This window comes from Pedobacter planticolens (assembly GCF_014172375.1).
In the GTDB taxonomy this organism is placed as follows: Bacteria; Bacteroidota; Bacteroidia; order Sphingobacteriales; family Sphingobacteriaceae; genus Pedobacter; species Pedobacter planticolens.
Map to the genome: position 1 here is coordinate 1,211,101 of NZ_WNXD01000001.1, position 57,671 is coordinate 1,268,771.

The window sequence follows — 57,671 nt, forward strand, 5'->3', positions numbered from 1 at the left end:
ATTGCAATAGGCTGTCCATTAAAGAAAATCTGATCCGTATAAAAAATCTTCATTGGTGAACCGCCAGCTTGCTCATAACCAGCAACAGATGGTTTATTTAAATGAGATAATACTTCTAAAACACCAGGAGCATTTTTAGCGGCTTTGGTATCAATTGCTGTAATTTTACCTTTAGTGATCGTGCTCGTTACTAAAACTCCATAAGTTAATCCAGGTAATTGATATTCAGCAAAATACTTCGCTTTTCCAGTTACTTTATCTACACCGTCAACGCGGTCATTTTCATCTACAAAAAACTCCATTAGGCTTTAGATTTAGCTATGGTTAATGCTTCAATAATTGTATTTGGTGCTAGTTTAAGCTTGAAATCATTTTCTCCAAAACCTTTGGCATCTTTCATCGCCAATTTAGCAGCTTCTTCACAATTTGCAAGTGTTGCAGGTTTTCCTCTTAAAAATACCTCTGAAGCTGTTAAACGCCAAGGTTTATGTGCAACTCCGCCCATCGCTAATCGAGCGTTAGCAATCAAACCATCTTTAATTTCTAAAGCAGCTGCAACAGATACTAAAGCAAAAGCATAAGAAGTACGATCTCTCACTTTTAAATAATGGAAATTCTTATTTAAGTTATTTGCTGGAATTTCAACTCTTAAAATCAATTCTCCTTTTTGTAAATTATTATCTTTTTCGGGTGTTGTACCAGCTAAACGATGGAAATCTACAAAGTTGATTTTCCTTTCACCTTTTGCACCTGCAATTACAACTTGTGCATCAAGTGCAGCTAAACCTACACACATATCGCTAGGATGTACAGCAATGCAAGATTCAGATGTGCCAAATATCGCATGCATTCTGTTATAACCGCCAATTGCGCCACAACCACTTCCTGGTTGACGTTTATTGCAAGGCATTGTAGTATCGTAAAAATAACCACAACGGGTGCGTTGCATCATGTTTCCGCCAACTGTAGCTACATTTCTTAACTGTGCAGATGCGCCAGCTTGTAAAGCCAACATCAATAATGGAAATTTTTCTTTTACTAGTGCATTTTCTGCCAATGCCGAATTAGAAACCAAAGCACCGATATGTAAAATGTTATTTTTTAATTCAATCTGTTTGAGTGGTAAATGATTAATGTCGATTAACTTTTCTGGAGCAATCACTCCTCTTTTCATTAAATCTACCAAATTTGTTCCGCCAGCAATAAATGCCGCTTTTGGATCTTTACCAATTAAACTTAATGCAGTTTTTACTACTGAAGTTCTTACGAATTGGAAATTTATCATATCGCTTTTCCTCCTTCTTTAACTTCTTGTATTGCATCAACTATGTTAGGGTAAGCGCCACAACGACAGATGTTTCCGCTCATATATTCTCTAATTTCATCTTTTGAATTCGCATGACCTTCGCGGACACAAGCTACTGCGCTCATAATTTGTCCAGGTGTACAATAACCGCATTGAAAACCATCGTGTTTAATAAAAGCTGCTTGCATTGGGTGCAATTCATCGCCTTTGGCTAAACCTTCAATTGTGGTGATGCTTTTGCCTTCGTTCATTACTGCCAAGCTCAAGCAAGAATTTACACGTACACCATCAATATGAATGGTACAAGCACCGCATTGACCATAATCACAACCTTTTTTAGTTCCCGTTAAGTGCAATTGTTCTCTTAATAAATCTAAAAGCGTAACTCTTGGTTCAACTTTTAAAGTATAAGGCTTATTATTTACCTTTAAGTTTAATGGGATTTTCTCAAAAAGTTCTGCAAAACGCTCATCAACTTTGTTATCTGCAGCTTTCAAAACCGTTAGAGGTGTTAATGATAAGGCAGTAAAAAGTGAGGTTTTCTTTAAGAAATCACGACGAGTATCACCAGATTGGTTATTGTCAATTTCAGCCATAATAAAGAGGAATGGTTATTTCTCTAATATCGGAATAACAAAATTTGTTTTACTAGGTTTTGATAATTTAGAAGGAGTCTATATGATGGATATATCTACCCTTTCCAATATCCTGAATTCATTAATTTATTCGCTTTCAGATAGATATTAGTTCTTTCAGCATCGATTATAATATTGAAACGTTTTAATACATCTCCACCAATAATACTCATTTTTTGTCGACCGAGAGCTCCTGTAAAAAAGCTAACTGGAATTTCATTCAATACTGTTTTTCCGATTTTAACTATTGGAACTATTGCCTTTTTTGTTTTTAAGATATTGCCGAACGAATCCTTTAAAGTTTTTTCATCAATTACTTTTAATCTACTATCAATGGCGTTATCGACTGTAAATTGATCATCTAATAAAATCGTTCCGGCGTAGCCAGAATGAACCAAAAATTTATTGTGCATTGTTTGTTGATCTATTTGTAAATCACCCTCTACAAACATCATTTCGTCTTCAAAAGTTAGTTTCAGTTTTTCGAATTCCTTTACTTTTGCTGGTAGTTGATTATAAAGTGTAATCATTTTTTGATCAAAATCAATTTCGATTACTTTGTTGGCAAATAGTTCTAATCCAAATTTTCCATCGGTTTGTTGACCAGAATTGGTATTTTCCCAAATCGGAATGTTCTCCCATTTTAATTCACCAATTTGCAGCACATTACTTTTGCTAAATCGTGAAGAATTCTCATTCCCTCCCCAACTTTTTACATTATCGCTCCGATCAAAAACCAAGTTTTTTATCTTTTTGGTTGCTTCCTCTGTTAAGGTAAGAGAATTTGCCGCGGTATGGAACATCAAGTTTACAGTGTCTTTTTGATTGATTATGGCTTTTATTTTCAGGTTGTTATAATCTGTTAACTCAAAAGGAATTTTAGTTTGTGCAAAAAGAAAAAGAGGACAAAACAGTATGAACACAGAAATTGAACAAAAGAAAGAAGGCTTAAACATATTTTGGTTTTTAATGCAAGCTACTAAAATTTAATAGCTGGGCATAAAACAATAAACTCTATTTTAACACAGATTAGAAATTAAAAAAGCCGCAGATATTCAGATTTAAAATCTGCGAATCTGCGGCTTTTATTTTTTTTGTCATCCGAAGAATGAGGAATCTCTAAAGCGATTTAAATAGAGATTCTTCGCTACGCTCTGAATGACAAATTGGGAATTAATTAATTTATCAATTAAAACCTATATTTCTATGTGGTTAAATATTATGCATAAGCAACTGCATCTTTCGATGGCAATTTGCTATATCCCATTAAATATTCATCCACTTTTCTAGCAGTTTCTCTACCTTCAGAAATTGCCCAAACCACTAAAGACTGACCTCTGCGCATATCGCCAGCGGCAAAAACTTTAGCAATATTAGTTTGATATAAACCTTCTGTAGCTTTTACATTTCCTCTTTCATCTAGTTCTACACCTAGTTTCTCTAATAATCCCTGTTTTTGAGGATATAAAAAACCCATGGCCAATAAAACCAATTCACAAGGATATTCTTTTTCAGTTCCTGGAATTTCTTTAAAGCCTAAAGCTCTGCCATTTGTATCCATCTCCCATTGCACCTCAATTACACTCAATGATTTTAAATTACCATTTTCATCTGCATTGAACTTTTGTGTATTCACTGCCCAATTTCTGTGCGCACCTTCCTCATGAGATGAAGTTACTTTTAATAACATTGGATATTGCGGCCAAGGCATGTGCTCTGTTCTGCTTTGCGGTGGCATTGGCATAATTTCAAACTGTGTAACAGATTTAGCACCATGACGATTAGATGTTCCAATACAATCTGAGCCTGTATCACCACCACCAATTACAATTACGTTTTTGCCAGTTGCAGTCAGCTCTTTTCCATCAACTTTTCTTCCGCTAACACGTTTATTTTGTTGTTTTAAGAAATCCATTGCTGGATAAATACCTTCTAATTCTCTTCCTGGCAAGTTTAAATCTCTTGGAATTGTAGAACCACCAGCCAATACTAAAGCTTGATAATCTCTTAATAAAGTGCTTAATTCTACATTTTCACCAACATTCGAGTTGCATTTGAAAACAATACCTTCTTCTTCCATTAAGGTTATTCTACGCTCCACTACATCTTTTTGCAGTTTAAAATCTGGAATACCATAACGTAATAACCCTCCTGGCACATCATCACGTTCAAAAACTACAACTTCATGTCCGGCTTTATTTAATTGAGCTGCAGCAGCTAAGCCCGCAGGTCCAGAACCAATTACAGCTACTTTCTTGCCAGTTCTAATTAAAGGCGCATTTGCTTTGATGAAACCTTTTTCGAAAGCAATTTCTATAATGTGTTTTTCAATTTCTTCAATAGATACTGGAGATTTGTTAATCCCTAATACACAAGCGCTTTCGCAAGGTGCAGGACAAATTCTACCGGTAAACTCTGGAAAATTATTAGTGCTCAATAAAATTTCAGCTGCATTTAACCAATCGCCCTTATAAACGGCATCGTTAAATTCTGGTATCACATTACCTAAAGGGCAACCCGATTGGCAAAAAGGTACTCCACAATCCATGCAACGAGCAGCTTGTTTGTTCAATTGTTCGGCAGGTAGCGGATCTAAAAATTCATTATAATGTTGTAAACGGTCTTTTGGTTCTTGTTTTGAAGGCGAAACTCTTTCGTATTCAAAAAATCCTGTCACTTTTCCCATTCTTAATTGATTTTAACTTGTTGGCGTTGTAATAAAACTGCTTTATATTCTTTAGGGAATACTTTTACAAAGTGAGCAGATTGCGTATCCCAATCACTTAATATAAATTCTGCAACTCTACTGTTAGTTAATCGAATATGATTTTTTAATAGTGTTGTGATTCTTTCTTCATCCTCTGCTAATAATGGATCTAAATCAACCATTTCTGGATTACATTTATTTGCAAAAGTTTTACTTACATCGTAAATCCAAGCGATACCTCCACTCATACCAGCTGCGAAATTGCTACCTGTATCTCCAATTACGAGCACTTCACCACCTGTCATGTACTCGCAACCGTGATCGCCTACACCTTCTACAACCGATGTGGCACCAGAGTTACGCACAGCGAAACGTTCACCAGCTTTTCCTCTAATATATAACTCACCAGAAGTTGCGCCATATAAGGCAACGTTACCAATAATTATATTTTGCTCAGGAACATAGTTGATATTACTAAAAGGATAGACAACCAATTTAGCACCTGATAAACCTTTACCTACATAATCATTTCCTTCACCTTCTAATGTTAAAGTCAAACCTTTAGCGGCAAATGCTCCAAAACTTTGTCCGGCAGAACCAAAACATTTAAAATTGATAGTGTCAGCTGGTAAACCTGCACTTTTATGAACTTTAGAAATCTCATTAGAAAGCATGGTTCCAATTGCTCTATCAGTATTTTTAACTTCAAAATTGGCAAAAACAGGCTCATTATTTAAAATAGCAGCTTGTGCCTTTTCAATCAATTGATGATCTAAAACGCTATCTAATCCGTGATCTTGGAACTCGGTTTGATATAATGGCAAACCATTATCTGGTTCTTTGTACAATATTGGTGCTAAGTTTACATATTTCAATTTCCAATCTGCATCTGCAATTTCTCTAGTCTTCAATACTTGAGATTGACCAATCATTTCATGTATGGTTCTAAAACCAAGTTCAGCCATGATTTCACGTAACTCTTCTGCCAAGAAATGGAATAAATTAACCACATGATCTGCATCACCAGTAAATAACTTTCTTAATTCTGGATCTTGTGTAGCCACACCAACCGGACAAGTATTTAAATGACATTTACGCATCATGATACAGCCAGAAGTTACCAAGGCCGCAGTTGCCACACCCCATTCTTCGGCACCTAACAGCGCAGCAATTGCAATATCACGACCAGTTTTTAACTGACCATCAGTTTGTAGTACAACTCTACTTCTTAATCTATTTTTAACCAAAGTTTGGTGGGCTTCAGCCAATCCTAATTCCCATGGTAAACCAGTATGCTGGATAGAAGTTAACGGCGATGCACCTGTACCACCATCGTAACCAGAAACTAAAATTACATCGGCATGTGCTTTAGCAACACCTGCTGCAATTGTGCCTACACCAGCTTTAGAAACCAATTTCACGTTAATTCTAGCTGCTCTATTTGAGTTTTTCAAATCAAATATCAGCTGTGCTAAATCTTCGATTGAGTAAATATCGTGGTGTGGTGGAGGCGAAATTAAACCAACTCCAGGTGTAGCATGACGAACTCTTGCAATCCAGTCATCTACTTTGTGACCAGGCAATTGACCACCTTCACCAGGTTTTGCACCTTGTGCCATTTTAATTTGCAACTCATCTGCATTGGTTAAATAATTACTTGTTACACCAAAACGAGCTGAGGCAATTTGTTTAATAGCCGAACGCATCGAATCTCCATTCGCTAATTTTTCATAGCGCATATCATCCTCACCACCTTCGCCTGTATTACTTTTTCCGCCGATGCGGTTCATAGCAATAGCTAAAGTTGAATGTGCTTCGTGAGAGATTGAACCAAATGACATGGCTCCTGTTGCAAATCTTTTTAAGATAGATTCTGTTGATTCTACTTCTTCTAAACCTATTGCAGGGCGAGAATAGTTAAATTCTAATAATCCACGAATAGTGTAAGCTTGTTGCGTTTGCTCGTTAATTAATTTAGAATATTTTTTAAACGTAGTATAATCGTTTCTTCTGGTTGCGTTTTGTAATAAATGGATAGTTTCTGGATTGAACAAATGTTTTTCACCACGTCTTCTCCATTTATACGTTCCACCAGCAGTTAAAATTGGATCAGCTTGTGTTTTTGGACCAAAACTACGACGATGTTTAATCAATGTTTCATGCGCAATTTCATCTAATCCTAATCCGCCGATGCGAGATACAGCACCTGTAAAATGTGTATTTACGACTTGTTCATTAATACCTAAAATTTCAAATATTTGTGCGCCATGATACGATTGCAACGTTGAAATTCCCATTTTAGAGAAGATTTTTAACAATCCGTTGTTTACCGCATAAATATAATTAGAGATTAATTTCTCAGGTTTTAAACCGCTTTCTTTATCAAAACCTTTAATGGTTTCTAAAGCTAAATACGGATTAACAGCAGTTGCGCCAAAGCCAATTAATGTAGCGAAATGGTGTACTTCCCAAATATCGCCAGCCTCAACTACAAGACCAACCGCACCGCGATAACCTTTTCTAATTAAGTGGTGATGAACTGCCGAAACTGCTAATAAAGAAGGAATTGCAGCATGTTCTGAATCAATTGCTCTATCTGAAAGTACAATAACTTGGAAGCCATCTTCAACCGCATCAACAGCATAACGACACAAACGATCTAATGCTTTTGCCATTGCTCCAGGTTTTCCATCGGCTCTAAAATACATTTGTAGCGTTTTAGATTGGAATAATCCAGTATCAATGCTTCGTAATTTCTCTAATTCTAAATTGGTTAATATTGGATGTTTGATACCTACACAATGGCATTGCATCTGATTTTCTTCCAATAAGTTACCGTTATTTCCCATAAATCCAGCCAAACTCATGACCACTTTTTCACGAATTGGATCAATTGGCGGATTGGTAACTTGTGCAAACAACTGTTTGAAATAAGACGACAAATGTTGAGGTTGTTTAGATAAAATAGCCAATGGCGTATCTGTACCCATCGAACCAATTGCCTCTTTACCCTCAACTGCCATTGGTTTTAATAGCAAGTCGATATCTTCTCTGCTGTAACCAAATACTTGTTGATATTTAAAAATAGAATCTGATGCCAAATTGGTAAACATTACCCTTGGTTCTGGCAATTCTTCTAATTTAATTTGATATTGATTAATCCAATCTGCATATGGCCTACGACCACAAACTTGTTGTTTAATTTCCTGATCGCTGATAATTCTGCCTTGTTGCATATCTACAACAAACATTTTGCCTGGCGTTAATCGGCCTTTTTCAATTACTGTACTTTGATCAATCGCTAAAGCACCAGATTCTGATGCCATAATTACTCTGTCATCGCTAGTTAGCACATAACGAGAAGGGCGTAAACCATTACGATCTAAAGTCGCACCAATTAAATTACCATCGGTAAATGCAATAGCAGCTGGTCCATCCCAAGGTTCCATTAACGAAGCGTGGAATTGATAGAATGCCTTTTTAATCGGATCCATATCGTCATTTCCATCCCAAGCTTCTGGAATTAACATCATTAAAACGTGTGGTAATGAACGACCAGCATGTAATAATAATTCAACTACATTATCTAAACAGCCAGAATCTGATTGCGTTTCATCAATTACTGGAAGAATCATGTTCAATTCTTCTGGTGTAAAATATGGTGATGCAAAAGATTTAACACTCGATCTGAACCAGTTTAAATTACCTTGTAAAGTATTAATCTCACCGTTGTGAGCAATAAATCTAAACGGTTGAGCTAATCGCCATGATGGAAAAGTATTTGTTGCAAAACGTGAGTGGATTAAGCCAAAAGCCGAAACCATACGTTTATCGCTCAGTTCTGTAAAGTAAGTTCTAACCTGTAAAGAGGTTAGCTGACCTTTATATATAATAGTCCGAGAAGAAAATGAAACGATATAAAATTCATCTTTACTTCCGGCTACGGTATTGTAAATTGTTTTGGTTAAATAGGTTTTAAGTACGAAAAGTTTGCGTTCAAAATCTGCACCTTCAGCAATGTGATAAGGTCTAGCTACAAATACTTGCTCAATTTCTGGTTCAACAGAAAGTGCCATGTTGCCAATATCAGTCGTATCTACTTGTACTTTTCTAAAGCCTAAAACTTCTAATCCTAGTTTTTCAGCTGTGCGATAAATAATTTCACGACATTCTTCTCTAGCACGAATTTCTTTAGGTAAAAAAAGTTGACCAACGCCGTAATCTCCATAAGCAGGAAGACTGAAGCCCGTTCTCAAACATTCGTCGAATAAAAATTCATGAGGAACTTGAATCATAATCCCTGCCCCATCTCCCGTATTTGGTTCAGCACCACAAGCGCCACGGTGATCTAGATTTTCTAGAATAGTAATGGCATCTGAAATAATTTGGTGCGATTTTCGCCCTTTTACATGCGCAACGAAACCAATGCCACAGGCATCGTGTTCGAAACTTTTACGGTATAATCCTTGTTGTTCATTCAAGTTTTCCATTTGTGTACATTTTTTCATTTAGTATGAAGCTATCTACAGGCAAGTTTTTGAGGAATATTCTTGACTTGCCTACGACGATTTCACTTGGTTTTTAGTTAGTGTATAGGAAACACTAAGATAGTGAAAAATTACGTCAAATTACATTATCAGTAATTTTTTTTTGAATTAAATATATTTTAATGAAATAAACCTTACTTATTTATCAACTTGGCAATTGGGAACGTTATAGATTATGAATTTGGCAATTGAATATTTATTATTTATGCATAACAAAACCTTAGGAAGCAGATTTAAAATCGGTTATACCATCAAAAATTATCGATTTCTGAATTAAATTACAAAAAATTAATCACAAATCACTATCAATCAAATACATAATAATGATGACTAAAAATAAACACATTTCTTTTTGTAGAATGAGTGTTTTTTCTACCTTTGTGCCGGGCAAGTCTTTTACGATCAGCTCCCTTTGAACTCCCCCAGGGCGGGAACGAAGCAAGGGTAGAAGGTTGTAGCGGTGCGATAAAAGTTGCTTGCCCATTTTTTCCCCTTACCCCCTGAAGGGGCGATGTAAACTAATCAGGGTTTCTTCTTACCTTAATTATTTCCCTACGGGATATTAGATTATGAAATTTTTTATTGATACAGCGAATTTAGATCAAATTAAAGAAGCACAGGATTTAGGCGTTTTAGACGGAGTTACAACCAACCCAAGTTTAATGGCCAAAGAAGGAATTACTGGCGATGCAAATGTAATTGCTCATTATAAAGCTATCTGTAACATAGTTGATGACAATGTAAGTGCAGAAGTTATTGCTACTGATTTTGATGGTATGGTAAAAGAAGGTGAAGCATTAGCTGCCCTTAATCCTAAAATTGTGGTAAAAATACCGATGATAAAAGATGGTATTAAAGCGATTAAATATTTTTCTGGCAAAGGAATTAGAACGAATTGTACATTAATTTTCTCTCCAGGCCAAGCGTTATTAGCTGCAAAAGCTGGCGCAAGTTATGTATCTCCATTTTTAGGTCGTTTAGATGATATTTCTACAGATGGTTTGCAATTAATTGAAGATATCCGTTTAATATTTGATAATTATGGTTACCCAACTGAAATTTTAGCCGCTTCTATTCGCGGTCCATTACATATTGTTGCATGCGCAAAACTAGGCGCTGATGTAATTACTGCTCCTTTAGCTGCAATTACTGCATTATTAAAACACCCATTAACGGATAGCGGTTTAGCAACTTTCTTAGCAGATCATGCTAAAGCAAGCGGAAAATAGCCCTTTTTGCAATTCATTATAAATTGAAAAGCCTCGAAATATTCGGGGCATTTTTATTTTTATCTCCATTTAAGAAAATGGATCAAGCGTAATAATTAGCGAATACAATTTGTTGGTAAAGACCCCATTTATTACATTTTTACTAATTATCCTGATACCACTTTAAGGTGCATCACTTAATACTTGCTTTATGCCAAGTTCAACTTTACTTCAGCTACACCTACTAGGATAATACCACATTCGTAAGAGCTTAACTATTGGCTTATATTTAATTCGGGATTCAGTCGTAGTTGGTTCGGATTCAATTGTCACAAGTCCGAACTAACCCCGACCCAACCCCGAACTAAGTGCGTTTTAACACACATACTTTTACGATGCTTTTATAATGCAAACACGAAGTAAATTAGAACTCAATACTTGTATTAAGGAATAATAAATAATGTAGTGCGTTCAGATAGAATAGAAAAAAATAAGCTTATACTGATGTATTGCAGAAAATTTTCAAACTCAGTGTCTATGTGCCACAAACCATGGTTAAGAGTTGCATATGATACACTCTTAACCAAAAGTTAAATTTTGTTAATAATATTTTCATAATAAATTAATTCATCACTTTTTAATTAATTTGTGAAGAAAAATTCCTCATGTTTAGAATTCTCTTTATCTGTTTATGTTTTTCTTCTCCGCTTTTTGCTCAACAAACAATTTCTGGTTCAGTGAATACAGAAAAGGGCAAAGTTATTCCTTATGTAAATATTGGTATTAAAGGTAGTAAAATGGGGACTGTGAGTGACATAGATGGAAAATTCACTTTGCAGGTTGCTGATTCATTACTTAATGATGCATTTACATTTTCGAGCGTTGGCTTTGAAGTAAAGAAAATACCTATTCGAGAACTTGTTAATTCAAAAGATATTAAAGTAATTCTTGCAGAAAGTGTGACTCATTTAAGTGAAGTTCATATTTCAAATAGAAAAAGGAAAACATATAAATTAGGTATTACAGGCAGAACTCCAATGGTGAGTATTCCATCATCTAGTTATCAGAAAAATGATATTATGGAACAAGCAAGGCTGATTCATGTAAAAGAACCTGTTCAGATTATGAATGCTAATATTTTTGTGTTATCTGATATCAAAGAGGATATTAACGTTAGGATTAACTTTTATGGTTTTGAAAATGGTTTACCAGGTAATCGCGTTGTAGAAAAAAGCATTATTAGAAAGATGCAATATCAAAAAGGCTGGCAAACTTTTGATTTAACTAATGAAGAAATTTATCTTGACAAAGATTTTGTGGTTTCATTTGAATATCTACCAAGTAACAGAAAGATGATTTCTTTTGGCGCAAAAATCGGTGCTGCTGATAGCTATTTAAGAAATAATAGTCAAGGAACTTGGAGAAAAAACATGGTTGGTGGATGTAGCATCTACGTTACGGTAGAAAACTAATTGCTAGTTTAATTAATCAACTCATTAAAACCGCTTTCACTTTATCATAATCAATCTGTTCATCAGGTTCAATTAAAATACCCTTCACTCCTGCTCCATTGGCAGCTTCTACATCTCTTGGTTTGTCTCCAATCATAACTGATAAATTAGGATCGATATTATGGGTAGCAATTGCTTCTAATAACATACCGGATAAAGGTTTTCTACATTGGCATGGTTCTGAAACTGTAGGGTGATGTGGGCAATGATACGCATGTGTAATTTTTGCTCCTTTCGCTTCAAATGCTTTAAACAAAATAGCATGCATTTCTGCCAAAATCTCTTCCGTATATCTATTTAAAGCAATTCCGCCTTGATTTGTAATTATAATCAACAAATAACCTTCATCATATAATCTTTTTAAAGGTGGAATTTGATATTCCAATACTTCAAAATCTTCTACTTTGCATATATAGTCGTAAATCTCATGATTTAATACGCCGTCTCTATCTAAAAAAATCGCTTTATTTTTCATCGCTGCAATATAACTAAGGATTTTTAATCCTTGTATGCTCATCAAAAAAAATTAACTTTAATTTTTAAATTTTTATCAAATGAGTAAAGAAGAATTTAAACCTTTTGTCCCTGCAGAAAGTAATGTTGCAGAATTTACCATCAAATCTATTTTATTAGGTTGTATTGCTGGAATTATTTTTGGCGCAGCAACTGTTTATTTAGCCTTAAAAGCTGGATTAACGGTATCAGCTTCCATTCCAATTGCAGTTTTAGCAATTACATTAGGTAAAAAATTCTTTAAGACCACCATTTTAGAAAACAACATTATACAAACTACAGGTTCTGCTGGCGAATCTATTGCAGCAGGAGTTGTTTTCACCTTACCAGGATTTTTATTTCTAAGTACAGGAATTGGTGGTCAAAGTTCAAGTGAAGCTTTTTTCAATTACATGACTATTCTTATTCTTGCTATTTTAGGTGGGATTTTAGGAACGTTAATGATGATTCCTTTACGCAGGTCATTGATTGTAAAAGAGCATGAAAATTTACCTTATCCCGAAGGTACGGCATGCGCCTCTGTTTTACAGGCAGGTGAAAAAGGTGGAACTTTTGCTCGTACTGCTTTCTGGGGTTTAGGTTTTTCATTGGTGTATGCTTTACTACAAAAAGTATTTCATGTAGTGGCGGAAGCACCTACTTGGGCAACCAAACAAGCAAACAAATTTTTACCATCTGCACAGGTAAGTGGAGAAATTACGCCAGAATATATGGGTGTTGGTTATATCATTGGCCCTAAAATATCAGGGATTTTAGTTGCAGGTGGTGTTTTAGCATGGTTAGCTTTAATTCCATTATTAGCTACACTGATAGATCCATTAGTTGCGGCAAAACAATTAACAAAACTAGGTTTACTATTGGATATTACTAAACCCGGCGGTGCTGGAAATTGGGACCCCATTACGCAAACTTTTGCCGATTACCCTAGAGCAATTTACCAAGCATTTGTAAAGCAAATTGGTGCTGGTGCTGTTGCAGCGGGTGGTTTTATTACTTTATCAAAAACAATTCCGACTATTATCTCCTCTTTTAAAGAAAGTGTGAGTTCGATTAAAGAAGGTAAAGCTGGTGGCACTATTAAGCGTACAGATAGAGATTTATCTATTAAATTAGTTGGAATTGGAAGTTTAGTTTTAATTCTTTTAATGGCTGTTTTACCTCAAATTCCAGGTGATAGCATTTTAAATAAATTATTAATTGGCGTTTTAGTTGTTGTATTTGGCGCATTCTTCGTTACTGTTTCTAGTCGTATTGTAGGTTTAATCGGTTCGAGTAATAATCCAATTTCGGGGATGACAATTGCCACAATTATGGGAACTTGTTTGGTTTTTATCGCTGTTGGTTGGACAGGTAAAATTTATGAACCTATGGCTTTGGTTGTTGGAGGAATGATTTGTATTGCAGCAGCCAATGCTGGAGCCACATCTCAAGATTTAAAAACAGGTTATCTTATTGGAGCAACGCCAAAGTATCAGCAAATTGCTTTATTTATTGGTGCAATTGTTTCTTCAATAGTAATTGGACTTACAGTACGAATATTAGATACACCGACTGCAGAAATGTTAAAACAAGGTATTCATCACGCTATTGGAACCGAAACTTATGCAGCACCGCAAGCTACTTTAATGGCAACTTTAATTAAAGGTATGTTGTCGTTTAATTTAGATTGGCAGTACGTTTTAGTAGGTGTTTTCATTGCGATTACTATCGAATTATGTGGAATTAATGCTTTATCATTTGCAGTTGGAGCTTACTTACCTTTATCGACCACGCTTCCTATTTTTGCAGGTGGAGCTATTAAGGGTTTGGTTAACTGGAGAGAAAAACAAAAAATCAAATCTGTTGAAGAAGAAGAAATTGCTCCAGGTAATTTATTTGCAACAGGTTTAGTGGCTGGTGGCGCAATTGCAGGTGTAATTGTTGCCATCCTTATGGTTATCCCATCCGTTAGAGATAATTTAAGCAAAGTGAATATTGAGCCTGTATTTACCAATTGGTTTGGTGATGGCGGTTATCAGATATTAGGCGTATTGTTTTTCTTATTTATGGGATTTGTATTGTACACGATTGGCATTAAAAAGCAAGAAAAGATAGATTAATATCTTTTGTCATTTCGAGTAGAGATTCTTCGCTTCGCTCTGAATGACAAAAGTTAGAATAGTCTTACTTCAATTCAAAATTTCCTATTAGCTCTGCTTTAGCAGATGATGAGCCAATAATGAGTTGAACTTTGCCAGGCAATGTTTGCATTGAATCACTTTGTAGATTGTAATGTTGAATATCTGTCGACTTTAATTCGAAAGTTAAATTTTGTTGTTCACCCTTTTTGAGATGAATGCGTTTGAAACCTTTTAACTCTTTAATTGGCATATTAACACCCTCTTGTTTGATGTAAAGCTGTACAACTTCATCGCCATCATAATTACCTGTATTTTTTAGTGATAAATTAATTTTTAATGGATTAGTTGCATCTAATTTATTGGCTGATAATTTTAAATCACTGTAAGTGAAATTAGTATAACTTAATCCGTAACCAAAAGGATAAAGTACAGGTTTGGTAACATAACGGTATGTTTTACCTTCCATACTGTAATTATCAAAAGCAGGAATATCATTAATTGATTTATAAAATGTTATCGGTAATCTTCCAGCAGGATTATAATTTCCAATCAATACATCCGCCAATGCGGCACCACCTTTTTCGCCTCCATACCAAGTTTCTACAATCGCATCTACGTTTTCTTGCTCCCAATTAATAGCCAATGCACTTCCATTTAATAATACTAAAACAATAGGTTTGCCTAGTTTTTTAAGCTCTTTTAATAATTGAGTTTGTATAGTTGGTAAATTCAAATCGGTTTTATCTCCACCTAAAAAACCTGGTACTTTTATTTTAAGTTCCTCTCCTTCTAATCTAGGAGAAATTCCGCCAACAAAAACAATAACATCAGCCTTTGCTGCAGTAGCTAAAGCTTCATCGAAATCACTTTTATAGTTATAATTAGGAGTATCGATTACATTACAACCTTTGGCATATACTACATTAGTTTGAGCAAATGCTTTTTTAATACCTTCTAATGGTGTAACAATATGTGCAGGATCACCATTGTAATTGCCTAATAATACTTCAGCATCATTTGCATTAGGGCCAATTACAGCTAGATTCTTTAAACCTTTTTTAAGTGGTAAGGTATTTTTATTATTCTTTAACAACACAATAGATTCTCTTGCCATTTGTAAAGCTTGAGTTTGATGGGCTTCATTATTTACTACGCTGTACGGAATTTTCGAATAAGGATTTAATTCTTCAGCATCAAAAATACCTAGCTTAAATTTTGCTCTTAACAAACGGGCAACTGCAGTATCTAATTCACTTTCTTTTAATAAACCTTGTTTAATAGCTGGAATTACAGCAGCACCATACCCCCAACATTGATTATCTGAACCTGCTTTAATAGCTTGTGCTACTGCTTCAACACTGTCTTTTGCCGTTTTATGAAACATGAAAAAATCGTAAAGTGCACCACAGTCTGTTGCAACAAAACCTTTAAATCCCCACTGATTGCGCAAAATATCATTTAACAAAAAAGCATCACTACAACATGGTTTCCCGTATAAACGATTATAGGCACACATGAAAGAATAGACATGTCCTTCTTGTGTTAGCATTTTAAAAGCAGGTAAATAGGTTTCCCAAAGATCTCTTTTATTGGGTTTTGCATCAAACTCATGTCGAGTTGGTTCAGGACCGCTATGTACCGCAAAATGTTTCGCAGTAGTAATCGTTTTAAAGTATTTAGGATCATCGCCCTGCATACTTTTCACAAATGCCACGCCTAATTTACCTGTCAGATAAGGATCTTCGCCAAAAGTTTCATGACCTCTTCCCCACCGAGGATCTCTAAAAATATTAACGTTTGGGGAATAAAAAGTTAAGCCTGTATAAATCGCTCTGTTTCCTTCACGTATAAATTGATGGTGTTTTGCTCTAGCTTCATCACTAACGGCAGTACCCATATTGTAAATTCCTTGCTCATTAAAAGTTGCTGCTAAACCAATAGGTTGGGGAAAAGAAGTCGCCAAACCAGCTCTAGCTACACCATGCAAAGCTTCATTCCACCAATTATAAGCTGGCATTTTCAGTCGGTCGATTGCAGGTGCATTACTATTCATTTGCAATGCTTTTTCTTCTAAAGTCATTCGCTTTAATAAATCCTGTACACGCGAATCTAAGGGTAAATTTGGATTAAGATAAGGAGCTTCTTGTGCTTTTAAAGCGCTAAAAAGTAAAAGGAGATAAGTAACTAGCGCTATTCTTTTCATTCTGATATTATTTAGCTGCAACACACCTGAAACCTGTATGTTCAAGGCCAGTATCTGCAGATGTTTTCATTCTTGAACTAACACGATAACCTTTACAATACGTTGCGTTGCACATAAAAGACCCACCTCTAACTACTCTTTTTGGCACTAATGGCTCCATAGGATCATTACTTTTAGTTGGACCTGTTGGATTATGGCTCACCGTATTTTTTAAAGTTTCATAATAATCGTAATCATACCAATCGCTACACCATTCCCAAACATTTCCGGCCATATCAAATAAGCCGTATCCATTTGGTTTAAATTGTTTTATGGCAGCTAATCTGTAAAAACCATCCCAATTTGTATTTTTATTTGGGAAATTTCCTTGCCAAGTATTCGCTTTCGGTTTGCCCTTTTCGATATCTTCATTTCCCCAAGGGTAGCTCACGTCTTTTAAGCCACCAAGAGCTGCATACTCCCATTCGGCCTCGGTTGGTAAACGTTTACCAGCCCATTTGCAATACGCCATCGCATCATTCCATGAAACTTGAACAACAGGATAATTATCTTTTCCAATAATATTGCTTTTTGGTCCTTGCGGATGTTGCCAATCTGCTCCTTTTTCCCAACTCCACCATTGCGAAGCATCGTTTAAATTAACAGCATAATTAGGTGGACTAAAAACTAAAGAAGAAGCAACTAATACGCTATCAGGAGGTTTAGGTGTGCCAGGCGGAACCTGTTTTTTGATTTCTTCCCAGTCTGGTTTGCGTTCGGCAGTTGTAATATATCCTGTTGCTTTAACAAAAGCGCTGAATTGTGCATTGGTAACTTCTGTAACATCTATCCAAAAACCATCTAATTCAACTTTATGCCTAGGAAATTCATCTGCTCTACCTTCCTTATCTGCTGATCCCATTACAAAAGAACCACCTTTAACCCATACCATTCCTTTATGATCTGCTTTGCCCTGTTTAATGTCTAAACTTGAATTGGTTTCTCCAAAACGAGATGGTAAATTGCTTTCACAAGATGCCATTGCACTTTTTGCAGTAGTTTTTTCATCTTTTGGTGTGGTGCGATTACAAGAAAAAACACTTATAACAAATAGAAAAAAAATAGAATATAAACCTTTCGTCATTAGTTTTTAGTTAAAAAAGAAGAAAGATATTCTCAAACAAAAATTAGGATATCGCTCTGTCTAAATGTACATAACCGCCGTCTACGTGAATTAATTGACCAGTAGTGTGGCTCGATTTGTCTGACAGTAAAAATACAACAGTTTGTGCAATTTCCTCAGGTGTTGTCATTCTTTTTTCGAATGGAATTTTATCAGTGATAGCTTTTAATTTTTCTTCAGGATTATCGAAAGTACTAATCCAAGTTTTATAAAGAGGCGTGAATGATTCAGCTACGATTACAGCATTTACGCGAATACCATACGGCAATAATTCTACCGCCCATTCTCTTGTTAAAGCATTACGAGCACCATTTGCTGCAGCATAAGCTGATGTTCCACCTTGACCAGTTTCTGCTGTTTTACTTCCAATATTTATAATTACACCTTTACTTTGCTTTAAAGCGGGTAAGGCATAATGTGCCAACATATAATAATGAACTACATTTTTATGCAATGAAGAGATAAAACCTTCATAACTTCCATTTTCTAAGCCCACACCATCATTAACACCTGCATTATTAATTAATCCATCTATTTTTCCGTATCTACTGATTACGGTTTCTACCACTTGCTTGCTGGCTTCTGGATTGGTTAATTCGGCTGTGATGAAATCAACTTGTTGCCCTAAAGCTTTAATTTCATTAACTAATTTTAGATTATCATTTTCGTTTCTACCTATTATAATAGGTAAAGCACCTTCAGCAGCTAAAACTTTAACAATAGCAGCTCCAATTCCTTTAGCGGCACCGGTAACAATAATTACTTTATGAGTTAGATTTAAGTTCATTTTAATTGATATTATAGAATTTCACAGCATTATCGTTAAAAATTGATTGCTTTTGTGCTGCTGTAAAATCTTTTGTATATTTTTTTAATAGGTTAATCCAGTTTGTATAGTTTGAAGCTAATAATAACACAGGCCAATCGCTTCCAAATAGAATTCGATCTGGTCCAAAGCTTTCAAAAATTACATCTAGACAATTAAATATTGTTTTTTCATCCCAATTCGCCCAATCGCATTCTGTTAAAAGCCCAGACAATTTACAATATACATGTTCTTGCTGTGCAATGATGCGGATGTTTTTAGCCCAATCTTCAATCTCTTTATTTTTAAGATCTGGTTTAGCGCAATGATCGATTATAAAGGGTTGATCTTCTGCTTTGTTTAAAAATTCAATTACTTCTGGTAACTGATGATGTTTTACCAAAATATCGTAGGTATAATTGTGTTGTTTTAAGCTTCTAATTCCTTCAATAAAATCTTGTTGTAAAAGAAAACCTGTTGGTTCTGCCTGCACAATATGCCGCCAACCTTTAATTATGGGTTGTTTTGCGTATTTTTCTAATTGTTCATCCAAGTTTGGGCTTTTCAAATCTATCCAACCTACAATTCCCTTAATAAAAGTATTTTGTTGCGCTAAGTCAAGTAAAAATTCAGTTTCTGTTATAGATTGATCTGCCTGAACTGCAATGCAACCCTGTACTTGGTTAGCTTTTAATTCTTTAATAAGGTTATTCGGTAAATAATCCTGACGTAGAATTGCCATTTCATCATCTATCCAAGAATCTCTTATTGGATCAAATTGCCAGAAATGTACATGGGAATCAATCATTATAAACTAAAAATCTTATCCATTAAAATCCATTTTTCACCTGGTTTTGCGAAGGGCAATGCTTGTTGATATTTCCACATTAAGGTTTCCCATTCTTGCACTTTTGGATTTGCTAAATCGGTTGCATTCTTTTGTTCAAAGCTAAATGTATCATTTACTTCCATAATCATAAACAACCGATTACCAGCACGATAAATATCCAATACTTCAATACCAGAATCAGTAATACTCTTTATAATTTCTGGCCAAACTGCAGCATGATATTCCTCGTATTTAGCAATTAATGCTTCATCATTAACTAAATCTAAGGCAAAACAATGTCTTTTCATACGGTGTATGCTTTGGCAGTTTGTTTACTAGTTCCTAAACCATCAATACCTAATTCAACAACATCACCAGGTTTAAGGTACCAAGGTTCTGGTTTTTGACCTAAACCTACACCAGCAGGAGTTCCAGTCGTAATTACATCTCCAGGTAATAAAGTCATAAACTGACTAATATAATGCACAATAAAAGGAACGTTAAAAATTAAGTTAGCAGTTGTGCCATCTTGTAATTTCTTACCATTTACGGTTAACCATAGGTTTAATTGATGCACATCAGCTATTTCGTCTTTTGTAGCAATGTATGGACCTAAAGGCGCAAAAGTATCGCAACCTTTACCTTTTGCCCATTGTCCATTGCGTTCTAATTGAAACTCTCTTTCACTATAATCGTTGTGTAAACAGTAGCCAGCTATATAATCATAAGCATCTGCTTCTTCAACGTAGCTTGCTTTTTTACCAATTATAATGGCCAATTCTACTTCCCAATCTGTTTTTTTACTTCCTTTTGGGATAACTAAATCATCGTTTGGTCCAACAATAGCAGTTGTAGATTTAAAAAACAAAATAGGTTCTGTTGGTATTGGTGCGTTGGTTTCTTTGGCATGATCTGAATAATTTAAGCCCACACAAAGTAATTTAGAAGGTCTAGCCAATGGCGAACCTAAACGCACATTCGAGTCTATTTTTTTAAGGTTTGCACCTGATATTTCTTTTTCCAGTTTTTCAATTCCGCCTTCACTAAAGAAATCCTCATTATAATCTGTTACCAAATCTGATACATCGAAGTATTCATTATTGATAATTACACCTGGTTTTTCTTTCCCTATTTCTCCAAATCTGATTAATTTCATGTTCTTTTATTAAATTTTATAGCCTACAAAAGGCACTTCTTATTATTCTAAAGTTAATTTTAATTATTCAATGTTGTAAAACCACCATCAATTGCATAGTCTAAGCCAGTGATAAAGGCAGCTTCATCACTGCATAAATATAAAGCCAAATAACCAATTTCTTCTGGCTTTGCCATACGACCAATAGGTTGCGATTTAGATAATTTCTCGAACATTTCTTCTTTATTATCTGCGTAGTTTTTCTCGAGAAAACCATCCACAAAAGGAGTATGCACTCTTGCTGGAGAGATAGAATTACATCTTATATTTTCTGTAAGATAATCTTTAGCTACACTCATGGTCATTGCTTTTACTGCGCCCTTAGCTGTGCTGTACGCAAACCTATCTGCTAAACCAACCAATGCGGCTATCGATGCCATATTTAAAATTACCCCTCCTCCACTTTTGCGAAGTTGCGGAATAGCAGCACGAATGCAATTATAAACGCCCTTTACATTTACATTCATCACTTTATCAAAATCTTCTTCTGGCGTGGTATCAGCTTTGCCGATATGGGCAATTCCTGCATTATTAACCAAAACATGAATAGCGCCTATTTTCTCGAAAATAGCAGCGGTTTCTGCTTGCATAGCCACATTACAACTATGAGCAAAAGCAGTATTTCCTGCAGCTTTAATTTCTGCTACTGTTTTTTCTGCATTTTCTGCGCTCAATTCTAAAATATGTACTTCTGCCCCATTTTGAGCTAATGCAAGTGCAATCGCTTTTCCAATTCCGCTACCGCCACCTGTAATTATCGCTTTTTTATCTTGAAATGAAAACATGTATTAAATTTATTGTTTTTTACTAATTTAAAGACTAACTCCTCTTTTCCAAGGAATAAAATCATCTTGATTTAACTGCACTGCTTTAGGTATTTCTTCGCCACTGGCAACTTTGATACAATAGTTAAGAATATCTGCACCCATTTCGGCAATCGTTTTATCGCCTGAAATTACAGCACCAGCATCTATATCAATAATATCTTTCATTCGTTGTGCTAAACCTGTATTTGTAGCCACTTTAATGGTTGGACAAACCGGATTTCCCGTAGGCGTACCCAAACCTGTTGTAAACAAAATTAGGGTCGCTCCTGCTGCTGCTTTACCTGTGGTCGCTTCTACATCATTACCTGGCGTACACACTAAATTTAATCCAGCTTTAGTAGCAGGTTCTGTATAATCTAAAACATCAGTTACTGGTGACGAACCCGCTTTACGAGCCGCACCTGCAGATTTAATTGCATCGGTAATTAAACCATCTTTAATATTTCCTGGCGATGGATTCATGTGGAAACCTGAACCAACTTGATGTGCCAATGCGTTATATTCTGTCATTAAACGAATAAATTTGCGAGCAGACTCTTCAGTTTCGCAGCGATCTATCATTTCTTGTTCTACCCCACACAATTCTGGAAACTCTGCTAACAGCACTTTTCCACCAAGAGCAACTAATAAATCTGCACAATAACCAACAGCTGGATTTGCAGAAATACCACTAAAACCATCGCTGCCACCACATTTTACGCCTAAGCATAATTTACTTAAGGGTGCTGGTTTTCTTTCGATTTTATTAATCTCAATTAACCCTTTAAAGGTTTCTTGTATGGCATCTTTAATTAATTGCTCTTCACTTTGTGCGCCTTGCTGTTCGAAAACTAACAAAGGTTTATCAAATGATGGATTGCGTTTTTTCAGCTCTGCGGTAAAATCACTTACTTGTAAATGCTGACAACCTAAACTTAAAACGGTAATGCCCGCAACATTAGGATGATCTGCATAGGCTGCTAACAATTTGCTCAATGTTTCAGCATCTTGTCTTGTACCGCCACAACCTCCACTATGATTTAGAAATTTAATCCCATCTACATTGCTAAACAAACGATTGCGTTTGTTTTCCCGACTAGGAAGTAATATTTCTTCATCAATATTTGCCCCATTTTGGTAGGCTACAATTAATTGCTGTGTGTAAGATTTATATTTATCACCTACAGCATAACCTAATTCTCCATATAAGGCTTCTTTAATCATATCTAGGTTTCTGTTTTCACAAAAAACTGTCGGAATAAATAACCAATAATTAGCTGTACCTACTTCGCCATTACTACGGTGATAGCCTAAAAAACTTCGGTCTGCAAACTGATTAACATCTGGTGCATGCCAATCGTAATTCGCATTTCTATAGGCAAAAGGTTCGGCAGCATGATGCGTATTTGTAGTGTTCATTCTACTTCCTTTTGCAACGATAGTTTGTGTTTTACCAACCAACACACCATACATCATCACTTCTTCTCCTGGCTCCATTGTTTGCATAAAAAATTTATGCTTAGCAGGAATATCTTCTTGAAGGGTAAAATCTTCTTGTTCGAAATGAATTACATCGCCTTTGGCTAAATTACTTAAGGCAACTAATACATTATCATTTTTATGAATTTTTAATACTCGGTGTTTCATTTTACGGATTAACTGAAAGTTTTGGCTGTCCATTTTTCTCTGTATTTCTATTATTTATACCGAAAATGAGTATAACGATAAAACAGATTAGAGGCACTAAATAGCCATATTGAATATTTTGGGTAGCATCTGAAATTAATCCTAAAATTGGAGGTAAAGCTGCACCACCAACAATTGCCATTACAATTAAGGATGAGCCTATTTTGGTGTTATGCCCTAAACCTTCAATTCCTATTGAAAAAATGGTTGGGAACATAATGCTCATGAAAAACGCAATGCCTATTAATGTATAAACCACTACCATTCCTGTAGCGAAAATGGCTATTACTGTTAAAATTGAGCAGATAACGGCATATATGATTAATAATTTCCGTGGATTGACATAACGCATTAAGAAAGTTCCGAAAAAACGTCCTAGCATAAATGCTAAACCAAAAAAACCTAAATAGGTTGTCGATGAAGCTTCACTTAAACCTGCTGCATGTGTACTCATTTTGATAAAAAAACTCCCTACGCAAACTTGAGCGCCTACATAAAAGAATTGAGCTAGTATTCCCCATCTTAATTTTATGGATTTAAATGCACCAGAAAAACTTGCCAAGCCAGTTTCTTCTTCTTCTTCGTGTTTAATATCTGGTAGTTTTGTAAAGAGAAATATCACCGCCACGATAAAAATGATAATACCTAATATTAAATAAGGTGCTTTAACACTCGCTGCTTCATTACTTAAATAAGCATTTAATTGCTCTGGAGACATGGCTTGTTGTTGCGCTGCCGTTAATTCCTTACCAGATAATATCATTTTACCTATATAAGTGGGCGCAATATAAGCTGCTAATCCATTAAACGACTGAGAAAAATTTATACGTTGAGTAGCCGTTTCTGGTGGGCCTAAAACAGTTACATAAGGATTTGCTGCAGTTTCTAAAAATGTTAAGCCACAGGCGATGATAAATAAAGCGCCTAAAAAGAATACATATTGTAAGGTGTTTGCTGCAGGTACAAATAGAATTGAACCAGTTCCGAAGAGCAGTAACCCTATAATAATACCCGATTTATACCCGTACTTACGCATAATAAACCCAGCAGGTAATGCCATTACAAAATAAGCTATAAACACAGAAGAGTCTACTAATGAAGATTCTAAATCATTCAGTAAAAAAGCTTTGCGTAAATGTGGAATTAAAATTGGATCGAGGTTATGTACAAAACCCCAAAAGAAGAATAGACTGGTTACTAAAATGAGTGGGAAAAGATATTTGTTGCCCTTGGTTTGGTTCATAATTTAGATTTAGTTTGGTTTGATTTTGCCGAAAGAAATTTCGTTCACTAAAATATCCTCTGCTACACAAATAAAAGCATTACAATAAGCACATCATTCAAACATATTGTCTAAATAGTAAGCGATATTGGATATCAAGTCTTAAATCATTTATAAAATTGATAATTAAATTAAATTTTAAGCTATTCTTTAGTGTACACAACATTTAGCAACTGCTTTAACTCGTAGTTTTAAGTACGCTTATTGCACAAATAGAAATATTGGGTTATTAAAAATAAGGGAAAGAAGATGAAACAGCCTATTTTAATTATTTATTACGCTATTTTTCACCTTAAAAAGCGCTATTATTTATCGTTTAAAGTATGCCTTTGTAATTAATTTGCTTATAAATCAGTAATGTACGTATTCAACTAAAAAAAACCTTGCATTAAAAACAGGAGAAGCATATATTTGCACCACTTTAAAACAAACGCTTCGGCATTTAATTCAAAGTAGATTCCGTAGCTCAGCTGGTAGAGCATTACACTTTTAATGTAGTGGTCCTGGGTTCGAATCCCAGCGGGATCACGAAAAGCCTCACAGAAATGTGGGGCTTTTTTGTTTTAAACTTTTTTTGTCATTCGATAGCTATCAGGGTCGAGTTTTGAAATATCAATTATCAACAACACCTAATCATACAAGCAGAATACTCGAACTATACAGGGATTTAACAGGGAGCATATAGGGGTTTATCCGAGTTTGGTCCCTGTAAAGTCCCTGTTAACCCCCTATTAAGTCCCTGTTTATTATATGTAAAATGAAAAAAATTAAACCATCTAACTTAATTTAGAAATTATTTTTATTGTGAAATCTTTACCCAATCTACCTGCATTTGAAAAGGGAGATGACTATTGTTAATTGCCCCAGGCCAACCTAGTCCACCAGATTGATTTAAAATTAAATAAAATGGCTTATCATATGGCCACTGGGCACTTGTTGCATTAGCTGGTTTATTGTAGGTACTTTTAAGTACATCATTTACATAAAATTCTATTTTAGTCTCAGTCCAAATAATACTATATGTATTGTAATCACTAGTATTATAACTTGAAGCTGTAGTTACAGAACTTACCCCGCTAGCATTGGTAACGGCACCATTATGAACAGTTTGATGGATTACGTTTTCATTATTCACATGCTCCATAATGTCAATTTCACCACTGTTTGGCCAGCCGCCATAAGTGGAAGTTACTGGCATCATCCATATTGCGGGCCACGAGCCGGTACCTTGGGTAAATTTTGCCCTTACTTCAACTTTCCCATACAGAAATGAAAACTTTCCCATGGTTTCAATACCACCAGAATGGTAAGGAACCGCATCGCCAGCAATTACTTTATTATCCATTTTCAAAACTAAATTACTCCCATCCAATGATGCGTAATCAGATGAAGAAGTCAGATAGCTTGCCCATGCTGGGGTACTTCTAGAACAATAAGACCATTTAGTATTGTCAAAACCTCCAGTAGTATTAAAGTTATCCTCAAATATAAGCGTTCCAGCTTTTGGGTTTACAGTTATTGTTACCACAATTCGTCCTGTAGCCCCTTGGTTATCGGTTACCCGAAGCTCAAACAGGTAAGTACCTTGCACTAAATTGTTGATGCTTGTTTGTGCCTGTGCTGGCGTAGCAATCGTATACGTTGAAGGGCCAGAGATATATGTCCATAAGTAAGATGCAATTGTTCCGTCAGCATCTGTACCGCTACCAGTTAATATTACGGTATTTACGGGTAAGGTTATGGTTTGATCAGCTCCAGCATTAGCAAATGGCACTTTATTAGCAGGTGCTGCTGGGGTATCCCCTTTTTTAGAGCAAGACAATAAGCTAAAGGACAATATCGATAAAAATAAAACTGCTTTTAGTGAATTTTTTAAACTTATGATGTTTTTCATAAAAATATTTTTGTAGGGAAATACTTAAAAAAATCTGTTATGGTTAATTGATCTAATTGAAATAATCTTTAAAAAAAGAGCCGGCTTTAAGGCCAGCTCTTTAAACCACTACTATAATTAAAACTTACTATTATTAGGTTATAAACGGTTTGTAGTTTAGTTCCAACCTGGATTTTGTACTAGAACTTTACTTTTTTGCATTTCGCTAAAAGGAATTGGAAATAGGTATTGTTTTCGTTCAAAAACCCTTGTGGAAGATGGAATTATTGTTCGGGTATAAAATGTGTTGACATCACCATCCATATTCATCCCATAAAAGTCTCCACCTTGCTTGCTTCCTGGTGTTTCAGCAATCAGCCATCGTCTTACATCAAAAAAGCGTTGCCCTTCTGTAGCTAATTCAATACGACTTTCACGCTGAATAGCCGAGCGCTGTAAATCTTTATTTCCTGCAATGCTAGGGTTTAATACCTGCAAATTAGGAATACCAGCACGAGTTCTTACCAAGTTTACATATTTTAAAACATCAGGATTTGCTGGATCTACTTCATTCAACGCTTCGGCGTACAGTAGATAAAATTCTGCCAGCCTAAATATAATAGAGGGACGAGTTACACCCTGAACGCCTCCAGATGCATTAGAGACTGTTCTATTGTTTCTTTTATACAACAAGTATCCGTTTGGTGAAGTTTGAGCAGGTATACCTTTTTCATTAGGCGTACCCTTGTGGAAATAAGTTATTTTATTTGAAACATGCCACTTTCTGCCAGCAAAGAAAACTGTGTTATAAAAACGAGGTTCTCGGTTTATCCACATATTATAAACCTGTACACCATTATAATCGCTAAAACCAGTCTCACTATATAAAGGAGATTTAGTTAAAAATCCAGTATTATTGATTGGCAAACCATCCTTCATGTAAAAGTCATCCACCAGTTCCTGCAATACTCCAGTACTACCTAATCCCTGAGGTTCGCTTTTTGGCGTGATACGGGGATCTGCCCTATCACCGTACATACCACCCCAACCCGATTGGCCAAAGGCATCAATCCTAGCCCAAATAATTTCGTTATTATATGTTTGAAATAGCTTATAAACCGATTGATTAGGATCGTTAGATGGGTCAACATACAACTGGTAATTTCCTGCATTGGCATAATCAACAATCGCTTTTGTAGCTACAAGTGCTTTTTGCCATTTAGTTACATCAGCAACTGGAAATAATTTTTTACCTGTTTTATCTGTTAATGCAACGGCTTCTGTAAAACCTCCATTTAATAATGGGCTGGCTGCATACATCCAAAGTTTTGCTTTTACTGCTAAGGCAACACCTTTAGTTGGGTTGGCTTTAAAATTATCATCTGTAATAGGAGATTGCGGCAATAAAGGAATAACTTTATCCAACTCGTCATTAATGAACTTCACCACTTCATCCACAGAATTTCTTGGCAGATCTAGGTCTTCTGTAGTGCTATAACTTCTACTCACGATAGGAATGGGACCATATTCTTCAAACAATAAATAATGGTAATAGGCACGCATAAAAAGCACATTGGTTTTTAGTCTATCGAATTCAACTTGATCCAACTGGGCTGCATTAGTACCAGCATTTATTATCGGCTTTGCTTTTTCTAAGAAGATATTGGCCTGCCTAATCAATTGATATAGCATTGTCCATCTTTGGAATTTCATATTGCTGGAGTTACGGGGAGACGTTACATTATCCCCAGTAAAGGCCAAGCCATACCTAACATCTATTTCATCAGACATACAAGTCCAAGGGTTATTCAACCCATTTACTCCTCCTCCGTCATAGCTGGCTACAATAAATTTCGTATAATCAGGAACGCCCGACATCACATCAGCATACCATCTTTTAGCATAGTCTGGGTTATCAAAAACCTGATCTACAGAAGTAAGACCCCCTGCTAATTCATCAGAAACATTCAAATATTTTTTACATGAGCTAAGACATACCAAAAGGCATAAGACCAGCATTATTTTATTTGTATTAAATTTCATCTTTAAAATTTTTTATATCATTTAATGGATAATTAAAAGGAAGTTTCTATACCAAAGGTAAAGGTGCGGGCGCTGGGATATGAATTACCTGCGGTACCATTTCCTGTTTCAGGGTCCCAAAACTTTATGCTGTCCCAAAGAGCTAAATTATTGCCCATCATGTAAATCCTAGCAGTTTTCAAATTCACTTTATTTAGGATTTTTGCAGGTATATTATAACCAAATTCTGCATTTTTCAGACGTAAAAAGTCTCCGTTTCTTAACCACCAAGTACTGGCAACGGTATTGTTCGCATTGTTACCCGTTGCATGCAATCGCGGAATTAATGGATTGACCTGTGACTGTGGATCATTTTCTGTCCATCTGTTTAAGGCAAAGCTTCTATAGTTCGATTGATCATAATTGAACGCAAAGGGAAAAAAACCTTCTGGTGAATTGCCTCCAAGAATGACAGAGGTTTTAGCTACCCCCTGGAAGAAAACGCTGGCATAAAATCCTTTGTACTGAACGTTTAAACCAAATCCGTATACAATCTCTGGATTGTATGGATTACCAACGCCTCTTTTTCTATCAAACTGATCAATTTTACCATCTCCGTTGAGATCGACATATTTGATATCGCCAGGACCTATTAACCCACCTAAAGAAGGCACTGGTAATCCTGCTTTTAGCTTGTACGATTTCGTGCCATTTACATTTTGGGTTACATTAAAATCTGCATCAGTATATAGTCGGTCGGCTATGTAAAGAGTGTTTTCATTAACCCTGGTTCCAGTAATTGCCTGGTAGGCATACGTAGGTTTTAACTCATCATATTCAGTAATCTTATTGGTGGAATAGGTGAATGTGCTGCGGAAGCCCAGCGTTAAATCTCTGCCAAAGGATTGGTTGCCATCCAGGCTACCATCAAATCCCCATGACTTTACACGCCCATAATTTTGCCATGGCGCTGAGCGGAAACCTACAGCACCAGGAACTGTATTTCTTTGCAATAAAATACCACTTCTTTCATTTTTAAAATAATCGCCTACAAACTGAATTTTATCTTTCAAAAATCCAAGGTTCACACCATAGTTTTGTTTGTTTTCAATTTCCCATGATAAATAAGGTGCTTCAAATTGTCCTTCTATAATGCCCCCTGCATAACCATTTGATGGCCCCCCAGTGGTAATACCCTGGTTAAAAGTGGGTGCGGCAAAGTTAAAAGTGGGTCTATACAAAAATCTGGCACCACCTGTATTATCATTACCAGTGCGACCTACAGAAGCTCTCAATTTAACGGTGGAAAGAATATTTTTTAAATTTTCAGGATAAAAAGATTCATTGGATACCATATAAGCTACACCTACAGCTGGGAAAAAACCAAATCTGTAACCATCCGCAAAGGCTTCACTACCAGTGTATCCAAAACTACCTTCTATAAAATACTTGTTATCGAATGAATAGGTAGCTCTACCCACTAATCCCTGCTTTCTAAAGGCCAAGGGGGTATCATGATTTTGCTGTTCTTTTTGCATATACAAAATCATAGCGCCCAATGCGTGTTTATGAAAGGTTCTATTGTAATTTAATGAGTTTTCAATATATACTTTCTTTTGTGCGCTATTAGTTGGTATCGGATTACTCAGATCAGGGCTACCTGCAAAAGTTGTGGTAAAAATAAGCTTACCGTTAGCATCTCTTCCAGTTGCAAAATAGCGACTTGGATTGTAAGTTCTATTGGAACTGAAAAATCCGTCGTAGTCATAACTTACTGTTGCTTTGTATGAAAGACCACTAGTGATAAAATCTAATTTTTGATCGAGCCTAACCGCCGATTGAATACTACTTCTCCACTCTTTGGTATAGCCAGAGTTTGCAAGCAGATTATATGGATTTCTTTTATTAGCATCCGACTCAATGCTGTAGGTAGCTAATGTGCCATTACTATATACCGCTGGAAAAAGGTAACTTGGTGTAATTACCATTTGCCTGAAAATATTAGCTGTTCCTACACCAGGGTAATTTGTTAATAAGTATTGTCCAGCCACATCAACACTAACCGTAGTTGTTTTTGAAACTTCGAGATCAATATTGCTACGTAGGTTATATCTTTCTACACCAATATTATTATTGTACTTATTAGCTTGGTCTTCCTTAAAAGCACCGTTTTCGGTATAATAAGCTCCAGAAACAAAATATTTAGCCTTTTCTGAGCCACCTCTTACGTTTAAAGTAAGCCTATCATTGTGGGTATTGTCTCGCAGCATTGTTTTAATCCAGTCTGTGTTGGGATATAGATCAGGATCTGCATTGCTTCTGTATTTATCAATTAGTGCATCACTAAACATGTTTACCTGCCCATCATTATGTAAAGCTTCGTTGTATAATGTCAAATAATCAGCGGATGAAACAAATTGTGGCAATCGCATTGGTGTACCAATACTATGTTCTCCTCTAAAAGAGATGACTGGTTTTTTGTTGGAACCTCTTTTTGAAGTAATAATTACCACACCATTCGCTCCCTCTGCACCATAAACCGCTGTAGCAGAAGCATCTTTCAGTACAGAAAAAGTTTCAATCTCATCTGGTTCAATATCGGCTATATTTCTGGGTACACCATCCACCAATACTAAAGGAGAAGTTCCTCCTTTAAAAGTGCTTATACCTCGAATCCAAAACTCGGCATTATCATATCCGGGTTCTCCGGAACGCTGAACTGCTATTAAGCCCGAAACTTGTCCAGCAAGACTAGTAGTTAAATTCCGTGTTGGAAATTTTAGGGCTTCTCCTTTTACACTAGATATTGCACCTACAACACTTTCTTTTTTCTGCTTGCCATAACCTACAATAACAACATCATTCAAATCGGATACTTGTGGAGCCAATTTAATTGACATTGGAGATTTTGCATCGGCTTTAATTTCCTTGTTAATATAACCTACATAAGAAATGACCAAGGTTTCGCCATCCTCAACTCCTTTTAAGGTAAACTCGCCCTCAGTGTTAGTTGAAGTTTTATGACTTCCATCTTTTGTCACTATGTTTGCACCTGGAATAGGTTTGTCGTTTTCATCTAGCACCTTACCAGTAATATCAACTTTAGTAGTTTTTTGAGTTTTCAAATTAATTACATCAGCTGCTTTTCTTTTTTGAACAACAATTGTTTTAGCTTCAATTGCATAAGTTAAAGGTTGGTTCTTAAAAACTTGGTTAAGGGTTTCTTCTAAACTTGCTTGATTTACATCAATAACAACAGGTTTAGCATTTGTCATTTCTTTTGAAATAAAAAATACCGTGTAACCGCTTTGTTTACCAATGCTTTTTAAAACCTTCTCTAAAGAAGTGCCTTTCTCCGACAAAGTAATTTTGTTTTGTGCAAATCCAGATGCACTTACTTGCATGATAGCTGCGATTAGAAGCACAATTGTAAGTTTCATAATTTGGAGCGTTTTCTTCAACGCATAGGATTCCCTATACGAATTAATAATGTAAAATTTCATACATTTGATTGTTTGGTTAATGAAATACTCTAGTACTAGCGTACATAAGAATACTTCGGGTTAAGTTGATTTGCTATTCTTCTTGATATGATCCAGACTTCATGAATCGGAGACGCTTCAACGTCTCTGATTTTTTTGGATCTAACTTAATTTTTGTTAGAGTGTAACGATAAGCCTCCTTCCTTCTATTTTAAATTTAAATGATCCTGCTTTTTCTAATATTCTAAGTGTTTGTTCTAAAGTATATGTTCTAGGAAGTGAGCCTTCAAAATAAACATCCTTATTACTGTTGACTTTATACTCTACTTCAATATTATACCAACGAGAAATTTTTCGCATAGACGATCCCATTTCTTCGTGATTAAATAAAAACAAACCGTTTTTCCAGGCTATCATTTCATCAACATCTACAGTTTTAACCGCTATTTCTTGCCCTTTTAAAATAGATTGTTGACCAGGTTTTAATATTGTAAAATGAGCTGATTGATTTCCATGTACTTTTACAGAACCCTCTAACAATGTTGTTCTTACATCATTTTCATCATTATAAGCATTTACATTAAAATGGGTTCCTAGAACTTGTATCTCTTGCTTATCAGTTAGTACTTTAAATGGTTTAGTTTTATCTTTTGCTACTTCAAAATAACCTTCACCAGTTAATTCAACTTTGCGTTCGTTACCAATAAAATGCGTTGGGTATTTTAAAGAAGAGGCTGCATTTATCCAAACTTTGGTTCCATCGGGTAAATCAACTCGGTATTGTCCACCTTTTGGGGTTTCTATCGTATTATAAGCTACACTAGATTCTTGCGCTGCAGTTTCTTTTTCTAAAACTGTATAAACTAACTGACCATCTGCAGTTTTAACAATAGATAAACCTGCTTGCTTTGCAATCTCACCATTTGCAGCATTTGTAAGGGTTATTTTCTTTCCATTTGCAAGTGTTAAAACAGCATTATTACCGCCAGGTTGTATTTCTTTAGCAATTTGAGCTTTATGTAGTAAAATTTGGTTTTGTTTTTGATAATAATAAATGCCTGAACCAGTCACAACCAATATAACAGCAGCGGCAACTACACGATACCAAACATTCAGCTTTTTTACAATTGGAAGTCGTTCTTTTTCAATTTGTTGCTTAATATTTTTTAATAATTCACTTTCTATTGTGGCTTTTAAACTTAAAGTAGATTTATTCCAAAAAGATTGTTTCCCTTCTAAATGATTATAATATGTATTGTATAAGCGCACTTCCTCATCGGTTGCGATACCAATGCTTATTTTTTCTGCTAATTTTAAAAACTCTTCTCTTTCCATTTTCAGGCTATATAACTAAAGGCACTTTAAAAGGGCTTACCCCCCAAAAGAAATTTAAAAAAATTGATAATAGTTTTAGGAAATGAATTTTAAATAAAGAATATCATTAAAATTGATGCTTTACTCAACTTTTTCCGCAGTTTATTTAAAGCTAAAGTAATCTGATTTTCGATGGTTTTTTCTGAGATACCTAATTTAATAGCAATCTCTTTATGACTTAAATTCTCAAAACGGCTTAATTGAAATACTTCTTTGCATCGAGGAGATAAATCATTAGTAAACTCATTAATGAATTTGATAAGTTCATTAACTTCTATAGAGGTGTCGTTAAAAACAGCGCCAATATTTGCAGCCTTAACCCGTGTGTAAAATGATTCTTTCACTTTCCCATTACGGATATAGTTTGCAACTTTATATTTTACAGCAACATATAAATAACCTTGAATGGTTTTAGTATTTATTTGTTCTCTATGGTTCCAAAACCAAACAAAAATTTCTTGTAATATGTCCTTAGCAGCATCCTGATCACCCAAAACTCGACAAGCTGAATCATATAGATATGCCCAGTTTCTTTTATAAATTTCATTAAATGCAGCTTCATCCCCTGATTTTAATAAATCAAGCAATTTATCGTCAGAAAATGTATTATAAGATTGCATTAATTTTACTTAAAAAGAGTAAGCCCTACGGCCTACAACATTATATTAATATACCTTATTGGTTTATATTTAGGTTATAAAAATATGTATTAAGTATGACATATACAAATTTAATGCTTTAGACTACAAGCAATTAGTTATACAAACAATTTTTTAAGATAAGTATAACTGATAAATTCTGAAGCCTTACTTATTTTTATCGACTACGTTCGAATCCCAGCGGGATCACGAAAAGCCTTACAGAAATGTAAGGCTTTTTTGTTTAAGGTATTTTGTAATCCTCCTTTTAGTATTGGCTGCTGATGACATTCACCAACTATTTTTTCTATTGAATTTTAAGCAACGCTTAGAAATAACAGAAATTTAACTGTTTCTCCTTTATGGTATAAAAATTCCAGCTGAGCGAAATTTCGTGTGTTGAACCAGCATAACCTGCCAAATTGCTCATACTAAAATCGTACGAATAGCCCAATCTTAAACGTTCACTAATAAATATTTCGGTCATGCCGATAATGGCGTTGTTGTTACTAATATTGCCTTGCAAAGCGGGCTTATCATAAAGTTTGATACCTGTTCTGTAACCTGCACCCAGCCAAACCTTCTGCTTAAACAGAAAAAAAGCATTTACATCTAATACTGTTGGCCCTTTTAGATCATCTTTAATTAAAAAGAAAGGCTTAAAATCTATCACATATTCTTCTATTGGAATTAATAAACCACCCGTTAAATAATAATGAGGTCTTGGCGTTGGAAAGTTATAATCTAAAGATCTTTTGTCCAATATATATTTACTTATCAAATTGTTGACTGATGCACCAACGTACATTTTGGGCGTAGAGAAAAACACGCCCGCATGCATGTCTGGAAGTATTTGTTTTACCGTACCACTTGGAATATTAGTATCGTCCAAATCTCTAGGGTTTAACATATCGCCGTTTAAGCCCGATTGCATCACACCAACGCCTAGACCAAAGGCCAACTTCGAAGTCCCCTCTTCGTTAATTGGAAAGCGATAAGCATAGTTGGCAAATGCCGATATGTTTTTCTGTGCACCTAACTGTTCTGCGCTCATTACCAACGATAATCCAACACGTTCGTTGGGCATTATGGCATCTGCGGCCAAAGAAAAACTTTTTGGTGCGCCTTCAATACCAGTCCATTGGTTTCTGTAGGTCGCATTTATATTTACACGTTCTCGATATCCGGCATAAGCCGGGTTGATATAAATGCCATTAAAAATATATTGGCTATACTGTGCATCCTGTTGGGCAAAACATGGAGCCGCCACACACAACAATAAAATAAACTTAGTTAATTTCCACATGTCAATCTTTTATCAATGTAATCCAACCTGTAGTGCTTCTTTCACTTCCATTTTTTTCTTTGATCTTCAATACGTAGTAATAAGTACCCTCATTAAGACCATTTCCATTCCAGTCGTTTTTGTAAGAGCCATTGCTCCTATATACTTCATTGCCCCACCTGTTAAAAATATATAGGATATTATTTGGATGAAGTTCCAGCCCGTCTATCCTAAAAACATCATTTTTGCCATCACCATTTGGCGTAATTACATTAGGCACTATCACCTCGCCAATAATTTCCTTGATATCTGTAGATGCGTTATTAGCCAAATTTGGATCTGGCTCAATTGCCGTTACATTGGCGGTATTCACTACCTTACCTGCTTTAATTGCAGTAGTTTTTAGCGACAAGATCAATTTTTGCTTATTTGCCAAGGCAGGAATTTTCCAAGTAATGACATTGTCTACCACCGTAACATTTCCAATCGGTTCACAGGTAAGGGCAATGTATTTTAAGTTGCTTGGTAATTTATCAATCACCACTACTCCTGTTGCATCGGTATTTCCATTGTTCTGTACCGAAATTTGATATTCAAAGGCTTCGCCTGGCCCCACATATCGCTTTTCAGAAATTTTGCGAACCTCTAGGTCTGCATATTCAATTATTAATAAAAAACCATCCGACAGATCAGACTTACATCCTTCAGTACTTATGGAAACCACTTGGTACAACCCCGCCACACTTGCGGTGTATACTGCTCCGGTAGCATTGGCTATAGGCTTCCCATCTCGATACCATTGGAACGAGTAAAGCCCAGCTTGATCTCTTACTGCAAATTTGACCGAAGAACCTAAACGGATCCTAACAACAGTAGGATTTGTTTGTGCAAATGTCCAATTGGCCAGCAGAAAGAAGAACGCCAGTAATATGTACCGTTTTACGTTCAACCTAGTGGTTTATATAAATCAATGTTATTGGACAATAATTGTAGGTTTAGCAGGTTTTGGTGTTACGGTTACCGTTTGTGTTGCAGTAGCTGAAACTATACATCCATTATTATCACCCGATTTTAGCACACCACTTGTATTTGCCGCTGCTATTACGTATTTTACCGTTGCGCTAAACACATAACTACCTGCACCAGTTGTAGTAAGCGTAAATAGGTTTACGGCTGTTGATGAGGCATTATCTGAACCTATACTAGTAAGTGGGCTCACAGGACTTCCATTTTTTGTGGCCGTCCAAACGTACGCGTACTCTATACCATCTGGCAATGCTTGTCCAGGTGTAGTGGTAGCAGTGATTACAGAATTTAAAGTGGCATTGTCCCCACAATAGGAAGCGTTATTTGCAGTTAAAGCAAGTGTTTTATCTGGCAGTTGGTAAACTTGAAAAGGATCTGACATATCTCCCCAACATCCAGCAACAGACTCTATTCTACTGGTATAATTATGCACACCCGGGGTAAGATTATTTGGTGTAACGTAATTGGTTGAATTGGCTGTTGTTCCGTCATAAGTTCTAACAGATCCAGTTATCTCTGTACCTTCCAAATACCAATGGACCTTATCTCCACTTACAAGGCCAATCTCTTCTGGGGTATGCAGAGTCGCTGTTCCGCCACTGCATAAATAAACTGGGTAGTAAGTTTGTGCCTTACTTTTTGAAACTACACTCAAAATGAGGATAAATACTGCTAATGATGCTTTGATAATTGTTGTTTTCATTGTTTTTGGTGAATTTTATTAATTGTTTTTTAATTGAATACTTGCTTTTACGGGTTTGGTAGACCTAATGATCACGTTGGTTTGTGTTCTTTTGGTATTTAATGTTTTGATATAGAATAGTTGTATACCTGAAGAAGATAGGCTGCCACTTATGGTTCGATTTCCTGTAGCATCTTGTAAAATTAGCGCTGTCGGAGGTGTTAAATTTTCAAACTGTATACCATCTGGAGATAATGGATAGCTAATGGGAGTAATATTACTTCCTTGGCAGATATCCTGTCCATTAACCGTATTATATTTAATGTTGTTGCACAAGCCAACGCCAGATGTAGCTCCATTTAAACACTCCTCATCTGCATTTACAGGACCTAAAGCATTATTGCCAGTAGCATCTGGATCGGTTAAATCAGCGGGTCTTAATATGCTCGCTTTAGTGTTGCTAAATACTTGAGTATAACTTCCTGTAAAGGTTGCAGTAATGACGATGTCGATTGTACCTTGGTTGGGCAAATCAAGCGAAGCTGTATAACTCTGTGCACCAGTAATGCCATTACTGACATTTACACCTATGCTTTGGTTTGTTGGTGTTACCGAGCTAATGGTTAATCCAGCAGGCAGTGAAATAGCTAAACGTGATCCATTTGCCGCCGAAGGGCCATCATTTTGTACCTTAACTGTATATGTAATCGTACGGTCTGAAAAGTACTTGGATAGATCTGGACTTATCGATTCAATTTTTAAATCTGCCTTTAGAATTTCGATGTTGACTAACTGTGTTGTTTTACCGCTTTCGATGTAAGTCCAAGTGTCCATCGAACGATTATCGCCAAATTGATTATTTGTAGAATAAGCGCCAAACTTGTGCCCATTGCTATTGCTATGTTCCCCTATTAAATTGGTTACAGGATTAGAACTGTTTCTAGCAGGATTACCTGCACCGCTAATACTAACATCATCCCAGTAAACAATGTCGCTATATTCTGATGGATTAGTGTTCGAAGGATTTACGGTATAACTGGGATTATTCTCTATCAGTTCGATAATAATCCCCTTTGGATTAATCTCCATATCTATATAGGGAAAATGCACTTCTGCCGACCTTAAGAAAGTCTGTACCAATGGCGAAATTGGACCTGGTGGCACTAAATTTCCATTGGCATCTTTAACATCCCAAAATATTTCGTTATTGCCAGGAACTGCTGAACCGTTAATAACACGATCGGCACCGTTGGACATAGGGATTGTAATTTGATAACTACCTGATGAAGAAGCTGTAAAAGTAATTTTCGCTCCTTTATAGCTAATTTTACCTTTCGTACCTTCAACACCAGTAAATTTCAAATTTGTGATGATAGGCAAGACAGCGTTTTTCTTTAGCCAAGTAGTTTGGTCTGCCGCATTGATAAACGCAGCGGATGTTGTCGGAAGGTCTGTATTTGGCGTGTTATAGAAAATCTTATGTGTTTTATTTAAAGCATCATCAGGCGTTCTTGGATCATGAAGACCTGCAAGATCTAAGGTTGAAGTCCCGTTTAAACTTTTGTAAGTGGCTACTCCGTTTACAGCAAAGCCATTGTTATTAGAAAAAAAAGTAAAGGCATGACCATTGTTTCCATTGGTTTTTATACGGTATGCTCTTCCATCTTCGGTAAGGACATAATTGGTTACATAAAAACCCTTCGCGGGATTTGTGAAGCTATCATTAATCCCAAGGTTTAAAACGTTGGCGTAAACACGACCACTTAGCCATGCCGTGTTTGCGGTATTTCTTACCGAAACATCCCAAGCTGCTATATAATTTGCAGTATTGCCTGTTGCTTGAGTCCAGTTCGCATCTGCTGAAATATCTGGAGGAGTGATGTCACCGCTGTTATTATTTCCTACCGGCGCCTGAAATTCTACTCTCCAAATACCTTCATTTGCCGCTGTAACACCAATACTTACGGGCGTATAACCCACACCTGGCCCCAACAATTCAGCTGCCCTGTTTGGGATAAGACCTACACCACCGCCCCCATTATAGGTATTAATTGCTCCACTAGGCGACGTAACAATAATTCGCCCATTATTTACGCCAATTGCACTTGACGCTACCGCAATTGTTTCACCTGCTTTTGCATAAACGAAATGAGTGCCTTTGGTTTTAAAAGGAAAGCGGTCTGTATAATTATTATTATCTACGTTCGCATATAAAAAAGCCCTATTACCTGTTGCTCCAGATGGATACAAATCTTTACTACCTTCTGCAAAAGTATTTTTGGTAAAAAAAGAAAGTATAATAAAGGCTAGGCAACACAGCGAAAGCCGCGAAGTTAATAATGATCTCTTCAATAAATTTAGAACCCTAACGCAAAACATATTTCAAAAAGAGTATGCATTGCAAGAGCGTGATTGTACTAAACCAAACATAAAATAGGTAGATATGCGTGTATTATTTTCTTGCTACTAAAATAGGAACAATATTTGTATAGGGAAATACGTTCTACAATTTGTGGAAAAATATTTTAATGACAGTAATAATTGTAGAGAATATTGCCCAATATTCTACTATAACATTTTTAAGATCTGTCTTTCAGCTAGTTATTAGCTACTGAAAATTGAACACATCCCAAACACTTATCAAGCGCATAAATCTTTTCATCATACAAGCAGAATACTCGAACTATACAGGGATTTAACAGGGAGCATAAAGGGGTTTATCCGAGTTTGGTCCCTGTCAACCCCCTGTTAAGTCCCTGTTTATTATAAACATTTTATAACCTATTTAAGAGTTGTTCGCATTTTTTTACAGCTGCCCTCAAGTATTAGATATTTTTAGATAAGATATTTTTAAAAGGCAAACACGAAGCCCTGAAATGCTTATATTTTTTGCTCGCCTACTCCGTAGCTGTTAGCTGTGATTTTAACTAAAAGAAAAATATTTTGAAAAATATTTGCGAAACCGAAAAGTTGCATATATATTTGCAACCGATTAGTTTCTTAATTTAATTTTTAAACAAATGAGGCGAGACATATTTCAAGCTATTGCAGACCCGACAAGACGTGGTATTGTCGCTTTAATTGCATTACAGGCAATGACACCTAATGCCATTGCCGAAAACTTTAACACGACACGACAAGCAGTATCAAAGCATTTACGCATTCTGACTGAATGTGAACTTGTAAAACAAGAATATCAGGGTAGAGAAATTTACTACTCTCTTGAAATTGAAAAAATGAAAGAAATAGACAAATGGTTAGACCAATACCGGAAGATTTGGGAAAACCGATTTAATCAACTAGACCAAGTATTATCAACACTAAAAAAACAGACCACGAAGTAGCGTTGATACCAATAAAAAACAATTAACTTTTAAATCAATAAAAATGAAAAACAATTTGCTATTTGATTTTACCGTAGATAAAGCATCAAAAACGGTATTCGTAAACAGAGAATTTGCAGCCGACCTTTCGTTAGTTTGGGATGCTTTTACCAAACAAGAAATTTTGGACCAATGGTGGGCACCGAAACCTTGGAGTTCAAAAACAAAAGTGATGAATTTTGAACCAGGTGGACGAAGATTTTATGCAATGGTAAGCCCAGAAGGAGACGAACATTGGTCGCTTCAGCAATATACTTCTGTTAGTCCAAAAACTAATTTCAAATATTTAAATGCTTTTGCTGATGCAGCTGGAAACCCTGAATTGCCAGGTTCTGATTGGGATTTGAGTTTCAGCGAGCAAGATGGGACAACAAAAGTCAGTATTGTTATTAAAAATGATTCACTAGAGCGCATGGAAAAAATGATTGAAATGGGTTTCCAAGGAGGATTTACCATGACATTGAATTACCTAGACGAATTGTTGGCTACATTAGCTAAAAAATGATTTACGTTTTCAAAACTTCAGTGAGAACAAAACTTCAAGTAAGGAACCTTAAACCTTATTTTAACAAAATAGTTCCTACTAAAAAGTGGAATTTCGACCTTGAGGATTGTGACAAGATTTTGCGTATTGACTGTGAAGAAAATATAGTTTTGAAAATAGTAGACTTGCTAAATATTCATAAATTTAACTGCGAAGAATTGGAGTAATCATGAACATACAAGATCAAATCACAGCGTATATTGCTAGTCAACCTGAACCAAAACGCAGCGAAATGCAAGAATTGCACCGCACCATTTTGGAAGCAATGTCAGGATGTAAATTATGGTTCTTGGACGGTAAAAACAGTGAAAATAAAACTGTTTCTAATCCTAATATTGGATATGGACTTCGGACTATACACTATGCTGATAGAACTACCAGAGAGTTTTATCAAATTGGCTTGAGTGCAAATACAACTGGGATCTCTGTCTATATTCTTGGTATTGAGGATAAAACCTATTTAGCCAAAACATATGCAGAAAAACTAGGCAAAGCAAGTGTGACAGGGTATTGCATTAAATTCAAAACGATAAAAGATATAAATATTGATATACTTCAAGAAGCAATACGACGTGAGGTTGAAGTGACAAAATAATTAAAAAGCCTTACAAGAAATGTAAGGCTTTTTTGTTTTAAACTCATTTGTCATTCCGAGTTTCGAGGAATCTCTAATCTAAAATACTTTTAATTTTCTCCGCCCACATTCCCTTGAACAGGTTTATTGGTGGCAGTTATCTTAGTCGGTAGCGGAGCATTGGTTTTTTTCATCCAGTCTAAAAGGTCAGTTAACAATTCATCTCTTTTTGTCGTGTTCGAGCCAGCTAGATTATTATGTTCTCCTTCATCGGTTTTGATATTATACAATTCAACTGCGTTATTGTCTTTGATTTTTGCCTTACCCCCATCCAACAACCACTCTTCTAGATATAAGTGAAGCTTAAAATCTCCTTTTCTGATTACAGCGACTGGCCTAGAGCGAAATACTTTATCGCGTCCTCTTATGACAGGATTATCTAGATAACCAGGAAAATACCAGTATATTGATTTCCTTATCGTTTCACTTTTCTGTCCGAGCAAAAGTGGCATCAAGTCTTCACCATCACCATTAAATTTCTTATCCCCTGCAAGTGCTATAAAAGTTGGATATAAATCAAGGTTGATAATTGGATTTGAATTTACTGTGCCCGATTTTATCTTATTTGGCCAATACGCCACGAAAGGTTCTCTAATCCCACCTTCATAATATGATCCTTTATTACCTCTTAAAGGTTCTTGAGAAGATTGTTGTGTAGCACCATTATCACTGGTAAAAATAACGAGTGTATTCTTTTCAAGTCCAGAACTCTTTAAATAATCCAATAGTATTCCTATACTGGCATCTAAATCATAAGTACAAGCAGCATAAACAGCCATATTTCCAGTTAGACCCTTTTTTCTGAATTTATCAATGCTTTCTGGCCTTGCTTCTAACTTAGAATGGATGGCGTTGTGAGCTAGATAGGCAAAAAATGGTTTTTGCTTATTGGCCTCCATAAACTTAATTGTTTCATTAGTCAGAGAAAACACGCCTTTTGGGTCATTTGCTTCATTACTTTTCTTATCAGACTGTTCCTTATTCCCTTCAAAATACAAATCAAATCCTTGCGCTTCTGGTCTAGTCTCTTTAGAGCCGTCTGCCAAGTGCCATTTACCGAAAATAGCCGTTGCATAACCATTACCTTTAAGCCCTTCGGCAATTGTATTAAAAGATGGGTTTAGGGAGATAGTATTGCGCACAGGAACCAATTTCATCAGATCAACAGGTCCACGGGTGGTACTCCCTACTGCATAAACCCCATGTCTTGGGCCATACTTTCCGCTTATTAAACAAGCCCGACTAGGTGCTCAATTACCAGCTCCTGCATAGGCATTGTTAAAAACCATCCCCTTTTTTGACAACGCATCAATATTGGGCGTTTCCATTATCTTGCTTCCTGTAAAGCCACAATCCATATAACCAAGGTCATCGGCAAAAATGAGCAATATGTTTGGTTTTGTCTCAAGATGCTTATCCTGAGAACTAGCGGTAATGCATCGCGAAGCCGCAAATAGGCACAGTAAAAAAACTTTAAAGGATGATCTCATTAAACAAATTTAAAAGATACTAACTATCCTAGTAAACAATTTATTAACCTCTTATTAGCATATATTGACAAATACTGAGATAAGCTGACTTGTGAAGAAACTAAACCACATAGAAACATAGATAACATAGTTAAGACGTATTGTTTTTTTGCATGTCAGTCTGAGCTTGTCGAAGACCTTTTACCCATATCCTTTACTTCGGCTAGGCTCAGTGCAATCTAGCTCAGGATGACAAAACACACTAAACCTATGTGTCTATGTTGTTCCATTTTTAGGTAGCTTCTAACAAATTTAATATAAAAAAAGCCTGACGAGATAACGTTCTCATCAGGCTTTTATTTAGCGAGTTATTTCTTATTGTTTAAGCGTAGTTGTACCTAAATTGGTGTTTTGTCCAAGTGATACCGCAACATTAGTAATTGTACTATCTTTATAGCCAGCAATTGGAGCAAATTTTACCGAATAACTTCCAGCAGCAAGACCGCCAACAGTAAATTTACCAGTTAATGCATCAGCAATTGTACCTACTGTATCTGTACCTTTAATTACTAAAACTTCTGGGTGACTAGCCAATGGCAATACTGTTCCTGATATTAATCCTGAAGTTGCGGCTGTAATACCTCTTACAACAGGTTTTAGTATATATTTACCATTACCTGTTGAAACAATAGATTTAGCAGCATCAAAATCAAGTAACAAGGTGTAAGCAACACCTGGTTCAAGTTGTGGATTAGCTGTTAATTTAACTTTCCATCCTGATGATTGTCCACTAGGCGTAGTTAAAGGTTGTTCAACACCTCCTACTACAATCGTATTTCCTGAGTCGTTTAAAACAAGTCTAATTTCTGTAATCTCTCCGCTTGGCATTTCACCATCAGCAACTAAAAGATCTGGATTACTTGTTCCCATTCTAAAATTAAGAATATTAAAAACACCAGTATTCACTGCAAAAACATAAGGTTTAGAGTCAGAAATCAATACTATTTCTTTAACACTTAAATTAATCTTCTCAAAATTACCAGGTGCATCAGTCATTCTAATTTGCACTTTCGTTGTTCCATTTGCAGATTGACCATCTTTTTTACAGCCAATAAACGTAGCAATACCACCCATACATACTATTAGGGCCATATAAATCAATTTCTTTTTCATAATTGTAGCTTTAGTTAATAATTGTTTAATAACACAAAACTCATACGTGAACATGAAAACAGCATGAAATTTCAAATCTATTTTCATCTATTAGTTTTTATTAGCCGCTGATTCGCAGATTATTCTTTAATCTGCGAATCAGCGGCTTTCATAATGAGTTTTATTTTAATACACCCCGCCCGTTGGGCACCCCTCTGAAAGAGGGGAATATAGGTCGAAATTCCCCTCTTTCAGAGGGGTGGTCGAAGACCGGGGTGTTTATTAAATTTGTTTTTCATCTTAATTTCATTTTGCTAGTTGATATTTACATCTTCTTTCAACTGTTGATTTAAACTTTCTTTATATTTATACCATGCGCATAGTACTTAATATTCTTTTATGTATTGGTTTTAGTTTACTTCCAATGCTCTTATCTGCAAAAACATTAGTTTTACCTAAAAAAGATGCTCTTGTAAATAGAGCGAAGTATTTGGTTACTGTAAATGATACTATCCCTGCTCAAAAACAAGATGATAAAAAAGCAAAAGAGCAGCCAAAGGACACAAAACAAGTCGGAAAGAATGTTGAACCAGAAATTAAACAAGTACCAAAAGCGAGAAGACAGGTTAAACCGACTATAATTAAGCCAGCAATTAAAGTTAAACCAATAAAAATTGTGCGTCCGAAAATAAAGAAACCATAATAAGCGAACACTTGATTCCAATTATGAAGAAACTGATTTATGTAATTGCTTTTTGTTTATTCTTCTTTAAAGCAAATGCACAACAAGACACGTTAAAAAAAACAACCCTTACATTAGCCGCACTATACAGCAGCAATGTAAGTTATTATGGACAAGCTACAAATGAGAAACTACCTTATGTTTTAGCAAATGCGACACTCCGTCTTCCATTAGGAATATATTTTTCGGCTGGATCTTATAAACTGTTAAATTATGGCTCAGGGATCTCAGAAACAGATTTAGGTATAGGATATGATTATGATTTCTCTCCTAAACTCACCGCAGGCATTGCGTATACGCACTCCTTCTTCCCTACCAATTCTCCTTTATTACGTGCGTCTAATGAAAATAATTTAAATCTATCTGTCGATTACAAATGGTCTTGGCTTAAAAGTTCCATTAGTACCGATTACGCCTTTGGAAAAGAAAAGGACATCTTTTTAAGTATAACTAACTCAAAAGAAATTAGTTTAGGGAGTTTGTTTAACGAAAAAGATGAGATTGCTATCGAACCAGCTTTTGAAATATCAACAGGAACCAGACATTTTGTAGAAACATATCTCATAGAAAAAGAGAAACGTAATAATGCCAATAATAAAGGGAAAGCTCCTACTTCTCCAGGTAATTCAGGACAAAACACGACCACAACGGTTACTATTCCTTCAACTACTTTTCAGGTATTATCTTACAATTTCAAATTACCTCTTACTTTTAGTCGTGCAAATTACATGGCCGAAGCTAGTATACAGTATTCTATTTTAGGGAAACACACTGAAGCAGAGCTGAAAAATCAACAAGCATTTTTTGGTTTAGCATTCTATTATCAATTTTAAATACGGCTATGAAAGTTCTAATTATAGAGGATGAAAAAACATTAGCTTATGAAATGGAAGCTTTTTTAAAGAAGGCTTTTTACCTCTGTGATATGGCGCATACGTTTAAAGATGCACTTGAAATGTTGGGTATTAACCAATATGATTTCATTTTAATAGATTTAGGATTACCCGATGGTGATGGTTTAGATATTTTAAAGCAAACAAAAAAGCACAATCCAGAGGCAGCTTGCATTATTTTAACGGCCAGAGGGAATTTAGAAGATAAAGTAATTGGATTAGATCTTGGAGCTGATGATTACCTTGCCAAGCCATTTTACCTTTTAGAGCTTCAATCGAGGATGCAAGCTGTAGCTAGAAGAAAATTTAACATTAATGTAGAACTACTCGCTTTAGGAGAATTTAACATAGACCTACAAAAAAGATTGGTGTTGCATCCTACTGCAGAAATTGAGCTTTCTAAAAAGGAATTTGATGTGTTAAGTTATCTTTTATTGAACAAAAATAGAGTGCTTACTCGTATGCAACTTAGCGAACATATTTGGGGAACTTATGCCGATGATGATTACGATTCTAATTACATAGATGCACACATTAAAAACATACGGAAGAAATTAAATGTTTTTGGAACAACAGATTGGCTAGAAACCGTTCGGGGTGTGGGCTATAGAATTAAGCATAGATGAAATTATCTACCAAATTAGTGCTGTTTATTACAGGGTCAAAATTGGCAGTAGCATTGCTGTTTGTCCTTTCTTTGCCTTTTTTGGTGCAACAAATAGCTTCTCAATTTACTAATTACACCTTACGCGAACAGAAAAAGAAAGTAATTAGTGATGTAGCTAAAAATGGCGTAGATTACTATTTACAAGGAGAAAAGAATTTTGGTAGCTACACCATGCTTAAAGAAGAATACATTGCGATTGAGCAAGTGCAACCAAATGAGCATATTGATACCATTAAAAACTCACAACGTGTATTTGTAGATAAAGACACCCTTAACTACAGAATATTAAGCTATACGTTTAAAAATGGAAACCAAAACTACTTATTAGAGATTGGTAAGGCTACATCAAGCATCAACCAATATAATAAACCACTGCAACGCTTTGCATTGTACATTTTGGTGGCGTTAATTGCGTTAACCTTAATAATTGATTTGGTATTTACACGGATGCTCATTAAACCACTGGCAAAAATTATTCGTACTAAACTACTTCATCGTAAATTTCCATTTCGCACACCATTAGAAAAAGTAAAAACCAGTACTACCGATTTTAGCTATTTAGATGAATCGTTAGTGTTGTTGCTGGATAAAATTAATGAGGCTTTTGCTAAGGAAAAGGAATTTACCGCCAATGTATCCCATGAGTTAATGACACCCATTAGCATATTGCAAAGTAAAATGGAGAACTTATTGGCTGATGAGCCTTTGAGTGAAGAAGTTTCATTAAGAATTATTGAGATGATGAAAACATTAGATCGACTTAAAAAGATTTCGGGATCGTTGTTATTGATATCAAGAATTGAAAACGAACAGTATGTAAAAAATGATATAGTTAAACCGCTAAACTTGTTTAATGATATTATTGAAGAAATAGGTCATCGGCTGCAAACACAAAATATCTCTTTAACGTTAAATATCTCTCCAGATGCTATATTGAAAAATGTGAATTATGATTTGCTCTTTCAACTTTTTTATAACCTCATTAACAATGCTATAAAGTTTAATATCCCCAATGGGAGAATTTCTATTACGGATAAACAGCATGAAAATAACACGTACGAACTTAAAATAAGTGATACGGGCATTGGTATTGCGGAAGATCAGCTGCCATTCATTTTTAAAAGGTTTAGAAGAACAAATTCTACAGAAGCTGTTGGGCATGGTTTAGGGTTAGCTATTGTTAAAACGATAGCTATTTATCATCAAGTAGAAATAGAAGTTGAATCTAAAATTGGTGAAGGAACAACGTTTAAGGTTTTATTTGTTAAGTAGTTTGAATAATAATAAACCACATAGACATATAGTAAACATTGTTTTAAGACGCTCGTCATTGCGAGGTACGAAGCAATCCTAATGCGTTAGTAAAGAAAACCCAGCGTTGTAAGATTGCTTCGTACCTCGCAATGACGAACAGACTAGCGCTACGTCATTCCCAACTCGATTGGGAATCGTAATGCAATAGTAGACCTTTTATCTCTTTGCGAGGAGTGCAGCGACGTGGCAATCTCCTACTTTATATCATTTTATTAGCATGAAGGAGGTTGCCACGACCATTACCGATGAAAAATCGGAGAATGCTCTCGCAAAGACGAACTTCATAAAAAAAGCCCCGATTTCTCGAGGCTTCAATTAGAAGATAAACTCCTTAAAGTGTTTTCATGTCAATTACAAATCTGTAACGCACATCACCTTTAACCATTCTTTGGTAAGATGCTGTAATATCTTTAATATCAATTAATTCTATATCCGATACAATATTGTTTTCAGCACAAAAATCAAGCATTTCTTGCGTTTCTTTAATACCACCAATACCAGAACCGGCTAAGCTTTTTCTGCCACCAATTAATGAGAACGGATGAATTGGATATGGTGCTGGAACACCAACTACAATATGAGTACCGTTTGTTCTTAATAAAGAAAGGTACATGTTCATATCATGATCTGCCGAAACAGTATCTAAAATGAAATCGAACGTTCCGGTAACCGCTTTTACTTGTTCAGCATCAGATGTTACCACAAAATGATGTGCGCCTAAAGCTTTTGCAGCAGCTTCTTTGTTTGGCGAAGTACTTAAAACAGTTACTTCTGCACCGAAAGCTACACCAAACTTAACCGCCATGTGGCCTAAACCACCTAAGCCTAATACCGCTAGTTTATGCCCCTTACCTACTTTCCAATGTCTTAATGGCGAATAGGTTGTAATACCTGCACAAAGTAAAGGTGCTGTTGCGGCAAGTGATAGTTTTTCTGAAATGTGTAATACAAACTCTTCACGAACAACAATAGTGTTAGCATAACCTCCATAAGTTGGTACGCCATCTCTTCCTTTGCCGTTATAAGTTTGCGTGCTTCCTTCTAGGCAATATTGTTCAAGATCTGCCTTGCAGTTTTCACATACTTGACATGAATCTACCATACAGCCCACACCCGCTAACTCATTTACTTTAAAGTTTTTAACATGGTCGCCCACTTTAATTACTTTACCCACAATCTCATGACCTGGCACCATTGGAAATATACCTGGAAACCAATCGTTTTTAATTTGATGAAGATCGCTATGGCATACACCACAGTATAAAATTTCTAATTGAACATCGTGAGGACCAACCTCTCTGTGTTCGAAATTCCATGGAGCTAAATCTGTTTCAGCGTTTTGCGCTGCATATCCTTTTGATTGTATCATATTTTTAGATTTAAGTATACACGAAATTAAGGTATTGATGTGAACAGAAAAGGTGTTGACAGAAGTATTACCGAATGATTACAATTTAGCAAACTAACTATATAGAAATATAGCTAAGGGCGATTTGCCATCCTGAGCTAGCTTGCCCTGAGCATAGCCGAAGTGAAGGACTTACATAACGGGTCTTCGACTACGCTCAGACTGACATGCGTAAAAAATAAACCACTTTGAATTGTGCGTCATACCCAACTCGATTGGGTATCCTAATGCTTTATACATGACTGTTCGCCTAGTGGTCGGTGTCTCACCGACCATCAGAGTTAAACTTTATTTCGGTAGGTGGAGACACCAACCGATAGTAAAATTCATTACGATTGCCAGTCAAGCTGGCAATGACGGCAATAGACTAATTATACACCTATGTGGTAACCTACACCAACACAGTATCTACAACAATAGTATGCGTTAGTATTTTATGAATTGGGCAAGCATTTGCAACGTTAAGTAATCGCGTTCTTTGTTGTTCATCCAACTCACCTATCAATTCTATTTTGCGAATAAACTTTGTTTGCCCTTCTTCTTCAACAAGTTCAACGTTTACATCTATTCTTTCGAGTTCCCAAGCTTTCCGCTCTGCGTACATACGCACAGTTGCACAAGTACACGCACCTAAAGATGAAGCCAATAATTCTTTAGGAGAAAAACCTTTATCCTGTCCTCCTTTTTCAAGAGGTTCGTCTGCAATAACTATATTGCCCGTAGGCGATTTAATTTCTATTAGATAAGGTTCTGTTCCGATACTTGCTTTTATAGCTGCCATAATTTGTTTACCCAGTTATTAATGCGCCTTATCGTCTGTATTCGCTTTTCTAAAAAACGTAAGTGAGAAAGTAATGATAAGTATAACTACACATACTGCTGATAAAGTAAGAAGTAATATAAGTCCTTCGGTAGATTGATGTTGTTCCATGATGAATAATTTTACTAAAGTTAATTAATTTATTTTGCACAACTAATAATATGCTTTAGAAAATTTGATATGGTTTTTACATAAACCGTCACCACCCTACTTTGTAGCCAAGTGAAATCTTGAACGTCTTTCCCGCGAAAGCGGGAATCGTAATGCATAAAAAAGTCTAAATTGCATTACGTTTCTCAATCGAACGAGCACAGCGGAAAATCTATTCTAATTTAATCGTTTCTCATAACAATAAAATCGTAAACCTGGTCTAAAGCCCAAGCCTATTTCGCCAGCAAAAGCATAGCCTAATTTCGGAAATAATTTTTGGGTGGCTTCATTTTTAGTATTAGTATCTATGCGTAATAGATTAATGTTACGAGCAATCGCATTTTGTTCTGCTTGTTGTAATAATGCTACTGCAACGCCTTTGCCTTGGTACTGCGGATTTACCGCTAAACGATGTGTAACAATTGCAGTTTCGGTAATATCCCAACCTACCTGTGCATATTCTTCATCTTGATCGGTCGTAATAGCAGCAATGCCAGCAATAGTTCCATCAATTTCGGCTACCCAAAGCTGATTTAGGCTAATATCCTTTTCAAAAACAGTTGCATTTGGATAGGTTTTATCCCATTGCATATTACCTGCGGCATTCATTAAGGGTACAACGGCTTTTACCACTTGCATTACTTCGGGCACATCTTTTAGCGTAGCTTCTCTAATAATCATATTACCGTAAATGTACAAAAACAAACTAAATAGGTATTAAACGGCAGTTTTACCTTAATTCAAGGTGTATTGCTGCTAAGGAATTACCAATAAGCAGACAACATAGAACTTTTGTTCATGAACAAAAGTTCTATGTTCATGAACAAAAGCAAAATGTTTATGAACAAAAGCAAAATGTTCATGAACAAAAGTTAAATGTTCATGAACAAAAGAGAAATGTTTATGAACAAAAGCAAAATGTTCATGAACAAAAGAGAAATGTTTATGAACAAAAGCAAAATGCTCATGAACAAAAGAGAAATGTTTATGAACAAAAGCAAAATGTTCATGAACAAAAGTTAAATGTTCATGAACAAAAGTTTAAAATTTATTAAAAATGAACTTTTATTTGACGTAAAAGATCTTAATCAATGCTTGATAAGCATAAAGGAGATTGCCACAGTCGGCGGAAAGCCTTCTTCGCAATGACGAGTGTGTTATAAGTCTTACTTCGTTATAAAAGGAAAATATTTATTCTCTACATGTGAGTTTAACAAAATTGCTTCCATCTTTTTAACTACATCAGGATATTTACTAGCTAAATTAGTTAGCTCTTTTGGATCAGTACTTAAATCATATAAAGCAATTGGACTATTTGGGTTTTTCATTACATTTTCTTTTATCGCTTTCCATTTGCCCATTCTTACCGCTTGTCTGCCCCCATCTTCATGAAACTCCCAATATAAAAACTCATGCTGTTTTTGTGTGCCTTTGTTTAATAGCGTTGGTAAAATAGAAATGCCATCGGTAGTTTTCAATTTTTTTCCGCCAGCAAGCTCAGCAAAAGTTGGCATGAAATCCCAAAATGCACCAATCTGATCTGATACCTGTGGTTTTATTTTACCAGGCCAATTTACAATAACAGGTTCTCTAATTCCACCTTCGGTCAGTTGTCTTTTAATTCCTTTAAAACCACCGCTACTGTTAAAAAACTCAGGATCATTTCCACCTTCTTTATGTGGACCATTATCACTTGCAAAAACAATCAGTGTATTTTTATCTAAACCCAATGCTTTTAATTTCTTTATGACTTCGCCCACATAATTATCAAGCTTAGTCACCATAGCAGCATAAGCAGCATGTGGGTATGCTTGTGGCTGATAATTCTCCCCATTCCAATCCATTTTAATGTTTTTAGGCTGTTCATTAAATTTCTTTTTATAGTATTCGAATGTTTTATCACCTGCCGGAAGTTGCAAAGCCGCATGAGGTAACGTATACGCCAAATACATAAAAAATGGCTTAGACTTATTCTTATCCATAAAAGCCATAGCCTGTTTTTGTATCAGCTCTGGTGCATACTGTTGTAAGTTGGTTAAGGTATTAGGCAAATCTACTTTGGTTAAATTATTCCATAAATGATCAGGAAAAAAGTTATGAGATTGTCGCTGGCAATTGTAACCGTAAAACTGATCTACCCCTTGTTTAACTGGATCACCTTCAGAACCTGGATAACCCATGCCCCATTTACCAAATACACCAGTTGCATAACCTGCATCTTTAAACATTTCGGGCATAATATAGGCCGAATCAGGTAATGGCAACTGTCCTTCTGGTTTAATCTCATAATTCCCTCTAATTGGCGTGTGTCCTGTATGCAATCCCGTCATTAAAGATGCTCTTGAAGGCGCACAAACAGAAGTTCCAGCATAAAATTGAGTAAAGCGGATTCCGCCTTTGGCTAATTTATCAATATTTGGTGTTTCTATTAATTGCTGACCATAACTACCTAAATCGCCATAGCCCATATCATCTGCCAAAATAAAAACAACATTAGGTTTTTGTTGGGCTTTTAATCCTATTGCTAACGCGATGAGGAAACAGGTAAGGAAACATTTTTTCATAGTGTAAATTTAAAAAAAGCACCGGTTTCCCAGTGCTTTATGTTATCGTTTATTTTCGTGCTTTCGATTATTATCTTTATTCGAAGTTTGATCAGAACGTTGGCCTCCTCCATTTGAAATGCCATTCATCTTCTTGTCTACTTTTATATCATGATTGGTACGGTCTGCAATCGGACTTCCTTGTGTGGTCGGATTGTTCTTTGGCATTTTTACATCTTTCATCTTTTAAGGTTTTAATTAAAAACTAGTTGAATGGAGCGTTATTTAATAAACCTTAAAAATTAATATTTGTTTTATTTTACCAACCTTATCATTATCTATTAGCACAGGTAATTAGCTATTTAATTGGTTTTATCCAATAGCTATAAGCTTGGTTTTTGTAAGGGATTTGATATTGCGTTAAAGGCAACGAACCCCAACTATCTATCCCTTGTACACCCAACTGTTGCATATCCATGTGTACATAAATTTGGTTACGTTTAACCAACTCACCCGAGTGATATTGCTTTTTCTCTGCTTCTGGGTCTAAATCCTCTACCGAATATGGCAATGCATTAAAACTTAATAAGCTGTCTGCATATTCAAAACGTAATCCTTTACCTTGTTTATTGGTAAATGAAACCCAACGTACATCGGTTTTATTACCGCTTTCTTGCGGACGAGCATAAGCAAAATATTGCTGATCAACTGTTGATTTATAGGTGCCAATTAATGATGCAGTTTTTCTATCTACATAATTCTCTCCTGGCCCACGACCATACCATTGAATAGTGTTGTAAGCTGAGTTCAATTGTAGATCGTTTCCAATACGCATTAAGGTTTTGTATTTGCCGGTAATAGCTTTAAATTGATTACCTACCCTAATGTTGCCATCTGGAAATATGATGAATTCTTGAACAGTTTCTGCATCACCATTTAATAATGAAGAGGTTATTACGATTCCAACAGAAAGGTCGGGTGCATTCACTATTTTCTTTTTAATCATTTGTCTATTTTCATCATACACATTGCGCCACATGCGCAAAGATTTATTTAAACCAGCACCAATATCATTATCCGTGGGTGCACGATAGAACCCTGGTTGAGGCCCCTTAGCTAATACATCTGTTCCATCAAGTATATATTTACTTAATACACCTTTTAACAAATCAAACTGCACTGAAAAGTTACTACCTGTTACCGTTAATTTTTCTGGCGTCTCAGTAACATTCAATTTTGCTTTTTTCGGGGTATAATCAAAAGCTTTTGATGTACTATTTAATGCTATTTGTTCGTAAGAAATATCATAGCCTTTCTCTAAAAATGGCTCAGGTGTTTTTAACACATAGTGAAGATTTAAGAAATACTCTTTTCCAGCTTTGTAGTTATTTTTTAGTGGTAATGTAATGGTTGATGTTTGACGTGGATTGATATTCAAATCTGCAATTACCCCACTTTGAACAATTTTACCATCTTCTAAAACTTCCCAGTTTAACTGGATATTACTAATATCTCGGAAGAAATAACTGTTATTCACACTAATTTGGTTATTGCCTACATAACTTGTTTTTATAAATTGATATACTTTCTTTGCTTCAATTGCCATTGGCGTTAACCCGCGATAAGCAGTTACCACACCTTTAACACAGAAATTGTTATCACTAAAATCTTCATTAACTGGACCTTCTAATGGAAAATCTCCGCCGTAGGCCAAAATTCTTTTACCATTTTTTACGGTATCAATTCCTTGATCTATCCATTCCCAAATAAAACCACCTTGTAACTTTGGATTGCTTTCAATCGCGTCCCAATATTCTTTAAAGTTACCTAAGCTATTCCCCATAATATGTGCATACTCACTCATAATTAACGGTCTTTCGCTTTTGCTTTTCGAATATTTAACTAACCAATTCGGGTCAGGGTATTGAGGAACAATCATATCAGTATTAAAATCACTTTCCGCTCTTTCGTATTGCACAGGGCGGAAATCTCTTTGTTTTAACCACTCATATGCTTCGTAAAAATTAACACCATTTCCAGCTTCATTTCCTAAAGACCAAGTAATAACAGAAGTATGGTTTTTATCGCGTTCGTACATTCTAGTAATACGCTCTAAATGCGGAATACGCCATTGTTTATCATTAGCAAAAGACGTTTCTAAACTGTAATAACGACCATGTGATTCGATATTTGCTTCATCTATCACGTACAAACCATATTCATCACAAAGTTCCATCCAATACGGATCTGGCGGATAATGAGAATGACGAACAGCATTTACATTTAGCTTTTTCATCATTTCCATATCTTTTCTCATGTCCTCATGCGTAAGTGTATGCCCTTGTGTTGCATTATGCTCATGACGATTAACCCCTTTTAAAAAGATACGTTTTCCATTCACTAGCAAATCACTTCCTTTAATTTCTACCGAACGGAAACCAATGCGTTGAGGAATAACTTCGATAATGTTCTCGTTTTTATCTTTTAAGGTAATATACAACGTATATAAGTACGGCACTTCTGCCGACCAATTTTTTACATTGCTAATCTGCGTTTTGAAAGAAAGGTTATTTTTATAATTCCCTAAAACTGTTTTAAGTCCAGTTGCATCTTTCCAAACCTGATTTCCCTTAGCATCAACTAAATTTAAGGCTACGTAAAAGCTATCAGGTCTGCTGTGGTTGGTACGTTGATCTATTTTATAGTTTTCTACCGTTACATCCACATTTAACAAACCATTGGTGTACGTATTATCTAACGTACCAATTGCTTTAAAATCACGAATATCTAATTTAGGTGTCGAGTATAAATAAACATCGCGTTCTATACCCGAAATACGCCACATATCCTGACATTCCAAATAACTGCCATCACTCCAGCGGTAAACTTGCAAAGCGATTGTATTTTCTCCAGGTTTTACATATTTAGTGATATCAAATTCGGCAGCAAGCTTACTATCTTCACTATAACCTACTTTTTTACCATTTACCCAAATAAAGAAAGCAGATTTCACAGCTCCTAAACTGATAAACACTTGTCTGTTTTTCCAGTTCTCTGGGATATTAATTTTTCTACGATATGATCCAACTGGGTTATTATCTTCAGGAATATCAAAAGGAGGATTCATCCTATTGCCCGTCAGTTTTCTGCCTGCAAATTCATACGGCTGATTTACGTAAATTGGTAATCCATAACCATTCACTTCCCAATTGGCAGGTACTTTAAAGTTATCCCATGCAGCATCATTAAAATCAGTTTTATAAAAATCTAGTGGTCTTTTACGAGGATCTTGAACCCAATTAAATTTCCAAGTTCCATTTAACGATATAAAATAATCGGATTTTTCTTTGCTTCTTTTAGCAGCTAAATCTGCACTTTCGTATGCAAATGCTGATGCCCGCATTGGCATTCTATTTAAAGAAACAACCTCTGGAGTTTGTAATTCTACCGGTAATTGCTGTGCCCGTGTGTGTAAGGCAAACAATGCTACGATAGATAAAATAATAGTGTTTTTTTTCATTTGTGTGTTTAGTAGTTAATTAGTTTTAATGCATAGAAATGCATTGGTACTCCTAAAATAGACATGCAATTTCTTATACTGCAATTAATTATAACGCAAACGTTTGATTATTCAACCGCTTAATCTTTAGCTGTTAAACCAGTTTGCTTGTTAGCTGATATTTAGTATAAAGTATAACTTTCTATAATTCATTAAGTAGAAATCTAATGTTTAAAAGATGTATATCTCTGTTAGTTTTTTGATTTATTATATTAAAGCTAAAATAAATCAAACGTTTGCGCTGTTATTGATAAAAATAGAAAATTAACCTGACTGATAGTTTTACTTAATAAACAGTGATTTTGGCTTAAAAATAAGTTGAAAATAAATACACTTTACCGCTGATAATTAACACGTTAAAATGCTTTAAATAAAGCTATTCAACTTTTTTCAGAAATAGTTGGGCAAATACATTTTAATTTCTATATTTGCCCCTCCTTAAACAAAAGGAATGATTCCGTAGCTCAGCTGGTAGAGCATTACACTTTTAATGTAGTGGTCCTGGGTTCGAATCCCAGCGGGATCACGAAAAGCCTCACAGAAATGTGAGGCTTTTTTGTTTTAACTTATTATTACCCAATTTTGAGATATCTATAGTCAAGAACACTTATTAATACAAATAGAATACTCGTATTATATAGGGATTTTTAGTAGGGAGTATATAGTGACTTATCTGAGTCTAGTCCCTATTAAATTCGCATTAATTATACCTCTTTTATTAACCTGTTTAAGACCTGTTCACAATTTTTCATGATTGATCACATTCAATAACTGCACATATTGTCACCATTACCCTAAAAAGCTAAGTTTTCAAGGTTAAAAACCTCTAATCATTAAAAGACTACATTTCAGGTTTGATAATTCTAAGAAGATAGATTGGTCCAGCACTATTTTTTGGTTTAGGTACGAGCTTAACAGTAACTTTGCTTTTTCCAGATGTTATATCCAAAGGGATTTTGTAACTCACATCATAAAATCTGCTTTCTTTATACTTATCCAAATTCTCTGATACTATTTTTTGACCATCTACCATAATATCGAAGTTTCTCCCGCGATTATCCATTCCCCAATAGGACGCAATAATGGTATTTTCAACTTTTGAATCAACCTTAACATCAAACTGTAAAAAACCATTTTCACCAGCAAGACGCCATTTTCCACCATGCTCTTGTCCAACCTCCTCTTTTTCAGCAATGAAATTGTGATCACGTTCTGGCTGCATCTCACCCAGTCTAAACAAATCGACAGTTCGATCTTCTATTTCCTTAAGTTTCCGTTTTTGTTCCTCATAGCGTTTTTGCTGTACAATCCATTTCTCAGGTGTAAACACATCCCAATAAACGCTATAGTATTGATTTTTTGTTTGGTAAAAAGGAATGAGTGTTACCTCATGTGGGTGAGCTATATTTTTTGTCTCAAACTTTAATTCTTGTTGGTTCACTGTATGCAACCACTTCGAAGCATCATTAACCTCACTTACAAATACAGGAACACCT

Annotated in this window: 43 protein-coding genes, 2 tRNA genes, 1 other RNA gene and 1 pseudogene (2 of these 47 only partly in view); 13 read left to right on the plus strand and 34 right to left on the minus strand. The window is 35.5% G+C overall.

The window, feature by feature from the left end; genetic code table 11:
* The 6 genes from GM921_RS05040 to gltB all read right to left on the minus strand — a co-directional run.
* Positions 1–302 carry the 5' end (the start) of a xanthine dehydrogenase family protein molybdopterin-binding subunit gene (locus GM921_RS05040; RefSeq protein WP_182921512.1) on the minus strand. The gene continues 1,822 nt to the left of window position 1, outside the view, so only the first 302 of its 2,124 coding nucleotides appear in the window; it begins with the start codon at positions 300–302; the stop codon falls past the left edge of the window.
* Positions 302–1,285 carry an FAD binding domain-containing protein gene (locus GM921_RS05045; protein ID WP_182921513.1) on the minus strand — a complete coding sequence of 328 codons (984 nt, stop codon included), beginning with the start codon at positions 1,283–1,285 and terminating at the stop codon, positions 302–304. The genes GM921_RS05040 and GM921_RS05045 overlap by 1 nt, the downstream gene beginning before the upstream one ends.
* Positions 1,282–1,902 (minus strand): (2Fe-2S)-binding protein, encoded by a 621-nt coding sequence (locus tag GM921_RS05050; RefSeq protein WP_235969777.1) that lies wholly within the window; start codon positions 1,900–1,902, stop codon positions 1,282–1,284. Before GM921_RS05050 ends, GM921_RS05045 begins: the two co-directional genes overlap by 4 nt.
* Before the next feature lie 95 nt (positions 1,903–1,997).
* Positions 1,998–2,897, minus strand: a complete 900-nt coding sequence (locus GM921_RS05055; protein ID WP_182921514.1) for an aspartyl protease family protein — start codon at positions 2,895–2,897, stop codon at positions 1,998–2,000.
* A gap of 263 nt (positions 2,898–3,160) precedes the next feature.
* Positions 3,161–4,627, minus strand: a complete 1,467-nt coding sequence (locus tag GM921_RS05060; protein WP_182921515.1) for a glutamate synthase subunit beta — start codon at positions 4,625–4,627, stop codon at positions 3,161–3,163.
* Positions 4,628–4,629: 2 nt separating this feature from the next.
* Positions 4,630–9,138 (minus strand): glutamate synthase large subunit, encoded by a 4,509-nt coding sequence (gene gltB / locus GM921_RS05065; protein WP_182921516.1) that lies wholly within the window; start codon positions 9,136–9,138, stop codon positions 4,630–4,632.
* 442 nt (positions 9,139–9,580) lie between these two features.
* Here gltB and ffs point away from each other — a divergent pair.
* The 3 genes from ffs to GM921_RS05080 all read left to right on the plus strand — a co-directional run bounded on the left by ffs (position 9,581) and on the right by GM921_RS05080 (position 11,875).
* Positions 9,581–9,680: signal recognition particle sRNA small type (gene ffs / locus GM921_RS05070), an RNA gene on the plus strand.
* 84 nt (positions 9,681–9,764) lie between these two features.
* Positions 9,765–10,424, plus strand: a complete 660-nt coding sequence (gene fsa, locus GM921_RS05075; protein WP_182921517.1) for a fructose-6-phosphate aldolase — start codon at positions 9,765–9,767, stop codon at positions 10,422–10,424.
* Between the two features lie 644 nt (positions 10,425–11,068).
* A complete protein-coding gene (locus GM921_RS05080) occupies positions 11,069–11,875 on the plus strand; it encodes a carboxypeptidase-like regulatory domain-containing protein (RefSeq protein ID WP_182921518.1) in 807 nt (268 codons plus the stop codon).
* 16 nt (positions 11,876–11,891) lie between these two features.
* Here the strand turns inward: GM921_RS05080 and GM921_RS05085 are convergent, their stop codons facing one another.
* Positions 11,892–12,431, minus strand: coding sequence for a D-glycero-alpha-D-manno-heptose-1,7-bisphosphate 7-phosphatase (locus GM921_RS05085; protein WP_235969778.1), 540 nt, complete (start codon positions 12,429–12,431; stop codon positions 11,892–11,894).
* A 37-nt stretch (positions 12,432–12,468) separates the two neighbouring features.
* Between GM921_RS05085 and GM921_RS05090 the strand changes: the two genes are divergently transcribed.
* A complete protein-coding gene (locus GM921_RS05090) occupies positions 12,469–14,526 on the plus strand; it encodes an OPT family oligopeptide transporter (protein ID WP_182921519.1) in 2,058 nt (685 codons plus the stop codon).
* A 64-nt stretch (positions 14,527–14,590) separates the two neighbouring features.
* On the opposite strand, the gene GM921_RS05095 is transcribed toward GM921_RS05090, so the two are convergent.
* The 9 genes from GM921_RS05095 to fucP are packed head-to-tail and all read right to left on the minus strand — an operon-like array spanning position 14,591 to position 24,476.
* The gene (locus tag GM921_RS05095) at positions 14,591–16,750 is read right to left on the minus strand and encodes a glycoside hydrolase family 3 C-terminal domain-containing protein (protein ID WP_182921520.1); all 2,160 of its coding nucleotides are present in this window, start codon (positions 16,748–16,750) and stop codon (positions 14,591–14,593) included.
* Between the two features lie 7 nt (positions 16,751–16,757).
* A complete protein-coding gene (locus GM921_RS05100) occupies positions 16,758–17,873 on the minus strand; it encodes a formylglycine-generating enzyme family protein (protein WP_182921521.1) in 1,116 nt (371 codons plus the stop codon).
* 43 nt (positions 17,874–17,916) lie between these two features.
* Complete coding sequence (locus GM921_RS05105; protein ID WP_182921522.1) at positions 17,917–18,699, minus strand: L-fucose dehydrogenase; 783 nt, start codon at positions 18,697–18,699, stop codon at positions 17,917–17,919.
* Position 18,700: 1 nt separating this feature from the next.
* Positions 18,701–19,525: an amidohydrolase family protein gene (locus GM921_RS05110; RefSeq protein ID WP_182921523.1), complete on the minus strand. Its 825-nt coding sequence runs from the start codon at positions 19,523–19,525 to the stop codon at positions 18,701–18,703.
* Positions 19,525–19,854 carry an L-rhamnose mutarotase gene (locus GM921_RS05115; RefSeq protein WP_182921524.1) on the minus strand — a complete coding sequence of 110 codons (330 nt, stop codon included), beginning with the start codon at positions 19,852–19,854 and terminating at the stop codon, positions 19,525–19,527. Before GM921_RS05115 ends, GM921_RS05110 begins: the two co-directional genes overlap by 1 nt.
* A complete protein-coding gene (locus tag GM921_RS05120) occupies positions 19,851–20,702 on the minus strand; it encodes a fumarylacetoacetate hydrolase family protein (protein WP_182921525.1) in 852 nt (283 codons plus the stop codon). The genes GM921_RS05115 and GM921_RS05120 overlap by 4 nt, the downstream gene beginning before the upstream one ends.
* Positions 20,703–20,761: 59 nt before the next feature.
* Positions 20,762–21,526, minus strand: coding sequence for an SDR family NAD(P)-dependent oxidoreductase (locus GM921_RS05125; RefSeq protein WP_182921526.1), 765 nt, complete (start codon positions 21,524–21,526; stop codon positions 20,762–20,764).
* Positions 21,527–21,553: 27 nt separating this feature from the next.
* On the minus strand, positions 21,554–23,194 hold the full coding sequence (locus GM921_RS05130; protein ID WP_182921527.1) for a UxaA family hydrolase: 1,641 nt from the start codon (positions 23,192–23,194) through the stop codon (positions 21,554–21,556).
* A 1-nt stretch (position 23,195) separates the two neighbouring features.
* Positions 23,196–24,476 (minus strand): L-fucose:H+ symporter permease, encoded by a 1,281-nt coding sequence (fucP, locus tag GM921_RS05135; protein ID WP_182921528.1) that lies wholly within the window; start codon positions 24,474–24,476, stop codon positions 23,196–23,198.
* Positions 24,477–24,970: 494 nt separating this feature from the next.
* On the opposite strand from fucP, the gene GM921_RS05140 reads away from it, so the two are divergent.
* Positions 24,971–25,043 (plus strand) — tRNA-Lys (locus GM921_RS05140).
* A gap of 271 nt (positions 25,044–25,314) precedes the next feature.
* On the opposite strand, the gene GM921_RS05145 is transcribed toward GM921_RS05140, so the two are convergent.
* The 9 genes from GM921_RS05145 to GM921_RS05185 all read right to left on the minus strand — a co-directional run bounded on the left by GM921_RS05145 (position 25,315) and on the right by GM921_RS05185 (position 39,249).
* Positions 25,315–26,409, minus strand: a complete 1,095-nt coding sequence (locus GM921_RS05145) for a glycoside hydrolase family 16 protein (protein WP_182921529.1) — start codon at positions 26,407–26,409, stop codon at positions 25,315–25,317.
* A 156-nt stretch (positions 26,410–26,565) separates the two neighbouring features.
* Positions 26,566–28,431 (minus strand): RagB/SusD family nutrient uptake outer membrane protein, encoded by a 1,866-nt coding sequence (locus GM921_RS05150; protein ID WP_182921530.1) that lies wholly within the window; start codon positions 28,429–28,431, stop codon positions 26,566–26,568.
* Positions 28,432–28,463: 32 nt separating this feature from the next.
* Positions 28,464–31,850: a TonB-dependent receptor gene (locus GM921_RS05155; protein WP_235969779.1), complete on the minus strand. Its 3,387-nt coding sequence runs from the start codon at positions 31,848–31,850 to the stop codon at positions 28,464–28,466.
* Positions 31,851–32,069: 219 nt separating this feature from the next.
* Positions 32,070–33,227, minus strand: coding sequence for a FecR family protein (locus GM921_RS05160; protein ID WP_182921532.1), 1,158 nt, complete (start codon positions 33,225–33,227; stop codon positions 32,070–32,072).
* 89 nt (positions 33,228–33,316) lie between these two features.
* Positions 33,317–33,886, minus strand: coding sequence for an RNA polymerase sigma-70 factor (locus GM921_RS05165; protein ID WP_182921533.1), 570 nt, complete (start codon positions 33,884–33,886; stop codon positions 33,317–33,319).
* 346 nt (positions 33,887–34,232) lie between these two features.
* Positions 34,233–35,210 carry a PorP/SprF family type IX secretion system membrane protein gene (locus GM921_RS05170; RefSeq protein WP_182921534.1) on the minus strand — a complete coding sequence of 326 codons (978 nt, stop codon included), beginning with the start codon at positions 35,208–35,210 and terminating at the stop codon, positions 34,233–34,235.
* Position 35,211: 1 nt separating this feature from the next.
* On the minus strand, positions 35,212–36,138 hold the full coding sequence (locus tag GM921_RS05175) for a T9SS type B sorting domain-containing protein (protein ID WP_182921535.1): 927 nt from the start codon (positions 36,136–36,138) through the stop codon (positions 35,212–35,214).
* Positions 36,139–36,162: 24 nt separating this feature from the next.
* Positions 36,163–36,918, minus strand: a complete 756-nt coding sequence (locus GM921_RS05180) for a hypothetical protein (protein ID WP_182921536.1) — start codon at positions 36,916–36,918, stop codon at positions 36,163–36,165.
* A gap of 18 nt (positions 36,919–36,936) precedes the next feature.
* Positions 36,937–39,249, minus strand: a complete 2,313-nt coding sequence (locus GM921_RS05185) for a DUF11 domain-containing protein (protein WP_182921537.1) — start codon at positions 39,247–39,249, stop codon at positions 36,937–36,939.
* 668 nt (positions 39,250–39,917) lie between these two features.
* On the opposite strand from GM921_RS05185, the gene GM921_RS05190 reads away from it, so the two are divergent.
* The 3 genes from GM921_RS05190 to GM921_RS05200 all read left to right on the plus strand — a co-directional run bounded on the left by GM921_RS05190 (position 39,918) and on the right by GM921_RS05200 (position 41,419).
* Positions 39,918–40,241 carry an ArsR/SmtB family transcription factor gene (locus tag GM921_RS05190; RefSeq protein WP_182921538.1) on the plus strand — a complete coding sequence of 108 codons (324 nt, stop codon included), beginning with the start codon at positions 39,918–39,920 and terminating at the stop codon, positions 40,239–40,241.
* A gap of 43 nt (positions 40,242–40,284) precedes the next feature.
* Positions 40,285–40,785: an SRPBCC family protein gene (locus GM921_RS05195; RefSeq protein WP_182921539.1), complete on the plus strand. Its 501-nt coding sequence runs from the start codon at positions 40,285–40,287 to the stop codon at positions 40,783–40,785.
* A gap of 208 nt (positions 40,786–40,993) precedes the next feature.
* Positions 40,994–41,419 (plus strand): DUF1801 domain-containing protein, encoded by a 426-nt coding sequence (locus GM921_RS05200; RefSeq protein ID WP_182921540.1) that lies wholly within the window; start codon positions 40,994–40,996, stop codon positions 41,417–41,419.
* An 89-nt stretch (positions 41,420–41,508) separates the two neighbouring features.
* Here GM921_RS05200 and GM921_RS05205 read toward each other — a convergent pair.
* Together GM921_RS05205 and GM921_RS05210 are read right to left on the minus strand one after the other, a co-directional pair.
* Positions 41,509–42,948: pseudogene (locus tag GM921_RS05205) on the minus strand (sulfatase).
* Between the two features lie 354 nt (positions 42,949–43,302).
* Positions 43,303–44,187 carry a DUF4382 domain-containing protein gene (locus GM921_RS05210; RefSeq protein ID WP_235969780.1) on the minus strand — a complete coding sequence of 295 codons (885 nt, stop codon included), beginning with the start codon at positions 44,185–44,187 and terminating at the stop codon, positions 43,303–43,305.
* Between the two features lie 265 nt (positions 44,188–44,452).
* On the opposite strand from GM921_RS05210, the gene GM921_RS05215 reads away from it, so the two are divergent.
* The 4 genes from GM921_RS05215 to GM921_RS05230 are packed head-to-tail and all read left to right on the plus strand — an operon-like array spanning position 44,453 to position 47,653.
* The gene (locus tag GM921_RS05215) at positions 44,453–44,782 is read left to right on the plus strand and encodes a hypothetical protein (RefSeq protein ID WP_182921541.1); all 330 of its coding nucleotides are present in this window, start codon (positions 44,453–44,455) and stop codon (positions 44,780–44,782) included.
* Between the two features lie 23 nt (positions 44,783–44,805).
* A complete protein-coding gene (locus tag GM921_RS05220; protein ID WP_182921542.1) occupies positions 44,806–45,654 on the plus strand; it encodes a hypothetical protein in 849 nt (282 codons plus the stop codon).
* A gap of 8 nt (positions 45,655–45,662) precedes the next feature.
* Positions 45,663–46,340: a response regulator transcription factor gene (locus GM921_RS05225; RefSeq protein ID WP_182921543.1), complete on the plus strand. Its 678-nt coding sequence runs from the start codon at positions 45,663–45,665 to the stop codon at positions 46,338–46,340.
* The gene (locus GM921_RS05230; protein WP_182921544.1) at positions 46,337–47,653 is read left to right on the plus strand and encodes a sensor histidine kinase; all 1,317 of its coding nucleotides are present in this window, start codon (positions 46,337–46,339) and stop codon (positions 47,651–47,653) included. The genes GM921_RS05225 and GM921_RS05230 overlap by 4 nt, the downstream gene beginning before the upstream one ends.
* 373 nt (positions 47,654–48,026) lie before the next feature.
* Here the strand turns inward: GM921_RS05230 and GM921_RS05235 are convergent, their stop codons facing one another.
* The 6 genes from GM921_RS05235 to GM921_RS05260 all read right to left on the minus strand — a co-directional run bounded on the left by GM921_RS05235 (position 48,027) and on the right by GM921_RS05260 (position 56,136).
* Positions 48,027–49,064, minus strand: a complete 1,038-nt coding sequence (locus GM921_RS05235; RefSeq protein WP_182921545.1) for an NAD(P)-dependent alcohol dehydrogenase — start codon at positions 49,062–49,064, stop codon at positions 48,027–48,029.
* Between the two features lie 430 nt (positions 49,065–49,494).
* Complete coding sequence (locus tag GM921_RS05240; RefSeq protein WP_182921546.1) at positions 49,495–49,884, minus strand: OsmC family protein; 390 nt, start codon at positions 49,882–49,884, stop codon at positions 49,495–49,497.
* 366 nt (positions 49,885–50,250) lie between these two features.
* Entirely contained in the window at positions 50,251–50,754 is a 504-nt protein-coding gene (locus GM921_RS05245) for a GNAT family N-acetyltransferase (RefSeq protein WP_182921547.1), read from the minus strand.
* 485 nt (positions 50,755–51,239) lie between these two features.
* Positions 51,240–52,637: an arylsulfatase gene (locus tag GM921_RS05250; protein WP_182921548.1), complete on the minus strand. Its 1,398-nt coding sequence runs from the start codon at positions 52,635–52,637 to the stop codon at positions 51,240–51,242.
* 42 nt (positions 52,638–52,679) lie between these two features.
* Complete coding sequence (locus GM921_RS05255) at positions 52,680–52,859, minus strand: hypothetical protein (RefSeq protein ID WP_182921549.1); 180 nt, start codon at positions 52,857–52,859, stop codon at positions 52,680–52,682.
* 115 nt (positions 52,860–52,974) lie between these two features.
* Positions 52,975–56,136 carry a glycoside hydrolase family 2 TIM barrel-domain containing protein gene (locus GM921_RS05260; RefSeq protein WP_182921550.1) on the minus strand — a complete coding sequence of 1,054 codons (3,162 nt, stop codon included), beginning with the start codon at positions 56,134–56,136 and terminating at the stop codon, positions 52,975–52,977.
* Positions 56,137–56,628: 492 nt separating this feature from the next.
* On the opposite strand from GM921_RS05260, the gene GM921_RS05265 reads away from it, so the two are divergent.
* A tRNA-Lys gene (locus GM921_RS05265) sits at positions 56,629–56,701 on the plus strand.
* A 315-nt stretch (positions 56,702–57,016) separates the two neighbouring features.
* On the opposite strand, the gene GM921_RS05270 is transcribed toward GM921_RS05265, so the two are convergent.
* Positions 57,017–57,671, minus strand: the 3' end of a protein-coding gene (locus GM921_RS05270) for a beta-L-arabinofuranosidase domain-containing protein (protein WP_182921551.1). The gene runs 1,712 nt beyond the window's last position; only the last 655 of its 2,367 coding nucleotides appear in the window; its start codon lies beyond the right edge, outside the window — the gene reads right to left on this strand; the stop codon is at positions 57,017–57,019.

Coding starts and splice junctions, on each gene's coding strand:
- GM921_RS05245 (WP_182921547.1), bottom strand. CDS start 50,754: ATGATTATTAGAGAAGCTACGCTAAAAGATGTGCCCGAAGTAATGCAA.
- GM921_RS05050 (WP_235969777.1), bottom strand. CDS start 1,902: ATGGCTGAAATTGACAATAACCAATCTGGTGATACTCGTCGTGATTTC.
- GM921_RS05120 (WP_182921525.1), bottom strand. CDS start 20,702: ATGAAATTAATCAGATTTGGAGAAATAGGGAAAGAAAAACCAGGTGTA.
- GM921_RS05130 (WP_182921527.1), bottom strand. CDS start 23,194: ATGAAACACCGAGTATTAAAAATTCATAAAAATGATAATGTATTAGTT.
- GM921_RS05115 (WP_182921524.1), bottom strand. CDS start 19,854: ATGAAAAGACATTGTTTTGCCTTAGATTTAGTTAATGATGAAGCATTA.
- GM921_RS05225 (WP_182921543.1), top strand. CDS start 45,663: ATGAAAGTTCTAATTATAGAGGATGAAAAAACATTAGCTTATGAAATG.
- GM921_RS05105 (WP_182921522.1), bottom strand. CDS start 18,699: ATGAACTTAAATCTAACTCATAAAGTAATTATTGTTACCGGTGCCGCT.
- GM921_RS05165 (WP_182921533.1), bottom strand. CDS start 33,886: ATGCAATCTTATAATACATTTTCTGACGATAAATTGCTTGATTTATTA.
- GM921_RS05095 (WP_182921520.1), bottom strand. CDS start 16,750: ATGAAAAGAATAGCGCTAGTTACTTATCTCCTTTTACTTTTTAGCGCT.
- gltB (WP_182921516.1), bottom strand. CDS start 9,138: ATGGAAAACTTGAATGAACAACAAGGATTATACCGTAAAAGTTTCGAA.
- GM921_RS05045 (WP_182921513.1), bottom strand. CDS start 1,285: ATGATAAATTTCCAATTCGTAAGAACTTCAGTAGTAAAAACTGCATTA.
- GM921_RS05220 (WP_182921542.1), top strand. CDS start 44,806: ATGAAGAAACTGATTTATGTAATTGCTTTTTGTTTATTCTTCTTTAAA.
- GM921_RS05230 (WP_182921544.1), top strand. CDS start 46,337: ATGAAATTATCTACCAAATTAGTGCTGTTTATTACAGGGTCAAAATTG.
- GM921_RS05260 (WP_182921550.1), bottom strand. CDS start 56,136: ATGAAAAAAAACACTATTATTTTATCTATCGTAGCATTGTTTGCCTTA.
- GM921_RS05090 (WP_182921519.1), top strand. CDS start 12,469: ATGAGTAAAGAAGAATTTAAACCTTTTGTCCCTGCAGAAAGTAATGTT.
- GM921_RS05060 (WP_182921515.1), bottom strand. CDS start 4,627: ATGGGAAAAGTGACAGGATTTTTTGAATACGAAAGAGTTTCGCCTTCA.
- GM921_RS05180 (WP_182921536.1), bottom strand. CDS start 36,918: ATGAAAACAACAATTATCAAAGCATCATTAGCAGTATTTATCCTCATT.
- GM921_RS05240 (WP_182921546.1), bottom strand. CDS start 49,884: ATGGCAGCTATAAAAGCAAGTATCGGAACAGAACCTTATCTAATAGAA.
- GM921_RS05080 (WP_182921518.1), top strand. CDS start 11,069: ATGTTTAGAATTCTCTTTATCTGTTTATGTTTTTCTTCTCCGCTTTTT.
- GM921_RS05190 (WP_182921538.1), top strand. CDS start 39,918: ATGAGGCGAGACATATTTCAAGCTATTGCAGACCCGACAAGACGTGGT.
- GM921_RS05170 (WP_182921534.1), bottom strand. CDS start 35,210: ATGTGGAAATTAACTAAGTTTATTTTATTGTTGTGTGTGGCGGCTCCA.
- GM921_RS05110 (WP_182921523.1), bottom strand. CDS start 19,525: ATGATTGATTCCCATGTACATTTCTGGCAATTTGATCCAATAAGAGAT.
- GM921_RS05200 (WP_182921540.1), top strand. CDS start 40,994: ATGAACATACAAGATCAAATCACAGCGTATATTGCTAGTCAACCTGAA.
- GM921_RS05085 (WP_235969778.1), bottom strand. CDS start 12,431: ATGAGCATACAAGGATTAAAAATCCTTAGTTATATTGCAGCGATGAAA.
- GM921_RS05125 (WP_182921526.1), bottom strand. CDS start 21,526: ATGTTTTCATTTCAAGATAAAAAAGCGATAATTACAGGTGGCGGTAGC.
- GM921_RS05160 (WP_182921532.1), bottom strand. CDS start 33,227: ATGGAAAGAGAAGAGTTTTTAAAATTAGCAGAAAAAATAAGCATTGGT.
- fucP (WP_182921528.1), bottom strand. CDS start 24,476: ATGAACCAAACCAAGGGCAACAAATATCTTTTCCCACTCATTTTAGTA.
- GM921_RS05145 (WP_182921529.1), bottom strand. CDS start 26,409: ATGAAAAACATCATAAGTTTAAAAAATTCACTAAAAGCAGTTTTATTT.
- GM921_RS05100 (WP_182921521.1), bottom strand. CDS start 17,873: ATGACGAAAGGTTTATATTCTATTTTTTTTCTATTTGTTATAAGTGTT.
- GM921_RS05235 (WP_182921545.1), bottom strand. CDS start 49,064: ATGATACAATCAAAAGGATATGCAGCGCAAAACGCTGAAACAGATTTA.
- GM921_RS05150 (WP_182921530.1), bottom strand. CDS start 28,431: ATGAAATTTAATACAAATAAAATAATGCTGGTCTTATGCCTTTTGGTA.
- GM921_RS05250 (WP_182921548.1), bottom strand. CDS start 52,637: ATGAAAAAATGTTTCCTTACCTGTTTCCTCATCGCGTTAGCAATAGGA.
- GM921_RS05255 (WP_182921549.1), bottom strand. CDS start 52,859: ATGAAAGATGTAAAAATGCCAAAGAACAATCCGACCACACAAGGAAGT.
- GM921_RS05195 (WP_182921539.1), top strand. CDS start 40,285: ATGAAAAACAATTTGCTATTTGATTTTACCGTAGATAAAGCATCAAAA.
- GM921_RS05055 (WP_182921514.1), bottom strand. CDS start 2,897: ATGTTTAAGCCTTCTTTCTTTTGTTCAATTTCTGTGTTCATACTGTTT.
- GM921_RS05215 (WP_182921541.1), top strand. CDS start 44,453: ATGCGCATAGTACTTAATATTCTTTTATGTATTGGTTTTAGTTTACTT.
- fsa (WP_182921517.1), top strand. CDS start 9,765: ATGAAATTTTTTATTGATACAGCGAATTTAGATCAAATTAAAGAAGCA.
- GM921_RS05210 (WP_235969780.1), bottom strand. CDS start 44,187: ATGAAAATAGATTTGAAATTTCATGCTGTTTTCATGTTCACGTATGAG.
- GM921_RS05155 (WP_235969779.1), bottom strand. CDS start 31,850: ATGAAACTTACAATTGTGCTTCTAATCGCAGCTATCATGCAAGTAAGT.